Below are 57,671 nucleotides of genomic sequence, written 5' to 3'. Positions count from 1 at the left end.
GATCTATTCGCGCGGCAACAATCCCACTGTGATGGAGTTCGAAAGCAAGATCGCGGCCCTTGAAGGGGCTGAAGCCGCGCGCGGCTTTTCGAGCGGCATGGCGGCTATCAGCTCTACCGTGCTCGCCTTCGTCGGCGCGGGCCAACGCATCGTTGCTGTCCGCAACTGTTACGGCGATGCCTATCGCCTGTTCGAGAGGCTCTTGCCGCATCTTGGCATCAAGGTCGACTATGTCGATGGCTCGGACCCCGACGCGGTTGCTGCAGCGCTTCCAGGTGCTGCGATGCTTTATCTGGAAAGCCCGACCTCGATGATGTTCGAGCTCCAAGACCTCGAAGTGCTGACTGGCATAGCGCGCGCGCACGGCATCGTTAGCGTCATAGACAACTCCTGGGCGACGCCACTGTTTCAGAAGCCGATCCTGCATGGCGTCGACCTCGTCATGCACTCGGCGTCGAAATATCTCGGGGGCCACAGCGACACAGTCGCCGGCGTTGTTGCCGGATCAGTCGAAAATATCCGCCGCATCAATGAGCGTACCTATCCCTATCTCGGCGCCAAGCTGTCACCCTTCGAGGCGTGGCTTCTGCTGCGCGGTCTGCGCACCCTGCCGCTGCGCCTGCCCCACCACATGAAGAGCGGGCTGACCATCGCCGAGCGACTGAAGGGCCACCCCCACGTCGAGCGGGTCAACCATCCCGCCTTTTCCAACCATCCGGGCAAGGCGACGCTGTCAGGCTATTCCGGCCTGTTTTCCTTCGAGGTGACCGACGACATCGACGTGCCGGCTTTTACCGATGCACTGAAACTATTCCGCATCGGCGTCAGTTGGGGTGGTCATGAGAGCCTTGTGGTGCCGGCGCTCGCCTCGCTGCAGCAGACGCCGGATGCCAATTCCATCGGCCGGTTCGGGGTCAGCCCGCGAACCATCAGGCTGAATGTCGGGCTGGAAAATGTGGAGGATCTCTGGGCCGACGTCAGTCGCGCCTTTGAGGGAGCAAAAAGAAAATAGCTTCAAAACCAAGAATGGGAGTGATTGGAATGAAGAAATACAGCCTGTTGTTGGCGACGGCCCTGGGCCTCGCTCTTTCTGCCGGATCGGCACTGGCCGACTCGACGATCAAGATGGTGGAGGTCATCACCAGCCCGCCGCGCACCGAGTTCATTAAGAAGCAGATCGCCGAATTCGAAGCTGCCAATCCGGGCATCAAGGTCGAGCTCGTCTCGCTGCCCTGGGGCCAAGCCTTCGAAAAATTCCTGACCATGGTGCAGGCCGGCGACACACCCGATGTGGTCGAGATGCCCGAGCGCTGGCTCGGCCTCTACGGCACCAACGGCCAGCTCGAGGATCTCGCGCCGTACATGGCCAAGTGGGGTGACGCAGCCACGCTCGGCGACCGCGCCAAAGAGTTCGGCTCGGTGGTCGACGGCAAGCAGTATATGCTGCCCTACGGCTACTATCTGCGCGCCATGTTCTGGAACAAGAAGCTGTTCAAGGAAGCCGGCCTCGACCACGCGCCGACGACGCTCGACGAGTTCATGGACGCCAACAAGAAGATCTCGGCGATCAACGGCAAGTACGGCTACTGCATGCGCGGCGGCCCCGGCGGCTTCAACGGCGTGCAGATGTTCATGAACATCGCCAACGGCAAGGGCGGCTACTTCAACAAGGACGGCACCTCGACGATCAATGAGGAAGGTTCCGTCAAGGGCCTGCAGATGCTGGCTGACATCTACAAGGCAGGCTATGCGCCCAAGGACAGCGTCAGCTGGGGCTTCAACGAGATCGTCACCGGCTTTTATTCCGGCACTTGCGCCATGCTCGATCAGGATCCGGACGCGCTGATCGGCATCGCCGAGAAGATGAAGGCGGAAGATTTCGCGGTGGCGCCGATGCCGGCGGGACCTTCCGGCAAGTCCTACCCGACGCTCGGCTATGCCGGCTGGTCGATGTTCGCCAACTCCAAGGTCAAGGACGACGCCTGGAAGCTGATGTCGACACTGCTTTCGCCGGCAAACAACATCGCCTGGGCCAAGGAAGTGGGCGTGCTGCCGATCCACAACAGCGCCGCCGACGATCCGCACTTCAAGACCGAGCAGTTCAAGGGTTGGTTCGAGGAGCTGAGCAACCCGGACAAGTTCGAGTTCGTCACGCCTCCGGTCCATCTCGAAAACCTCGGCAATTTCTACGACCAGGTCTCGATCAAGAACTTCCAAGAAGTGCTTCTCGGCCAGCGTACGGCCAAGGACATCGCCGACGAGTGGTCTGCTTTCCTGACCAAGGAACAGCAGGACTGGATGGCCAAGAACAAGAAGTAAGCGGCCTCGGCGGAGCAGCGATGCTCCGCCGACCACGCCCGCCAAGGGCTCCCTTGCTGCCCCCTCGCTCGGCCGCATAGCGGTCGTGCCGGCATCGCTGCCAAGCCATTTCTCCCCTTGGGACGAGGCCGAGCAAGCGAGGGGGCGATTTTTTCGCCATGACGAAAGCAATCGCCATGACCACTGCAGTCACCGGATTGAGAACGCCCGAAAAGGTGAGGCGCCGACGCTCATCGTTGCCCGGGCTTGAACCTTGGCTCTATCTCAGCCCGGCGCTCATCCTGCTTGTCACGGTGCTGCTTGTGCCGCTGATCGTCGGCATCAGCTATTCGTTCCGCAAGTTCTCCGCCTTCAAGTCCGAATATGTCGGCCTTGGCCAATATCAGGCGATGATGTCGGACCCGCTGCTCGGACAGGCGCTGTTCAACACGCTATGGTGGACTGCTGGCAGCCTGTTTTTCCAGTTCTTCCTCGGGCTCGGGCTGGCATTGCTGCTCGACCGCCCCTTTGTCGGTCGCAAGCTCGTCCAGGCCGTGGTGTTCCTGCCCTGGGCAGTGCCGTCGTTCCTGTCGGGCCTGACCTGGGCCTGGCTGTTCAACCCCATCGTCGGGCCGTTGCCGCACTGGCTTTACGCGCTCGGCCTGCAGGCGGAGCCGACAAGCATCCTGTCTGACCCCGCTACGGCCATGTGGGGGCCGATCATCGCCAACGTCTGGTTCGGCGTGCCGTTCTTCGCCATCACGCTGCTCGCCGCGCTGAAGTCGATCCCGTCCGAACTGCATGAGGCGGCGGCGATCGACGGCGCCTCGCCATGGCAGCGCTTTTCCAAAGTGACGCTGCCGTTCCTTGCGCCGACAATCGCCATCACCGTCATGCTGCGCACGATCTGGATCGCAACCTTCGCCGATTTGATCTTCGTCATGACAGCAGGTGGTCCGGCTGGCGCCACAAATACGGTCGCCACCTACATCTATGTCAGCGCCTTCAAATCGCTCGACAAGGGCTACGCCTCGGCGGTCGCGGTGCTCCTGCTTGTGCTGCTCATTTTCTATGCGGTCGTGCTCATCGGCATCCGCCGCTCGCTTGCGAGGAATTCGTGATGATTGCCGGACGCTCGACCTCCTCGCGTATCCTCGGTGGCATTGGGCTCTATTCGGCCGTCGGCGCTTATGTGATCTTCGCGCTGTTCCCGATCTACTGGACGCTCAAGATCTCGGTCACGCCGCAGTCGCTACTTTATTCCGAAGGCATCACGCTGTGGCCGTCGGCCACCACCTTCGAGAACTACACCACCGTGCTCAGGGCAACCGATTTCCCACTCTATTTCTTCAACTCAGTAGTGGTCTCGGTGACCACAGCACTCGTCGTTACCGTCATCGCCTCGGCCGCCGGCTACGCCATGTCGCGCTTTTCGTTTCGCGGCAAGACGACGGTTGCGATCGCGCTGTTGCTGACGCAGACCTTCCCGCTGGTGATGGTCATTCCGCCGATCTACCGCATCATGGGCGAGATCGGTCTGACCAACAGCCTGACCGGCCTGATCATCATCTACACCGCCTTCAACACAGCCTTCGCCACCTTCCTTATGCAGTCCTTCTTCGACGGTATCCCGAAAGACCTTGAAGAGGCGGCGATGATCGACGGCTGCACCCGCCTGCAGGCACTACGCCGCATCATCATTCCCCTGACTCTGCCCGGCATGGGCGCCACCTTGGGCTTCGTCTTCACCGCCGCCTGGAGCGAGCTTTTGTTTGCGCTCATGCTGATCTCCAGCGAGGGCCAGAAGACCTTTGCCGTTGGTCTGCTCACCTTCATCGGCAAGTTCGCCGTCGACTGGGGGCAGATGATGGCGGCCTCCATCCTGGCGCTGATCCCCGTCTGCATCTTCTTCGCATTCCTGCAACGCTATCTCGTGACCGGCCTGACCGCCGGCGCCGTCAAAGGATAGGACCATGGCCTCCGTAACGCTCGACAAGGTCCAGAAGAACTACGGCACCCTCAACGTGCTTGAGGCGGTCGACCTGGAGATCGCGGATGGCGAGTTCGTGGTGTTGGTCGGACCCTCCGGTTGCGGCAAGTCCACGCTGCTCAGGATGATCGCCGGACTGGAAGAGATCTCCGCTGGCGAAATCCGCATCGGCGAACGCGTCGTCAACGACGTAGCGCCCAAGGATCGGGACATCGCCATGGTGTTCCAGTCCTATGCGCTTTATCCGCACATGAACGTCGCCGCCAACATGGGCTTCAGCCTGACGCTTAGAAAAACCGAAAAGCAGGCAATCGATACGCGCGTGGGCGGAGCTGCCAACCGCCTCGGCCTCAACACGCTGCTCGCGCGCCTGCCGCGCCAGCTTTCCGGCGGCCAACGCCAGCGTGTCGCCATGGGCCGTGCCATCGTGCGCGACCCTAAGGTGTTTTTGTTTGACGAGCCCTTGTCCAATCTCGACGCCAAGCTGCGGGTGCACATGCGCACCGAGATCAAGGCGCTGCACCAGCAGCTCAAGACCACATCGGTCTATGTCACCCACGACCAGACCGAGGCGATGACCATGGCCGACCGCATCGTCGTCATGCATGACGGTGTCGTCCAGCAGGTCGGCGCGCCGCTCGATCTCTACGATCATCCGGTCAACACCTTCGTCGCGGGCTTCATTGGCTCGCCCGGCATGAATTTCCTGCCGGCGACGATCAAACGGACCGGCGACGACGTCAGCGCAGTCCTGGCCAATGGGCAGAAGCTGCCTGTGCTTGCCAGCCTGCCAGTGAGCGACGGCGACAAGGTGACCGTCGGGCTGCGGCCCGAGCATTTGCATGTTGCTTCCGATGGCGACATTTCAGCCGAAGTCGAAGTCGTCGAACCGCTTGGGCTGTCGACGCAGTTCTACGCCAAGCTTGCCGGCCAGCAGGTTTGCGTCTTTGCCATGGGGCGTGTTGCGGTCAAGCCGGGCGATGCGGTTCGCCTGGCTGCAACAGCTTCCGACCTGCATCTGTTCGACCCCGAAACCGGGCGACGGATCAACTAGCCAGACCCGGTTCAGAGTTCTCTAACACCTCTGCGGTATGCGTCTGATCGAGTGCAACCTGTGTTGCGTAGAGCAGATCGACAAACTGAGATGAGCGAAGTCCGTCCCTTTACAGCTTCGGATGTCTCCGTGGTCGCGGAGATGTTTCAGCGCATCCTTCGCAAGACCAGGCAACCAGCGACAAGCTCTCTCGAGGCCTATCTACAAGAACTCTTCCTCGATGCCCCCGACGCCCAGCCGGACATCACATCGCTGATCCACAAGCGCGATGACGGCAGTGTCTCGGGCTTTCTCGGCGTCCTGCCGCTCGCGCTCGACTTCGAGGGCCGGCCACTGCGCGGTGCCCTTTGCGGGACGATGATGGTCGACCGGCACACGGAGGACCCTTTTGCCGGCGCGCGCCTGGTGCGTGCCTTTTTTGCCGGTCCGCAGGATATTTCGCTGACCGAAACGGCCAATGATGTCTCGACGGCGATGTGGCGTAAGATGCGCGCCACCGTGCTGCCGGACTACAGTCTGGAATGGATCCGCCTCATTCGGCCAGCCGGCTTCATGGTCGAACTCGCTGCGGCCGGCATAGGTGCTGCGCGCGTCTTTTCACCACTGGCTCGGCCAATCGACGCCCTGATCCGCCGGCGCTCAACGGATGGCGAAGCGCACTGGTCGCATTTCACGCGACTTCCGAAGGCCAGCCTCGTGGATGCCGACGTGGATGAAGACGAGCTGCTGGACCTTTTCCCCAAACTCACCGCGCACTACCCGATGCGCCCGACCTGGCACCGTGACACGCTCGCCCGCACCATCGTTCATGCGCGACGCAAAGCAAATTACGGCCAAGGCGTACGCCGTGTCGTGCGTACTGGCAGCGGCCATCCGGTCGGCCTCTACATCTATTACGGCGATAGCGGTCGCATCGGCCGTGCCATCCAGGTGATGTCCCTGCCCGGCCAGGAGGGCGCGGTCATCGACAACATGATCGCCCACGCCGCATCGAACGGGCTGGTGGCCCTGCGCGGGCGTACGCAGCCCGCTTTGCTCAATGCCATGCTGGGACGACGGTTTGCCTTCGTCCACGCCTCGTCAAGCATCGTGCACGCGCGCGATCCCGCACTGGTCCAGCCATTTCTCGACGGAAGGGCATTCTTCAACGGATTTGCCGGCGAATCGTGGTGCAGGTTGATGGGGGATAGGTTTGACTGACGATCCAGCCGGGATTGCAACCTGATGTGCGGGATAGCGGGCTATTGCGGCCAGCCGGTCGGCTCGGACGACGCACGTGCGCTGCTTCAAGACATGACGGGCGCCTTGCGGCATCGCGGCCCCGACGATGCGGGCCTCCATGTCGGCAAGGCCGCCGGCTTGGGACACCGGAGACTTTCGGTCGTCGGCATCGCCGATGGGCACCAGCCCATGGCGAGTGCCGATGGCCGCGTTCATATCAGCTACAATGGCGAGATCTTCAACTACGTCGAACTGCGCGATGCGATGAAGCAGCGCGGGCGCGTTTTCAAAACGTCGTCCGACACCGAAGTCATTCTCCATCTCTATGACGAGATGGGACCGGATTGTGTCTCGCTCCTCAATGGCGATTTCGCCTTTGCAATCTGGGACGAGCGCCGCAATCGCATGATGCTGGCCCGCGACCGGATGGGTGTGCGGCCGCTTTTCTATACATGGCACAACGGCACCTTGTTCTTCGCCTCCGAGGTAAAGGCGTTGCTGCAGGTGCCAGGCATCGTCGCGCGGATCGATCCCGTCGCGCTGGATCAGATTTTCACTTTATGGGCGCCGATCGCGCCCCGCACCGCATTCGCTGGCATATCGCAATTGCCGCCCGCCCATATCATGTTGATCGAGGACGGCCAGGCGATGAGCAAGCCTTATTGGCATCTTGCGTTTCCTGACCACAACGACCCAGGCGATAACCGTTCTGAAGGGGCGCTCGCCGAAGAACTGCTGGCGCTTCTCGACGACGCCACACGAATTAGACTGCGCGCTGATGTTCCAGTCGGTTCATACCTGTCGGGCGGCATAGACTCATCGATGATCGCGGCTTTGGCGGCAAGTAAGGTTCCGCAAGGCTTGCGCACCTTCTCCGTCACCTTCAACGATGCCGCCTATGACGAGAGTGCCTATCAGGCTGAGATGGTCGAAATGCTCGGCACCGCGCATAGTTCGGTCGCGTACCGTGCCAGCGACACCGCGAGCCTGTTTCCTGAGATCGTGCACGGCACCGAGCAGCCTATCTTGCGCACCGCGCCCGCGCCGCTGCATCGCCTTGCCGGTCACGTTCGCGAGCAGGGCATCAAGGTGGTGCTGACGGGGGAAGGCGCGGACGAGGTCCTTGCCGGCTACGATCTTTTCGCGGAGGCGCGGGTGCGCCGTTTCTGCGGCCGTCAGCCCCATTCGCGCATCAGGCCGCATTTGTTCCGCAAGCTCTATCCGTATCTGCCAGCCCTTCAGCAGCAGACGCCTGAATATCTCGCCGCGTTCTTCGGTGCCGGCATCGACGCCACTGATGATCCCTTGTTTTCGCACCGGCCAAGGCTGCGCAGCACCGCGGCGACCAAGATGTTCTTTTCCGATGATCTGCGCGCGACGCTGGGTGGATACGATGCCGCCGATGAGCTCGCTTCAACGCTGCCGGCTGACTTTAACAGGTGGCACCCGCTGCATCAGGCGCAATACATCGAATCGACGACGCTCCTGCCCGGCTACATCCTGTCCAGCCAGGGCGACCGGATGGCGATGGCGCATGGCATCGAGACCCGCTTTCCGTTTCTCGACCCAAGGCTTGTGGAATTCTCCGCACGCATTCCGCCAAGGTTCAAGCTCAGAGGCCTTTCGGGCAAGCACGTGCTGAAGATGGCGGCCCAGGGTCTTGTGCCCGAGACGATCATCAAGCGCCCCAAGCAACCTTACAGGGCACCCGAGAGCGTGTCTTTTGCCGGGGCCGGCGGCTATGTCAGCGAGCGGCTGTCGTCTGCAGCACTTGCCGATGCCGGCCTGTTCAATCCGCGCACGACCGGCAAGCTGGTCGAAAAATGCCTGAACAAGCAAGCCGCCGGCTTTCGCGACAACGCCGCATTCGTAGGTGTGCTCTCGACGCAGCTCTGGGTCGATCGCTTTGCCGGCAATCAATCTGCCGTCTCCGAAGAAGCGGCCATCCTGACGTGAACCCCTGGAACAATGCCATGACCGAAACCACCAATGCCGAAATCCGCAGCTTCATCATCGAAAATTTTCTGTTTGGCGACGAGAGCGCCCCACTCACCGACGACATGTCGCTCATCGAAAACGATCTGATCGACTCGACCGGCATCCTCGAACTCGTTGCGTTTTTGGAGCAGCGTTTCGCTGTCACAGTCGCTGATGCCGATATTGTTCCAGCCAACCTCGACTCCATAGCCAAGATCAGCGCCTTCGTCGGTGGCCGCCTCGCCGCGCAGTCGGCCTAGCTTATCGCCATGCGCGTTGAGGAGTTCCTGCGCGAAAGCGCGCGCAAGTATCCCGCCAAGACCGCACTGGTCGCTGGCGCGCGCAGGTTGAGCTACGGCCAGCTCGATGACCTGTCGGATCGTTTGGCCTCCACGCTGCATTTCAAGGGCGTCGCGCGTGACGACCGCGTTCTGGTCTTCATGGACAACTGTTCCGAGGCCGTGATCTCGATCTTTGCGGTGCTCAAGGCCGGCGCGGTCGTGGTACCCGTCAATGCCTCGGTGAAGGCCGATCGCCTTGGTTTTTTGGTGCGAGACTGCCGCGCGAGCGCGGTTCTGACGCTGGCCCGGCTCCACGCCGTCGCATCCGACGCCGCGCGCGGCGCACCGGATCTCCGTTTGATCGTGGTGTCTGGGGATATCGCCTTGGGAGGGGCAGTCTCCTTCGAAGCCTGCCTTGAAACGGCACCCACACTGCCCGCGCATGGTGGCATCGATATCGATCTGGCGATGCTGATCTACACCTCCGGCTCCACAGGAGAACCCAAGGGCGTCATGATGAGCCATCGCAATGTCGAGGCAGCGGCTTCGTCGATTGCGACCTATCTGGATGCCAGTGCCGACGACATCGTTTTCAGTGCCTTGCCACTGGCTTTCAGCTACGGGTTCTACCAACTGATCGTGACGGTCCGCAGCGGCGGAACGCTTATTCTCGAAAAGTCCTTCGCCTATCCCTATGCGGTGCTTGATGTGATGCGTGCCGAACGCGCGACAACACTACCACTGGTGCCGACCATGGCCGCGATGCTGTTGCAGATGAAGGATCTTGGCCCAGAAACCTTGCCAGACCTTCGCACCGTCACAAGTGCTGCTGCTTCCTTGCCGCCCGACCACATCAGCAAGCTGCAAGCACTGTTTCCGGCGGCGCGAATTTATTCGATGTACGGCCAGACCGAATGCGCCCGCTGTACCTACCTGCCGCCCGAGCAGCTTTCCAAGCGGCCTCACTCGGTCGGCGTCGCCATTCCGGGCACGGAATTGTTCATCGTGGATGAGGACGGTGTCCAGGTCGAGCCTGACATGACAGGAGAGCTCGTGGTTCGGGGACCACATGTGATGCAGGGCTACTGGGAGAATGACCAAGAAACCGCTCGCGCGCTTCGGCCCGGCCGTCGCCCCTGGGAGAAGGTGCTGTTCACCGGCGACCTCTTCAGCCGCGATGAGGATGGGTTTTTCTATTTCATTGCCCGCAAGGACGACATCATCAAGTCGCGCGGCGAGAAAGTGGCGCCAAGGCAGGTGGAGGCGGTGCTCCATGATTGCCCCGGCATAGCCGAGGCTCTGGTTATCGGTATCGCCGATCCGGTCTTGGGCCAGGCTATCCATGCCATGGTGGTGCCATCCGACCCCGGCCTGACGCAACGCGACGTGCTGCGCTTTTGCGCCCGGCGGCTCGAAGATTTCATGGTCCCAAAGACAGTGGAATTCCGCGACAGCCTGCCCAAGACCGATAGTGGAAAGCCCAGCCGGCGTCTAGCGGCGGCGATGATGGAGACCAAATGATGCGCGCGACAAGTGATCAAGAGACAAGCGGACCGTTCTCGGTGGCCGCGCTCGATATCGATTGCGCAGCTGAAGCCGACAGGATCGCCACAACCATGCGCGAACAAGTGCGCGGCTTGAAGCGGCGCGGATATGTGCTTGGTCTATCGGGCGGCATCGACTCCAGTGTCTGCGCCGCAATCGCTGTTCGGGCGCTTGGCGCAGCAAATGTGTTCTGTATCTTCATGCCGGAGCATGATTCCGATCCGGAAAGCCTGCGGCTCGGACGTGCGGTCGCGGCCACATATGGCATCGAGGCCGTCATCGAGGATATCGGCCCGACGCTCGAAGCCATGCGCTGCTACGAGCGTCGCGATGCCTGCATCCGCGAGGTGGTGCCGGACTTCGGCCCCGGCTGGACGTCGAAGATCGTCTTTGCCAACGCGCTGACGACCGGTGGCTATAACATCTCCTCGCTGGTCGTTCGCGCGCCCGACGGCAAGACCGAAAAGCACCGCCTGTCCGCCTCCGCCTATTTGGGCATCGTCGCGGCCACGAACATGAAGCAGCGCACGCGCAAGCAAATGGAATATCACCACGCCGACCGCCTGAACTACGCAGTGATCGGCACGCCCAACCGGCTGGAATATGACCAGGGTTTCTTCGTCAAGAATGGCGATGGCGCTGCCGACATCAAACCGATCGCACATCTCTACAAGTCGCAAGTCTATCAGTTGGCAGCCTATCTCGGCGTGCCTGAGGAAATTCGGCAAAGACCGCCGACGACCGATACCTATTCGCTGCCCCAGACGCAGGAAGAGTTCTACTTCGCCGTGCCATATGCCCAGATGGACCTGTGCCTCTATGGTCTCAACCACGGCTGGAGTGCCACCGACACGGCGAAGGCGGTCTCGCTGACCGATGAACAGGTTGCCTCAATCTGGCAGGACATCGCGGCTAAGCGGAAGGCGGCGCGTTATCTTCATCAGCAACCGCTGCTGGTCGAAGCATGATTCAAGCGTAGCAGCATTCGCCCCCTATGGACCCTTGTGCTGGTACGCACGGAGCGCTCGATCTAGGCTAACGCATCGATGACGAGCTCGGTCATCTTCAAGGCCTTGGCTGTTCGCCGTCGAGTGTAGTTCGGGAAAAGCCGAAGTCGCGTGGCCCACGCCAGCGCCTAGCCTTTCGGATCAGAAACAGAAGTAGTACAACAACGGGGATAACAGGGGGAAGGTACTTAAGCGCAGGCCATGATACCATGAGATCGCCGCTAACTTTCAGCGTCCCCTTGCCACCGCTTACGTTCAGAACAAGGTCGCCGTCGCAGTGGGCCAGCGCCACACTGCGCCCGTCAAGCGTGTACCGAACGATGCCAATCGGTGCGTCTCTCAGCAGGACCGGCTTGTCCACGACGATCGGCTGTTCCCTAAGCGTTGGGAACGACAGGGTTGTCACGCTTTCTCCGGTGATTAGGTCGCAGCGGTCGGGCAATTCACGATAGTCGGGAAGGAACTCCCCAATACCATAAGCGTTCCGAGCTCCTGTAGTCTTGAAGTGGGAAAGGACCTCAGCGTCTCGAAACATCAACCCCCTCGACTGACTGGTCGCGACGATCAAAGATTGGGCGATACTTAATGCGAGGACAATCGCTAAAGGCGTGCTCGTTACACATCCGCGCCATGCAAGGAATACGGCAAACATGCCAAGCATCGCTGCAACGAACATCCAGCGCCAGATGAAGAGGGAGATGTCCATCAGCGGAATGTCAACGACCATGCCGCGCAGCAGCGTGCTTTGCCACAGGAACACGCACGCAAACAGAATGAAGAGGATGGTGGTTCTGATGTCGAATGAGCGGCCAAACCTGTAAAGGGCGACAAACACCATGATCAAGAGATATGGTCCAATGCTGTTGAATGCCAAGGGATTCAATAGCTCAGTTGGAGTGAGGAAGGTCTGCTCGAATGTTACGGGCAGGTTGTCGATGCCTAAGATCGAGTGCCGATGAGCGAACGCCGGCAGCCATGCCGGGCTCGAAAGCAGCAGTGCTCCGCAAACGGACAGCAGTGCGCGCACTGAGAACCTAGCTGTTACCTTGGCAAAGGTCAGGATCAAGACAACTTGCAGAAACAGCGCCTGTGGGAATATTGGGGGATGCGCAATGATCTGCAGTGCGATGATTGCCATCGCTAGCATGTAACTGTTGCGCAGAAGCGCAGCCACGGCAAAGGGAACGAGGGCGTAGGCCATCGCCTCGGGGAGTGCGGCGCGAACCACGAAGTTCTGGTATACGTAGTTTGAGCCGAGGAACAATGCCGAAAAGAAAGCGGCCATCGTTCCGCTCCGATCCGGACCAACGTAAACCAGAGAGACGAGGTCCTTGATGCCGTATGCCAATATCAGAAGGAAGCTAGCGCTCACGATGTTCACGGCCTGCACAGACGGAATACCAATGAAGGTCAGTGGAGCAGCCAAGCTATAGGGGAGCGTTGTATAGAAATAGAACACTGGAAGAGTATAGCCGCCAACGTCACCAAACAGGTCCAGTTTCGCATTGCGGAATTGATCGGCGACAGCGAGCGTGCGGAATGCATGTACAAAGGTGTCATCACCAATCCCGAAGATCACCAGAAACGCGAGGCCGCCAGCCTGAACCGCGTAGGCAGATTGGAATGCCCGTTTCCAGCAGAAGAAGACAGATACTGCGACAAGACCTGTTCCAACGGCTAGCAGAAGAACCAGGTCCAGGCGTTGACTGAGCACATCCAGCACATGTGAAGCGTCCTCTGCCAGGCTCATGTTGTTTGGACCCTATGCCAATGGATTAGCAGTCGTCATCTTGATATTGGCTCATCCGTGACTTGGTCTTGCGTAGACTTAGCAAAAACGAAAGGCATGTGAGGGAGACACCGCCGAAGGCCGATGCGCCCGCAAGATTGCCCAACAAATCGAGCGACCATCGGGGAGTGGCGGAAAGACCACGGAAAGAAGCCGCATCAAAGTAATCACGCTTGCGAGCCTGCCACTGACCAACGGGCGGCCCGTGGGCTGCCCGGCATTCCTCTTCCATTTAACCGAAAACAGCGCCTAGCCGACAAGAAAGGCAAAGGGGTTAGGAAACCGGTCGGCCGATAGACGCACTTGTCCATTGGAGGTAGGCAATGACTACCATGGCCGGCAGAGTGGGATGCAGCAACTTGGATAGCGCTTTGATATTGCTGACTCCTAACCGGCGAGATTTTCGAACCTGCCGTACCGGATTTCTTAGTCGGCGTCGAAGACACCTCATCGGCTGCGTGATGGCGGACTGCCCTCCGGTGTCGACGATTAAGTGCAGTGGCTGTCCTTGTCCTGCAGTTTGACTGCCGGGTTGCCCCGTTGGCTGTGGCACGTAAGGACGCATGTCTTCTGCAGCGCTCGGTACATGCATTAGGCTGACGAAAAGCGGTCCTGCAGATTGGCTCTCAATCAAACGTCGGACCCCCTTACCCCCTTTTGATCCTCTGTTTCAGACCCGCTGCCTGTGTTCTGCTGCCTCTGGAAACAGGATCACGTGCGATGAACGTGTCAATAGCGGAACCGACGCAGTTCAGTCAGCCGCCAGTTGTCGGGCGGCCTTTGGTCGTCGACCTTGATGGAACGCTGATCCGCTCCGACCTCCTAATCGAGACTGCCTTCGCCGAGTTGGGGCGGCGTCCCCGGTCGGCTCTCGACATGTTCGTGGCACTGTGGCGCGGAAAAGCCGCTCTTAAGCAATGCGCCGCGGCTTTGGTCGATTTCGATCCAGCCAACCTTCCTTATGACCAAGCTGTACTCGAAGAAATCGGCGCGGCGCGCCGGATCGGACGCCCGGTCTATATCGCATCGGCTGGAAACGAACGCGTCGTAAAGGCTGTTGCCGAGCACCTCGGACTGTTCGATGGTCATATCGCCTCGGACACGACAACCAACTGTTCCGGGGAGATGAAGGCACGGCGGCTTGTCGAACATTTCGGGGTCGGTGGTTTCGACTACATCGGCAACGACGTCGCCGACCTTCCCGTGTGGGAGCGGTCGGCGCAAGCGATCGTCATCCGTGCGTCTGCTGGTGTGTCTCGCCGCCTTGCCAGAGGAACTGTAGAAGTAAAACACCTTAATGCTTCACGGCCCGGATGGTCGACCTGGGCCAAGCTGCTGAGAGTGCACCAGTACTCCAAGAACGCGCTGGTGCTCATCCCCCTTCTCGCTTCCCATGAGATGAACCTGGGGAATGTTCTGGTAGCCATGCTCGGCGCTGCCTCGTTCTGCCTTTGCGCATCGAGTGTGTACCTGCTCAACGATCTTGTTGACCTGCAAGCAGACCGCGCGCACCCCACCAAGAAATTCCGGCCGCTCGCAAGTGGGGAGATACCTCTGGCGCACGCGCTGCTCGCGATTCCGCTCTTGCTATTCGCTTCGGTGCTGGTTGCGGGCTTGGTGTCGGCAGCCTTCCTCGGCGTCCTGCTCGGTTACTTCGCCCTCACGGTAGCGTATTCGTTTTATCTGAAGCGAAAAATGCTAATCGATGTTGTTACCTTGGCCATGCTCTACACGGCGCGCATCATCGCCGGAGCAGTTGCAGTCGAGGTCGCCCTGTCGCAATGGCTGCTCGCCTTCTCGATATTCATCTTTGTCGCCCTCGCGCTTGTGAAACGTTACGCGGAACTTGCCACGCGGCTCGACATGGAACTCGCTGAGCCGACCAACAGGAATTACAAGTTCGGGGATTTGGGCATTGTCGCGGCATTCGCTGCGGCGTCGGGATACAACGCCGTCACGGTTTTTGCGCTCTACATCTCATCCCCGGATGTGAACGCGCTCTATAGTCGACCTCAGATACTCTGGCTCATCTGTCTCGTCCTCATCTACTGGGTCAGCCGGATCGTGATGATGGCTCACCGCCGTTCGCTTCGCGAGGATCCAATCGTCTTTGCTATGACCGACCGCAACAGCCTCATCTCGTTCCTGATAATAGCCATAGCTGTCGTGGCGGCGGTGTAGAGCAAGCCAATGACCAGAAAAGCCATGCCCCCTCGCCGGAACCTGACTTATGCCGCGCGCTATATTGCCTTCGCGGCTTTCGCTACTCTGACAAACCTGGTGACGCAGGAGGCGGCAGTGCGCGCCGTTCCTCTCGCCCCGCTGGTTGTCTCAATGACTGCGGGCACGGTCGTCGGCTTCGCGGTGAAATACGTTCTCGACAAGAACTGGATTTTTTTCGATCAGGTCGAAGGCCGCTATCACGAGTTCCGGAAGATTTCCCTCTATGGCCTGTTCAGCGTTTTCACCACACTCGTCTCGTGGTCATTCGAAGCTGGCTTCTGGTCATTGTGGGGAACTTCGGTCGCCAAATATTCAGGCGCGGTGATCGGGCTCGCTGTCGGATATGCTGCCAAATACGAACTCGATCGAAGATACACCTTCCGGAAGGCAGGTGAGCAGTGGAGTTGAGCGGCTGGGGACGGTATCCGCGCCATTGCGCCATGCTTGTCGGATTGAACGGGCCGAAGGGGCTTGGGAAACTTCAACGCGGGCTTCCCGCATATGTCCCGAGGGGCAATGGACGCGCTTACGGCGATGCTGCGGTCGGTGCAGAGGCAACTTTGGACATTCGCAGCCTTAACCGCATGCGTCGCTTCGACGAGGCGGAGGGCCTGCTCACAGCCGAAGCAGGCGTGATGCTATCCGACGTGCTCGACACTTTTCTTCCTCGGGGCTGGTTCCCGCCCGTGGTTCCGGGTACGCGCTTCGTGACAATTGGCGGAATGATCGCTGCCGACGTGCACGGCAAGAACCATCACTTGGCCGGGGGATTCGGCGACCAAGTCGAATCCTTCAGGCTGGTGCTTCCGTCGGGAGAGACCATCGGTTGCTCGCACGATGAAAACGCGGACCTATTTCGTGCGACCGTAGGCGGAATGGGCCTCACGGGAACGATCGTCGACGCCACGATTCGTATGTCGAAAGTCGAGACAGGCTGGATCCGGCAGAAGACGCTCCGCGCGGGGGATCTGTCAGAAGCATTGGCATTGCTGGCCAAGAACGAACAGTCCTACTATTCCGTTGCTTGGGTCGACTGTCTCGCCCACGGAGCGGCGCTCGGTAGATCGCTGGTTTACCTTGGCGAGCACGCCAGCCTGGATGATGTCCAGGCCGAGAAGCCTGGCGCTCCGGCGTTTCCGACGCGCGCATGTCGCGCGTTCACCATCCCGGTAGACTTTCCGCGCATCGTCCTTAACCGGCATTCCATCCGCGCTATGAACGCTTTGAAATACGCCCGCGAAGCAGAGACGTATGGTGAAGGATCGGCCATCGTGCCGTGGCACTCCTATTTCTTCCCGCTCGACGGAATAGGCCAATGGAACCGGCTCTACGGCCGCCGGGGCTTTCTCCAGCACCAATGCGTAATTCCGCACGAACAGGCGGTCCCAGTCCTCTCCGAAATCTTGGGGCTCATAGCCGACAAGGGCGAAGCGCCTTTCCTGGCCGTCCTCAAGAATCTCGGTGTTGGAGGCGGGCTGCTTTCGTTCCCGATGCGGGGGGTGACATTGGCGATGGACTTTCCCGTTACCGACGGCGTCTTCTCCTTCCTCGACCGGATCGACCGACTGGTGGTCGCGGGCGGCGGCCGCCTCTATCTCGCCAAGGACGCAAGACAGCGGCCGGAAACCTTCGAGGCCGGTTATCCGGGGCTGGCCGCATTCAGACAGCAACGCTGCGCCATCGGCGCAGACACCAGGCTTGCATCGATGCTCTCAAGGAGGCTCTCGATATGAAACCGTCAACTAGCTCCGTACTCATAATCGGCGGTACGTCCGACATAGGGCGCGCCACGGCGCGCGTTTATGCGGACAAGGGCTGGCGCGTGACGCTCACCTGCAGGGACGATACAGCCGGCCGCCGCGAGGCCGACCACATCGCCACAGCGACTACTGCCTTTACCGAGCTCAGGCACCTCGACATCCTCGATAGCTCATCATTTGGCCCCTTCGTCAACTCACTGGTAGATCTTCCGGACACCGTCGTCTGCGTCATCGGCCTCCTGCCAGACCAAGCGAGAGCCGCGTCCGATATTGCTTACGCCTCCATAGCGATGCGGACGAATTTCGAGGGACCTGCCATGCTTCTTGGTATGATCGCCGAACTCTTCGAAAAGCGCGGCAACGGGACAATTGTCGGCGTGAGTTCTGTGGCCGGCAACCGGGGCCGCGCTTCGAACTATGTCTATGGGTCCGCAAAGGCAGGCCTCACCGCATACCTGTCGGGTCTCAGGGGGCGGCTGTGGAGGTCTGGCGTCAGGGTTGTGACGATTACGCCGGGGTTTGTGCGTACCCGCATGACCGCCGGAATGAACCTGTCCCGTCTTCTAACAGCCGAGCCCGCCGAGGTGGCCATGGCAATATTCCAGGCGGCCGAGACCAGGCCGCGGGACGTGGTATACGTGCGTCGAAGCTGGCGATATGTGATGGGCATCATCGACACGATGCCTGAAATCCTGTTCAAGCGAGTGACGTTTTAAGATCGTTTCCGTGATCGACGAGTTCACAAGGGAATGCATCTCCATCAGGGTAAGCCGGAAGCTGAAGGTCGTCGACATGATCGACGTTCTCTCCGATCTGTTCATCCTGCGCGGCATCCCCGTTCACATTTGATCCGATAATGGCCCCGGGTTCATCGTCAAGGCGTTGCGCGAATGGATCGCTGCTGTAGGCGCAAAGACGGCTTACATCATGCCGGCAGTCGTTGGAGAATGGCTATTGCGTGAGCTTCAACTCAAAGCTCCGCGGCGAACTGCTCAACGCGAAATCTTCAACACGCTGAAGGAAGCCCAGATCGTCATCGAAGGATAAGACCAGCCGTTGGGGATCGAGGCCTGTCTGCCAGGATCGCCAGCGGTATCGCCGCCGCGCGACGTCGGCTCGGGCCTGCTCAAGCGCAAACAGAGTTTTTGAACCGCAGCCTGTCGCGCCGCAGGAACTGCCACACCGTATCGTGCGACACCTTCACCCCGCGCGCCGCCAGTTCCGCCTTCAGCTCATGCAGCGACAAATGCGGCGTTTGGTTGAGCCGCTCGGCGATGAAGACCCGATGCGGCTCCAGAATACGCTTGCGATGGCCGCCCATCTTGCCGGGTGCCACCGACCCGTCGCGCGATATCGCTGCGACCACTTCACCACCGAAGACACGGCGACACCGAACCGGGTCGCCACCGTTCGGCAGCTTTCGCCGGCCGCGACTGCACCCACAACACGCTCACGAAGATCATTCGAAAGAGGTCGCGTCATCCGATGCTGGCCTCCATTCCAGCCAGCATCCTGAATCACAAAACAGCCCAAACCGGAATCCCCACGATTCAGGCAAGACCACAAACGCTCTAGAAAACCAGAAGGTTGATCTCAGGCTCGCCCGAAGGGGGTAATCGCCAAGTATGCCGCGCGGCTGCTACATCACTGCCCGTAGCGTTGGCAGCCGGTGAGGCCGCATGCTTTTCAATATTCAGGTTTTGCGCGGCCTCGCGGCCATTTTTGTCGTTTGGACCCATGCCCAGTGGTTCATCCCGGCAAATTACGTGCCGGCAACGATTAGCCAATTCGGCTATGGCGGTGTCGATCTATTCTTCGTCATCAGTGGATTTATCATGGTCCATACGACGCAAGGCAAGCAGGTGAGGCCATATAAATTTATCAAAAATAGACTAGCTAGGATTTGCCCTCTATATTATGGAGTTACAATTGTCGTATTTTTAGCAAGCTTCTTGGTACCAAGCGCGTTCAACAGCACGTCGCCGGAAATACCATCCCTCCTAAAGTCAATACTTTTTATCCCTTTCGAGAAAAAGGATGGCCTGATTTACCCAACATATTACCTGGGATGGACCTTAAACTTCGAAATATTTTTCTATTTCATTTTTGCCTTCTCACTATTCCTAGGAGAGAGGGTCCGGATCTATGTAGTCGCAGCGATCCTCGTGGGCCTGACGACTGCAGGGGTGTTGATCGACAGCCCGGCCGACCAAGGCGTGGCAGCCTTCTTTTATACAAGGCCGATTATACTCAACTTTGGCTTTGGCACGGCGATCGCCTTTCTTTTTGTATCCGCGAGACAGCCCCCCTCTGCGCTGTGGTGGATCTTGCTGGTGTTGGGATCATGTTGGTTTTTGCTGGGAGGAGCATTCACGTCCTTTGGCGACGGCCCGGTTTTGCCGCCGACCGACACCGTTTTCAGGTTCGGCATTCCATCCGCACTTGTGGTGGCTGCAGCGGTGGGGCTCGACCGATCCGGTGTAAGGCTAGGCACAAAATTGATGCGCCGCGCGGGCGACGCCAGCTATTCGATCTACCTGTCCCACTATCTCTTTGTGGCAGTGGTCATTGCCAGCGTCGATAGTTTCGACCTGAGTGCTTTCGCAAGGGCGCTGATGGCACCGTTTACGATCGCAGCGGCGGTTTTTGTCGGCTTCCTCACATATCAGCTCATCGAGCGGCCTCTGGGCGGAAACTGGTCTGCCTACGTTAGGATTTTGGGAAACCGTCACAGCTTGCGAATGCACAAAAAGCCCGGATTGCATCCCAACCCTAACACTGCCGCCATAAAGGCCTCCGAAAGAACTACCGACATCTAGCGTAAGGAGGTTCAGCTACTTCCTCTGACTTACGCGGGATATTGCTACGCGGCGATCACGACGGCTCTCAACAAGGTGCGCAGGCACTGCAGCCCATGCAAAAGGACAAACGGCGATTGTGTTGCGAACTTCCCTGGCGGTTACACCTCCACGTTGCTTACATATTGTGCAACGATCTGCTAGCGTTGTATTTCAAGGGGCATCGTGGCGCCGGGCGGATGCGTGGTGCCCCTGCGTAAGGAGGATAACACATGTGCGACTTGGTCGATCACGATGTGCTGGGCCCCAAGCAATACGCAATTCTTTTGGAAGTTTATGAATCCGCTCGCCGGATAGAAGCAAAGCTTCCGAGCACGCATATTGCGAGCATTGCCGCGCGGCGCCTGATTGCAGCCTTCGATGGCAATGCGGACAATTCAGGCTTCGACTTGCGGCGCGCCAGGCCGCAGGGCACCGCATAGCGGCGCTCTCTTTGCAGCTCTGACCTGCCCGGACTCGGCGATACTCATGATGGCTGAGTGAAGTGGCTTGTCGCGCCTTGCTGCTGGCAACTGCCATGCGCGAAGGCGGCGATAGGAGAGCCGCTGGGCGGTGGGGCTGGGTTAACGGCTCCCCTATCCTGTCGCGTGCAAGACCACGAGCAGACCGCGTGTTGTTATTGTGTCGCCACGCAGGCCAGGTGAGTTTCCAGCTTGTGGGCCTAGACGGTCAATTGAGCATTGGAGGTAGACGGGGGGCCATCCATAAGACCCATGGACATCTTCTAGCGTATGATATCAGATGAGTCTCTGGGCACTAAGCATCTAAAAGGTCAATTTGCGGGAAAGATGCCAAATACGCCACAAGCATGCTGTGAACTTTGGGGACTCAAGTCGCGACGCTTATAGACGTCGGAGAACAGCAGCATCCATGTCATATATTCATAGCAACTACGATGTTTGACCATACGCTACTCAATTTCATACAGTCACCTCCGATAGGGGGGACAATAAATACAGAGGATAGGAAAGCGGATTTCCTGGAAGCGACCCCGAAAACATACCCGGCAAGCGCAGTTGTTAGCCATCAGGGGGACGCCAATACACGGATTTTCATCGTCGCTTCCGGTTGGCCCTGTGTTTCCCGCCACCTTTCCAACGGCAGCCGGCAGATCATCGACACTCCGCTCAAAGGTGACATCCTTGGCTTCCCCTCATTTGATGGCGGAGGCATCAATTCCGTTATTTGCGTGTCTGAAGTGGAATTATACGAAATTCCGGGACAAGCATTCCGGAAAGCGCTCGACCAGAACGCGACGCTGGGATCGCTGTTTGCGCGGATCGCGGCACGCCAGCACGCGATCGCTGTCGAACGATTGACCAGCGTCTGCCGGCGCAGCGCCCTGGAACGGACGGCTCACTACCTCCTGGAATTGGGCGTACGGCTTGGCTCAGGTGACCACGGTTACGACTGCCCGCTAACGCAACACGACCTTGCCGACGTACTCGGACTGACTCAGATTCACGTAAATCGGACGTTGCGTGAGTTGCGCGAAAGAGAACTGGTTTCGTTCCGGTCAGGTGCAGTCGAGTTCCTCAATCGCGCCAAGCTCTTGAAGTTGGCCAGCTTCGACAGCGCCTACCTGCAATACAACTGGCCTGCCGCGCCGCAGAAAACTACGACACGGCGGCCGCTGTCGACGCTGCGCCCCACTGCCCTTTGAAGGCTCAACCATTCAAACGAACCAGGTTGCCGAGCACTACCGCCAGGCACACGCAAATGCGCCTATCGGATGAGGCAGCACCACCTTAGGTTATATTAACCTATGTTAATGAAAAAAGAATTAGTTGAGTTATCTTAACACATTGCTCGCTCATATGGGTGAAAGTGAGCAAACAAAAGGCGCGATGCTTAATGTAAGCGCTTGAAGTTACACCAGAAATGAAAGGCGTAGTGGAAGCAGTTGAAAATGGGGTGTGCAAATCGCTAACAATTGCGATGTTTGTACGGAAAGGGCGGGTACTTCTATGGAATCCTATTACGGAGAGCATGGGAAGAGTTCAACTTTACCCACTGCTAGAAGCAATGCGGACGTGTCGCGGCCAGTAGTTGACGCTGATCAACATCCTCACGATCGTCTTCTTATCATCGACAACAGAGCTCTTGATCGCGAATGCCTAGCCAGGGCCTTGGTCTATCATGACCTTGGCTTGGAAGTTTCCGCGCTGGCGTCGATCGAAGAGTGGCGAAAGCAAAAGGATCTGCATCCTTCGCTGGCAGCTATCCTTCTCAATCTTGGCGGGAAGAGAATAACAGACGCCAATGTCGCCACTGAGATTTCTCGGCTCACCGCCGAATTCAAGTCGGTTCCGGTCGTTATTCTGGCCGACAACGACGAGCTCAAGCAGATCATGAAGGCGCTGGAGTGCGGCGCGCGCGGCTACATCCCGACCACCGTCGGGGTCGACATCTGCGTGGAAGCGATCGGCCTTGCGATTGCAGGGGGGATCTTCGTCCCTGCAAGCAGCCTGCTTGCCATCCGCCACCTTATCGACTCGAGCGGCCAGGAGGCGCGTCCGCTAGCCGGAATGTTCACACTTCGCCAGGTCGAAGTGGTTCAGGCATTGCGCCGCGGCAAAGCCAACAAGATCATCGCCTATGAACTCAAGCTGCGCGAAAGCACGGTGAAGGTGCATATTCGCAACATCATGAAAAAGTTGAAGGCGACCAACCGTACCGAAGTTGCCTACAAGCTCAACGACCTGTTTCCCGGCGACGTATAGCTCTCGGCGAGCAGCCGGCATGATCGCCCCGCAAGGCACGACAGCCTTGCGGGGCTACTTGCATGAATTTAGCGGATCTACTGCACTACCTTTTGGCTGTGATTGACCACCATGTTAATCCACAATTGGCGCGGTCATATGGCCGCCCTTTCGAACACCAGCACGCGGCCATCGACGACGCCTCCCGGCTTACCTATGTCGAACGGCTCCTCACCCCGCATTGGGAAGATGCCCCACCAGCTTCCTCAACCAGGCGCTGGCCTGGCACGCCAGGCAGGGCCCCAGAGTGGAGCAAGTGAACCGCTCGCCCGATCGCTCCAACTGTTCGCCGGACCTGCAGCCGCTCGAGGGGCTCACCACATTCGCACACGACCCTATGCGCCGCGCACCAATGGCAAGGCCGAGCGCTTCATCCAGACGTCACTGCGAGAATGGGCCTACGCCAGACTTCACGCTTCATCTGCCGAACGGGCATAAGCCATCCATCGATGGGGCGCCCACTTATCACCACCCCACACTGCCATCGGCGAACAGCCTATGACAAAGACTGAACAGCCTGCTTGGTAGCGACACTTAGGGGCCGGTTGGGTGCAATTTTGGTCAGACGGCCAATGTCGCCTGTTAGCAATGGCTCACGCGGGCGCTCATGAAATTCGACCGCTTAGATACCTTGTCACCGGCGCTTCGACGTAAATAAACGTCAAAATGGAAATGGCGGTTACAATAAATGGCGTTATGATTAGGATCAGTATCGGCCCTAAGAAGGACGCATGACTATTCGAAATCATTTTCTCGGACGCGCCATTCACGAACTCGTGGCACAAATAAATCGAGTAGGCACATTTCGCGAGAAAGTTCGCCGGCGCCGAATTCACAGAGAGCCCTACTTTTTCCAAGGCCACCGCACCAAGCAATAACCCGGACGCCGGCAAACCCAGCCCCACTAGACGAGGAACTGCCGGCCAGAAGAAAGGTCGCAATATAACCGCGACCGCGCAAACGCCAATGATTGCCACAGATGCCAACATTGCAGACTTTGTTGGCAAATAGGAAAAAGATGCAATAGACGTAATCTTGTATATTATGACACCAAGGGCAAAATCAACAATAATTGGATTTGTATAAGATACAAGCATTGGCATATCTGGTGGCACAAAGACGCCAATCATTGCAATCAAAACAATAACAATTGAAGATATATAAACTCCATTCCTAACGCTAATTTTTTGGCATGCCGCAACAATTACGCTGAATTCTACTATCAGAATCAATGTCCACGTTGGATGTAGTATCGGATATGTTCCATATGGTATGAATGCAAGGGACATAAGCAATTCTTGGAATGTAGGGGCACCGTAGCCTTGCGTGTAATTCTTGGTGAGAAACGCCAGGATCGTGAAAACGAAATAAAGCGGCAGTATGCGGATGGCTCTGTCCCTCAGGTAGACGAACGCCGGCTTTCCGGACTTGCCCAGTACATGGGCCGACAGGAAACCAGACACCACCAGAAAAAGGTCGGTTCCAAACCGCAGCATGTCAACCACAGCTGATCCGGCGTCTATGGCGTCGAACACAAGCTCCAGATGGACATAGACGATGGCATAGGCAGCGATCAGCCGGAGAATCTGGATGTTGTTGCAGAACGGCCTGGCCGAAGGAGCAACTGTCCGTTTGCCTGCAAGATGGTATTCAGTGGCCATCTTGACCGAGACAGGGTTCAGAATGTCCTTGGCAATTTCGAAATAGCGCGACTTCGCTTCAATCACTGTCGGCCGTCCGATCTGCCACTGGCGTCGGGATTGGCGCGCGCAAAAAAAGATGGAAAAGATCGCTTCCCACAACCGCCGCCAGGCCAATCGCACCGAATGGAGACACAGCCATCATTGCTACGAACCTGAAGTTGATGGGTACTCATCTGATATCGGCGTGATATCGGCGCCAAGCCGGGATCAGCACAATCCGGTCACGACCTTCAAATCGCGCGGTGGAATGATAGGCGCTGCGGGACGACTAAAGAACCAGTCAAAATGGCTATGGTTGCCGCATAGCCTACCGCCTTTGCATGCCTTCGGATTGAGATAACGCCCCCCAAGACGATCGTTAAGCATTGGAACGTCTGTGATAGCTCTAGGTGAGCATCCGACGTGATCGCCCAGCAAAGCGACGACAGCCTTGTGGGGTGGGGCGACTTTCTTGAAACAACGGATCAAAAGCGCTGCCTTTTGGCTCCGATTGCCCAGCCAGTCGACGATTGGCGTGGCCATGTGGCTGCGCCCCTCATATCCGTCTGAGCAGCCTACCCCCAATGGACGATAAGTGGCCGTCTTATTGGGAACGCTCGGTCTGCCAGCGAAAATGTACACTTCCAGGCATCGACGCATGCAACCGGATGGCCGTTATGACCGAGCATTTCCGACGCTTCGAAAAATCAGGCAGGCTGCGGCAACGCGCCCACCAGCTGATACCGGGCGGCAGCCACACCTATGCCAAGGGTGACGACCAGTACCCGTTGTTGGCACCCGGCTTCATTGAGCGCGGCTCCGGCTGCCATGTCTGGGATGTCGATGGCAACAAATACATTGAATACGGCATGGGCAACCGCGCGGTTGGGCTTGGCCACGCCTATCCCACCGTGCTGCACGCCGTCGAAAGAGCGCTTCGCGACGGAAGTAATTATACACGCCCCGCACGGATCGAAGTTGAATGCGCGGAAGCGTTCCTCGAACTCTTTCCTGCAGCGGAAATGGTGAAATTCTGCAAGGACGGATCGGACGCTACCTCTGGCGCCGTCCGACTAGCGCGCGCCTACACCGGCCGCGATCTGGTCGCCTGCTGCGCCGACCAACCCTTCTTTTCGACTGATGACTGGTTCATCGGCACAACCCCGATGAATGCCGGCATACCGAAAGCCGTACGGCAGCTCACTGTCACCTTCCGCTACAACGACGTCGCAAGCGTCAAGCGATTGTTCGCGAACAACAAGGGCAGGATCGCGGCGGTCATACTCGAAGCTGCCCGCACGGAAGAGCCACAGGGCAACTACCTGCGCGAGGTCCACCGGCTGTGCCGCGAAAACGGCGCGCTACTCATCCTTGACGAGATGATCACCGGCTTTCGCTGGAATGCCGGTGGCGCGCAGGCCGAATACGGCATCGAGCCTGACCTGTCATGTTTCGGCAAGGCCATGGCAAACGGGTTCTCGGTCTCGGCACTTGCGGGAAAACGCGAATATATGCGCCTCGGTGGGCTGGACCACACCGATCGTCCGCGCGTCTTCCTGCTATCGACCACGCACGGTGCTGAAACGCACGCGCTTGCCGCGGCAATCGCGACGCTGAGGATCTACCAGAATGAACCGGTGATCGAGCACCTGTACCGGCAGGGCCGGATACTCAGGGACGGCTTCGAGGACGCCGCAAGGCGACATGGTATGAGCGACTTCGTCAAGGTCGTCGGCCGTCCAAGCTGCCTTGCCTACCAGACGCTCGACCAGCAAAGGCAGCCTTCGCAGGCGTTTCGCTCGCTGTTTTTGCAAGAGACAATCAAACGCGGCGTACTCATGCCGTCGCTGGTGCTCGGCTACATGCATGATGATGCGGCGATCGCCGAGACCATCGAGGCAGTGGACAGCGCTTTGGCGGTCTATGCGCGGGCCATGGAAGACGGCGTCGAAAGGCATCTGGTGGGGCGGCCGTCGCAGCAGGTGTTCAGGGCCTTCAACCAGCCGCAGGAAAACGATCTCAACCGCGTCATTGCCCGCCTGGCGTAACCAACGTCTGGGGCGGTGCATTGGAGTAAGCATTTTCGACAACAAAGACGAGGGACGTGATGAAAGTTCTGGTAACTGGCCATCAAGGCTACATCGGCTCGGTCATGGTGCCGATGCTGCTAGAGGCGGGCCACACCGTCACCGGCTATGACAGCGATCTCTACCGGCGCTGCACTTACGCACCGGGTGGCACCCCTGCCCCCGTGCCGTCGATCGCCAAGGATATTCGTGACGTCGAAGCCTACGATCTCGAGGGTTTTGATGCGGTCATCCATCTCGCGGCACTTTCAAACGATCCACTTGGCAATCTCGATCCCGACCTGACCTACGACATCAACCACAGGGCCAGCGTCCGGTTCGCGCGCGCGGCCAAGGCCGCCGGCGTCAGCCGCTTTCTCTATGCCTCGTCATGCAGTAACTACGGCTTGGCTGGCGACGGCCTCGTCGACGAGACCGGCGAGCTCAATCCGGTCAGCCCGTACGGCTGGTCGAAGGTCATGTCGGAGCGCGACATTTCCAAACTGGCGGACGCCAGCTTTTCGCCAACCTATTTCCGACCAGCGACGGCCTACGGACTTTCGCCGCGGTTGCGTTTCGACATTGTGCTCAACAATCTTGTCGCCTGGGCCGTCACCGAGGGCGTTATCCTGCTCAAATCCGACGGCAGTCCGTGGCGGCCGATCGTGCATATCGAGGATATTTCCCGCGCCTTCATCGCTGGCCTCGAAGCCCCGCGCGAGATCGTCCACAACGAAGCATTCAATGTCGGCCAGACCAGGCACAATTACCGCATCCGCGACATCGCGGCGATCGTCGCCGAAGTGGTCCCTGGCTGCCGGCTGGAGTTCGCTGCGGACGCCGGGCCGGACAAACGCTCCTACCAGGTCAGCTTTGAAAAGATCGCCCGAGTGCTGCCGGCCTTCAAGCCGCAATGGGACGCGCGAGCGGGAGCCGAGCAGCTCTTTGCGGCCTACTCTAGCGCTCATTTGACACTCGAAGAGTTCGAAGGCCCGCGTTTCCAGCGCATTGGCCACATCAAGCACCTCATCGCCAACGGGCTGATCGACAACAACATGCGGCTGCTGAGCGCCGCGGAAACGCCGGCTGGGTCGATAGCAGCCGAGTAGGTCCGTTCAACCATGGAACATTCCAGTTCCGCCGTCTCCGGCTTGCTCACCGACCAGGTCGGCGAGGTAATCTACGCGCTAGCCGAAAGGCTCTATCCGATTTGCCGGAGCATTACCGGAGACGGCGTGCGTGAAACACTGGCGATCCTGACCGAAACCGTGCCGCTTGACGTGCGCGAGGTCGCGACCGGCACACAGGCGTTCGACTGGACCATCCCTAGGGAATGGAACATTCGCGGCGCGACGATCAAAGGCATGGATGGCGCAACCATCGTCGACTTCGCCGACCACAACCTGCACGTGTTGAACTACAGCATGCCGTTTCGCGGAACGGTCTCGCTGGAGGAGCTGAAGCGTCACGTCCATACGCTTCCCGACCAGCCGGAGCTGATCCCCTACCGGACCTCCTACTATGCCGAGAACTGGGGTTTCTGCATGACCCACAACCGTCTGGTCGAACTGCCCGGCGGCGACTACCAGGTGGAGATCGATGCCGAGTTCAGGGACGGCAGCCTCAGCTATGGCGAATATCTGCATCGCGGAGAAAGTGAGCGCGAATTCCTTCTGTCGGCCCATATCTGCCATCCGTCGCTCGCCAACGACAATTGTTCCGGCCTGGCACTGCTTGCCTGCCTCGCGAGCCAGCTTCGCTCGCGCAAGACGCGCTACAGCTACCGCTTTCTGTTTGCGCCGGGCACTATCGGTTCGCTTGCCTGGCTGTCGCGCAACGAGGATGTGACGCAGCACATCGACCATGGCCTGGTCGTGTCTTGCGTCGGTGACGGCGGCGGCCCAACCTACAAGCGCAGCCGCAGTGGCAACGCCTTCATCGATCGGGCCATGGAGCATGTTCTTGGCCATCGCGAAAAGGCGGCAACGCTGCTCGACTTCTCACCTTACGGCTATGACGAGCGGCAGTTTTGTTCGCCCGGCTTCAACCTGCCCGTAGGCTTGTTCCAGCGAAGTGCCTTTGGCACGTTCCCCGAGTATCACACCTCGGCCGACAATCTCGATTTCATCAAGCCAGCCCACTTGGCTGAATCCTGGCGCATCATCATGGACGTCATCGAGATCGTCGAAGGTGACTGGACGCCGACCAGCCTGAACCCGAAGGGCGAGCCCCAGCTCGGGCGCCGTGGCCTTTACGCAGCCCTTGGCGGCGACAAGTCGACGGGGCTGAGTTCGATGAGCCTGCTTTGGGTGCTGAACCTTGCCGACGGCCAGCACTCGTTGCTCCACATGGCTGAGCGGTCAGGATTGTCGTTCAAGGAAATAGCGGGCGCCGCTGAGTTGCTGCGCGTTCACAGCCTTCTGGCCGAAGTCTAGCCATACAAGCGCCCTGTCAGCAGCGGCCAGTTGCGATCCCTCTCGGACATCGCGGTAGGAGCTGAAGGCCATTGGATGCCAAAGGCCGGGTCGTCATATCTGACGCCAACCGAAGCCAGCGGCATATAGAACTCGGAAATCATGTAGGACACCACCGCATCATCGCTCAGCGTCTGAAAGCCATGCGCAAATCCGGCCGGAACATAGACCTGCCGCCGGTTTGCGGGCGTCAGCTCGTAACCTACCCATTTGAAATGGGTGGACGAGGTGGGCCGCATGTCGATGATGACGTCGTAGATAGCCCCCTGAATGCAGGAAACCAGCTTCACCTCGGCGTGCGGTGCAATCTGGAAATGCATGCCGCGCAGCGTGCCTTTTTGCACCGAGCGCGACTGGCTGTTTTGAACGAAGCGCGTGGCGAGGCCCCGTTCACCGAACTCCTTCTCGCAAAAGGTCCGCATGAAGCTGCCGCGCTCATCGGTGATGGGGTCTGGCTCCACAAGCCATGCACCATGCAGTTCCGTTTCGACAAATCGCACGGCTTTCCTTGCCTTTCGCGGGAGTTCTGAGGAGGGATTCTTTTCTTCGGCGGCCGAACACGGAAGCGCCGCCTAAGAGGTATGCCCCATCACCCGATAGGTCGATGTCATGAGGCGTATCGTACCCATTCGGGACGAGGCTTAGCCCTTCCTGCTCCAGGCACCGCCTTTTGATGTCATGCTCTATGGCTCGACCGCCCGATCGGATGACACCTCCAATCGTAAGGGCAAATCGAAGCAACCACGCAGTGCCCGTATTCTCTCAATGGGCAATTCTGAAAGTGCAGCTCCAGATGAGGTGGCTGGCACGATCGTGGGGAGCGTATTCATGAACATGCAAAAACTTGACGCTGTCAGGGACGTAACGGCGAGACAACCTTACCTGGCACCGGGCTGCCGGCTTTGTGGCGCCCGCCTCAGCCACACCTTCGTCGACCTTGGAATGTCGCCGCCCTGCGAGAGCTTTCTCCGGGCGGACGAGGTCGACCAGATGGAAGCCTATTTTCCGCTCAAGGTCCTCGTCTGCGACACCTGCTATCTGGTGCAGCTCAAGGAATATATGAGTCCCGAGTCCATCTTCAGCGAATACGCTTATTTCTCATCCTACTCGACCAGTTGGGTTGCCCACGCCAAGCACTATTGCGAGGCGATCACCGCGCGTCTCAAGCTCGGAAAGGACAGCCTTGCCGTCGAGCTCGCCAGCAATGACGGCTATCTGCTGCAGCACTTCCTCCCTCTGGGCGTGCCCGTCCTTGGTGTGGAGCCGGCAGCCAACGTGGCGCGGGCAGCGATTGAAAAAGGCATCCCGACCCAGGTCGACTTTTTCGGCGAGCGCCTCGCCACCAAAATGTTCGCAGAGGGAGCCTCTGCCGACTTGATTATCGGCAACAACGTCCTGGCCCAGGTGCCCGACCTCAACGACTTCGTCGCCGGCATGAAGATCCTGCTCAAGCCGGAAGGCACCATCACACTGGAGTTTCCGCATGTCGAGCGACTGATCGCGGAAAACCAGTTCGACACGATCTACCACGAGCATTTTTCTTATTTCTCGGCCGTGACGATCGACATGATGGCGCAGCGCCACGGGCTGAAGCTGGTCGACGTCGAAGAGCTTTCAACCCACGGGGGGTCGCTGCGCGTCTATCTCGCGCATGAAGACAGCGCCCAGCCGATATCGGTTCGCGTTGGCGAAATCATCGCTCGCGAGCGGCTGCACGGGCTGACTAACATGTCGACATACGCCTCTTTCGGGCACAAGGCCGCCATGGCCAAGCGGGACCTGCTGGCATTCCTGATCTCGGCCAAGAATGAAGGCAAGCGCATCTGCGGCTACGGTGCGCCCGGCAAGGGCAACACATTGCTCAATTATTGCGCCATCGGGCCGGATTTCCTCGACTTCACCGTCGACCGCAATCCCTACAAGCACGGGCGCTTCACGCCGGGCATGCATATCCCGATCCGCCCTGTCGCAGCCATCGACGATGCCAAGCCCGATTACATCTTGATCCTGCCTTGGAACCTCCAGGACGAGATCATCCGGCAGATGTCCCACGTCTCAGCCTGGGGCGCGAAATTCGTCGTTCCCATCCCCTATGTCACCATCATCGATCCCGCGGAGCTATGAACATGAAGGTCGTCCTGTTTTGTGGCGGGCGCGGCACCCGCATCCGGGAGTATTCCGAGGCCATTCCAAAGCCGATGATCCCGCTCGGCCAGCAGCCGATCATGCGGCACGTCATGCAGTGGTACAGCGACTATGGGCACGACGATTTCGTGCTGTGCCTGGGCTACAAGGCAAATGTCATCAAGGACTTCTTCCTGAACTCGCGCCCTCAGACATTTTCCGACTGCGTCGTGTCGGGCGGCGGCAAGGACATCCAGCTTCTTGACGAGAGCACCAAGGACTGGCGCGTGACGCTGCTCGATACCGGCATTTGGCGTAACATCGGCGAGCGCCTGTGGGCGGCGAAGGACCAGGTGAAGAACGAAAAGATGTTTCTCGCCAACTACTCCGACGGGCTGACCGATGTCGATCTCAACGACATGATTGCCAAGTTCGAAGCCAGCAACATGTATGGCTGTTTCCTCGCCGTGCGTGCGCCCCTCACCTACCATCTCGCCGATATCGACGATTCCGGCCGCGTGCGCTCGTTCAAGACGACCGATACGTCGGAGATCTGGATCAATGGCGGCTACTTCATCTTCCGCCCCGAGATCTTCGACTACATGGAAGACGGCGAGGAATTGGTGCTCGAGCCCTTTAGCCGGCTGATCGCCGACAACAAGCTGATGGCCTACAAGCACCAGGGCTTCTGGCGCTCGATGGATACCTTGCGCGACTGGCAATCCTTGGAAGACATGGTCGAGCATGGCGACATGCCTTGGAACGCGGCCATTCGTGCCGAGCGGGCAAGGCGGAACGTCATCAAGGCGGCCTCATGAAGAGCCTGAGCCTCGCACGAAGCGGCGAGCAGCTTTCGGTTCTGTGCCTTGGCGCGCATGCTGACGATATTGAAATCGGCGCTGGCGGCACGCTCTTGAGCCTGATCGCCGCCGGCGTGCAGCTCAGTGTCCACTGGTGCGTGTTGAGCGCCACCGGCCAGCGGGCTCAGGAGGCAGAACGGTCGGCCCGCGCTTTCCTGCGGGAAGCGAGGGACCAGCGTATCGAGCTTGCCGGGTTTGAAGACAGCTATTTCCCCGAGCAGCGGCGGGCAATCAAGCAATGGCTGATCGACCTGAGGGCGCGCACTGCGCCCGATGTCGTGTTTACCCACACCCGCAAGGATGCCCACCAGGACCACCGCGAGGTCAACCAGCTGACCTGGAACATCTTTCGCGATCACCTAGTGCTCGAATATGAAATTCCGAAATGGGACGGAGATCTAGGCCAGCCCAATTTCTACGTGCCGCTGACAAGCGCTGTGATGGAGCGGAAAATCTTGCTGCTGCACGAGCACTTTGGAACGCAGCGCTCGAAGGACTGGTTCGACAAAGAGACCTTTCAAGGGCTGGCGCGCCTACGTGGCATGGAGTGCCGTGCACCGGAGTTCTATGCCGAGGGCTTTGTTTTGAGGAAGGCACGCCTGCTGTAGTGTTCAGTCGCTGCGACCAGACTTCTGTTCAACAAAGAACGATTCAAAACCACGAGTTTCCACAGAAAACCGACACGGTTTATTGTGCTGTGTCTAGATTCTATGGTCTACTTGCAACAGTTTCTGTAATCGTCTAACAATTGCCATTGTGTGTATGAGTGCGTTTTCTGAACTGTGCGCTTTTGTGAGCACGGCATGTATTTTTAGGTCAAGTTTTTGTCTGCTTGGGGAATGAGGGGCTGCTCGAATGAGCAATGTAACGTCGCCTCACGGCGAAGAACTGCAAGATTTTGCCTTTTTGAATGTTAAGTTAGGAACAGTCGACGGAGGGGAACACGGGCTTCTGGTAATGAAATCGGACCAGCTTGTAGCTGTGCTGACGCAGGTCGATGAAGAACAATACGCGGTAAAGAGCGGCTGGTTTCTGGAAACGGGTTACGGCCGTCTGGGTGGTTGCCATCGGATGTTTGAAACGCTGCAGGAAGCGACAAGCTGGATCGCCGGACATTTCCCCGCTGAACAGCGAATTGCGATAGAAAACTGAGAGGCATTCCGTCTGGCAGGAGCATGCCCCCGAACCGAAGGTCCGCTTGGCGAAAAGTGGGCCCCGTGTCCGGATAAAGGTAGCGCTCCAGCAAGGAGGTAGATAGCCGATCCCAATTCTACTGGGCCCATCTACTGGAATGGAGCAGGCTCCAGGACGTTGCTTCTAGGCCCCAATGGGCTTGGCGAAGCCGGCGTTCATCCGGCGTGGGTCGAGTCGCGTCGGCGTCCCAAAAAGGCAAGGTTCACTGGCTTTGACGCTGCTCGCCCTCGGACGTCAGCTCCAGGACCCAATCCGTAAATCCCCCCTGATTGAGTCTCACGGGCCGAAACGTTTGCCTCCCCGGCGCGAAGGGCGAACCTTCAATTGGCAGCAAATTCCCGCTCGTCGGATCACGCCAACGCGCTTTGATCTTTTCTCCGGAAAGCCGCCCAAGATCGAGTGTTATTTCTTTGCTTGTGGGTAAATAGACGAGTGCGAACGAACCGTCCCTTGCCGCCGCCGAAACCACACGGGCTTTGTCGCTCCCCTTTCCTCCGACAAGTAACTTGCCGTCGACGTCCGGTTCTAGCAGCCACCACTTCAAGGACGAGACAAGGTTGCCAAGAAGGGTCATGCTCCGTGCGCCAGGGCTGTCGAGGGACTGCTTCCAGCCCATCGGCGCAGGATAGATGCCTGGCCCGTCGAAATACCACATCGGGTTGTTGCCGAATATCTGTCCGGAAGCACCGGAGAGAATGGCTTGATAAGCCTGCATGCGAACCTGCTGCTCGTCCGCTTCATGTTCGTTTTCGTAGGCACTTTCCATCAAAAAAAAGGGCAAATCTCCGCCGTGCACATACTGATTCAGGGCTGCAGTCGACACGGAGCCATAGGTGTAGACATTGTTGACGGCTAGCCAAGGCTCGCCGTGCCAATAGTCCAAAGCAGCAGTTTCCGGTGAGTTGTGAGCCGTATGAAGGGCGCCAGGGTCAGTTTCCCGGATTCCATCCGCAATGGCGCGAACGAGATCCTTGTCCGGCACATTGTAGTCGCCACCCTGCACCCAAAGGATGTTGTCGAGACTCGCGTAGCGCCGACCCACGAACCGGCCATAATCTCGCAGCTTCTGCTTTCCATTTCCAACCATCTCTTGATACCAGCCGTCCGACCATCCGCCATATCCGGCGTAAGAAGGTGCCAGAAGCACTAGGAATCCCAGTTCACTTGCGCGGCGCAACACCCAGTCGGCATGCTTGAAATAGGTCTCGTTCGGAGAGCTGTAGTCACCGTCCACCAGAAACGGTTTGTCGCCATAGATATTGGCCGGCGCCCGGTCGGCGAAGCGATGCTCGATCAGATTGACAAGCAATGTGTTGAAGCCGCGCGCTTTGCGATCGCGTAGATATAGGTCAGCATCCTCGCGGGAAAGCTGGGCGATCAACGACCAAGCGGTATCTCCCTGCATGAAAAACGGGCGACCCTCTGCATCAACCAGATAGCGCTTGCCCGCCTGAACCTGCAGCGGGAAGACAGAAACCTTGTCGGCGACTTGAGAAGTGTCGCGTGCCTCGAGGATGAAAGTAGGAACCATCAGAAGACAAGCTACAAGCATGACGTATTTGGACCAATACGACGCACCGCTACATATTGAATGTCCGAAGCCGGCCATGCTTGAACCCTTCGCCGCTATCCGGGAGTGCGGGTATCGTTGGTGCTGTGAGCGTCCCGACCCTCGGTCGAAAGGGCAGGATATTTAGCTGAGAATTCGCTCGACGTAATCAACCCGAGCGCAGTGGAGTCACGTGTCATCGAGCCGACGCGCAGTTGCTGGACATAACTTTCCAGTCCGCCTCCGTCGGCTCCGCGCCCCAGCAGCAAGAGATAGAGAAACCCAACATAGGCACGGTCGCTCATGCCGAAAGGTGCGTAGCGTTCATTGAAATCGACCGAGTGAAGCATGGAAATCAACATGTTGCTAAAGGTCGTCTCGCCGTTATCTAGCGCCTCCGCCCAATGCTCCACTTCCGCTTCCGGAGCGTCGCGTCCAAGTACCAGGCAATAGCCAAAACGCGCTTGGCGTACGGAGGGGTGCTCTGTTGTTTCGAACTTGGCAAGATCGCAGTCGCGCTGCGGACGGCGCAGCACGCGGGAACCTCGGATGAGATCTCTCGCGGCCATATAGGCCGGCTTGGGCTCTCCCGGCTTCCAGCCACTTTCGGCGCTGCCGTTCACCCGCACCAATCCCATGAAGGCCTCGAAATCGGGAGCCCAGTATGGTTCGTCCAGAAGCTCGTAGATGTGAGCCGCCTCGATCTTGTATTTCTGCTGCAGCTGCCGCAACCGGGTCATCGACTTCGTCAGCCCTTCGGCCTGTTGCTGCTCGCTGCGCTGACTTCCGTAGGGATTGTTAAACTCCGTGACCCAGATGGGGCGATCATAGGCGGCCAGCTTTTCGAATGCCCATTCCGGATCCTCGCCGTACATGTGCCAAACGGTGATGTCCCATTTAATCCCGTCTTGCTGCATCCGCTCGAACGCACCGGTATGGCCCCAACCGGCCGTGCCGATCGCTTTGCGGATCGAGGGGTCTGCTTGGGTCATGCCGACAGACAGTCCCTTCAGGACAGCGCTCACCTTCACCCAGCGAGGGCCATAGTAGTCCCGCGCTTCTACTCCGCCGGCTGGGCCCCATTCGCATGGATATTGGCTGCCATCGTCGCGCTTCTCGCAAGCCTTGATGATGGCATAGTTCTCCATCTCGTTGCCAAGTTCCCATACGCGGATGTCGGCCTTGAACCGGGAGCCGAGCCCGGCCGCAAGCGCCCGAGCCTTCTCATACAGTTCGCTCGTGCTATCCTTGTCGAGGTCGATATGACCAGGGGTGATCACCGGCAGGATTTCTATCCCGCGCTTCTTGCCAGCACTGACCAATGCAGCCAGATCGTCCGCTTCATCCGCGTCAGCAATGTTGACGCGGTAGGATTTCATCCCAAGGTCTTTGACATATTCGAGTTGACGCTCGATTCTGATGCCGGGGTAGGCACTGAATGGGTGACCGTTCACGCCCCAGAGCAGGTCAGCCGAGGCGGCAGCTGTCGTGGCCAGAAGAGCCGCCATTGTAATGCTCATAAGTCTGTGCATGGAAAGCCCAGCCGTGTTGGTTCGATAGGCAATGCTACCTGCCGACGCAGTGGCGACAATCCAGCCTTATTGGGGTGGTGCCTCCGACCTTACGTCTTTCGAGTATTACTCGCGCACTTTTGGGCGGCGTCACGCTGGGGCAATCGCCGCCATATCGACCTCAGCCATGAGCTTGAGATAAATCTCGGCGATACCGCGCCAGGTATAACGCCGTGCCTGCGCGAAACCCGCTTCGACGAGGCTCCGCCGCAGTTCCGGTCTGAACCGCAGTCTGCCGATCGCATCTGCCCAATCGCCCAGATCATCGGGGTCGGCGTACAGGGCTGCATCACCGCAGACTTCCGGCAGGCAAGGTGACGTGGAGGCCACGACCGGGCATCCCGATGCCATGGCCTCAACCGCGGGCAGACCGAAGCCTTCGATGCGAGAGGGGAAAAGGAAGCACAACGCGCCCGATAGGGCTTTCTTGAAATCGTCGTCGCTTATCCGCCCCAAAAGGCGAAGATTCGTAGGCATTGGCGACGCAAATCTGGAAACGACGGCTTCGCCGGCATCTCCCGCCATCCATAGGTCGAGGCCCATCGCGTCGAGCAGCGGTGCCAGACGAACGAGCAGCTCGATGTTCTTGTATTTCTGGTCGCGCCCAAGGCACAAGACATAGGGCCGGTCGGAAACCGGCTGCAGCTTTGACCTGCCGGCATCCCAGCGCGCCGCATGATCAGCGCCGTTATAGGTGACGGTTATCTTATCAGGGTCGGCTATGCCGCAAGCGGCGAGATGCCCGCGAGAGAGCTGTGAGACTGTGGTGATATGCGCGGCGCGGCGCCCAAGGGCTGGCAGGATCAGCCGATGCGCCCACCGAAACAGAAGCCCATAACTCTCCGGCATCAGCCGGGTATGCAGATCATGGATACACGCGATCTGCCGCTTGACCGAGACTGGAGCGAGGTTGCAGAAGCTCAAGAGCCCACCACGCACATGCCGGGGCAATTGTGCCTGCACCCAGAATTGTGGCAAGCGCGGGCGATTATATTCGGGAACGAGCCGCACGCTGATCGCGCTCAGCTGCAGTTGCGTTTTCCGGGGCACGATGAGGTCGACGTCGAGGCCTCGCGCCAACGGGTGGCCTTCCGCAATCAAGGCGTCGAGTGCTGAGGTGACCTCGCGGGCATAGCGGGCCACGCCGTTGGGATTGAGCGTGACAAAATCGCCATTGATGCTCCAACGCCTGACACGTGGAGTTGCCCGAACCGTTTCGCCTGCGGATGTCGCGCGCAATGGCAAAGCGATCACGTTGCCGTTTTCGAGCAGCGATCGCTGCGTGACTGGGATTTCTGGGCTGCCCATTGGTCGGCGTCTTTCCGGATCGGCGGCCCCGCATCGCCGCATGGATACGACAAGACCCTAGCACCGCGCGGCCATGGCGGACTTTTACACGTTGGAGGTAGACGCCTCCCCCTTCGGATAGCATTCGGGTGAGTTGCGGCGACGATTGGCTGAAGCCATTCGGGCCAGGCGACCCAATGGACGAAATGACGGTCCACACCGGCCACGGCAAGATGACAATCTGACAAACGCGGCTTTGCGACGGGAGGTCGATTTGAGACGGCACTGGGCCATCAACGGCCGCTTCCTCGCTCAGCAGATGACCGGTGTGCAGCGCTATGCGCGCGAGACCGTCTGCGCCATGGACAGGCTGCTCGCGCGGCATCCCGGCATCGCGCACCACCTCAACCTCGAATTGCTTGTACCGCCGGATGCGATCTTCGACCTCCCTTTGTCGGCCATCCGAACGCGGACCATCGGCAGGTTTGGCGGTCACCCTTGGGAACAGGCCATATTGCCTGCCAATGTGCGCGGCGGCCTGCTCAGCCTGTGCAATACGGGCCCGGTTCTGGCGAGCAAACACATTGTCTGCATCCACGATCTCAACACCAGGAACTACCCACAGAGCTACTCGCCGTCATTTCGTGCGCTCTATCGCTCGCTAATGCCTGCCCTTGGCCGCAGCGCTGAGTGCGTCTCGACTGTTTCGCAATATTCGGCTGGCGAACTGGTCCGCCACCAGATCTGCCCGGCAAACAAGATCTTCGTTGCCTCGAACGGGCACGAGCATGCCGCCAAATGGCAGGCTCAGCATTCGCTGAAGACCGAAATGGCTGCCGGTCCCGACACGATCGTTCTGCTTGGCAGTACCGCGCCCCACAAAAATGCCCAGCTCATCCTCGGCATGGCCGACAGGCTCCATGCCGCGGGCTTCCGTATTGCTGTGGCGGGGATTTCAGATCCGCGCGTCTTCAAGCTGCCCGCGCATAACGAAACCGCCAATGTCTTCTGGCTCGGGCGGCTTTCCGATGGAGAGCTGGCAGCACTCTTGCGCGACTCCATGTGCCTTGCCTTTCCGTCCTTTACCGAGGGTTTCGGGCTGCCGCCGCTGGAAGCCATGGTCGTGGGTTGCCCGGTGGTAGTCTCGGACCGTGCCAGCCTGCCGGAAATCTGCGGCAACGCGGCGCTATATGCGTCACCCGACGACGCCGACGCCTGGTTCGACCGTTTCATGGAGCTTCGGGGGTCGCCGACGCTCAGGCGCGATATGATCGAGCGCGGTCGCGCAAGAACATCGCATTATCGTTGGGAGGCGTCGGCGGAGCTTTATCTATTGGCGATGCTGGAGCAGCAAGCACCTGCAAATGCGGCCAAGCGGCAGTTCACGCAATGACGGCGTGAAGCGACTGGACGTTACCAACCGCGTCCAGGAATTCCCGATCGAAACGCTCTTCCGAGAACCGTTCGCTGTTTTCGCGACAGGCCGTGGCGGTGACCGATACCTGGTTATCTTCGAAATAGGCGACAGCTTCCTTGAGAGCAGCAACCGTCTGCTTGCCGAACAATACCCCTGTCGGCGCTTTGGCGACCCCCAGGCGCTGCACTATATCGGTGGCGCCGCCGCGCCCAAAGGCAATCAGCGGCGTACCGCAAGCCTGGGCCTCGGCAAGGGCTATGCCGAAATCCTCGCATCCGGCAAAGACCATTGCCCGCGCCTGGGCGACCGTTCGCACATATTCCCGCCTGGGCAGGAAACCCGCGAAGCTGATGTTTGGTCCGGCCAGCGCCCGCAGGCGCGACGACTGCTGGCCTTCGCCGACAATGACGAGGCGGCGTGAGGGCATTTCGTTGAACGCCTGGATGACGAGATCTGTGCGCTTGTAGGGCGCCAGGAACGACGCCGAGACGTAGTAGTCGTCCTTGTCGGCGACGAAGTCGAGTTCGCCCAGCGAAACCGGCGGGAATACCACGCGCGAGTCGCGGCCATAGATATGCTTGATCCGCGATCGCACATAGTTCGAGTTCGCCAGCATCAGGTCCGGACCATGCGCAGTACGGGTGTCCCATTCCCTCAGCCGATGCAGCATGTAGCGATACAGCATGCCCTTGGGGCCGAAACCGAGCTTGCCCTGTTCGAGATAGGAGAACTGTTCGTCCCATGCGTAGCGAACGGGGCTGTGGACGTAGCACAGATGCGGCTGATCGGGCCGCGTGATCACCCCACGCGCGAAAGCGGCTGACGACGATATCACCACGTCGTAGCCGGTGACATCGAACTGCTCGATAAGAAATGGGCAAAGAAAAAACAGCGAGCGGTAGTATTTCTTGATCATCGGCAGCCGGTTGGCCGCGGACGTATGGAACTCGATGTCGCGAAAATATTGCTCCTTCACCTCTGCCGGCAAGAAATCGAACAGGGTGAAGACATCTGCATTGTGAAACTGTCGGCAGATTTGCGCCAGGACCCTCTCGCCGCCCCTGAAGTCGGGACACCAGTCATGGACGATGGCGACCCGGTCGCCGGAGGCGACGCCCGAAACTGCCGGAACGCGCAGCTGCGGCGCAGCGGCATATTCGGGTGCCGTCACCAACTCGGTTGGGCTTTCATGGCGCATGATAGGGTTCTTCCGATATTGCTTGATTCCACCAGTCTCCGATTACGCCCCGACCCCGGCAAGCTGACCAAACGGGGTGGCGTCAATTCCTAGCCCAAGAGGTATGGCGCCTACGTCAGGCGGGGCCCGTCCATACCTCTAACGGTGCATATGGGGAGAATGCCGCCCCTTTTTTGCAGGCTGTAGCAGCGCGCGGCACTGGTTACGGTCACAGCGGATGAATCCGTCCGGACACAGCCGCGGCGTACCTTCGAGGGCGGCAAGGGAATGCACCAGATGAGGCTTGTAGTTGCGATACCAACGCTCGGGCGCAGCGAGCAACTCGCGCACCTTCTGGCGTATCTCGAGCGCCAGACGAGATTGCCCGACGAAGTCATCGTTTCAGCACCCGATGCGACCCATGTCGAACCCATTCATTCGGATCGTTTTCCGGTGTCGGTAATCTTCGGGAAAAAGGGGCTGACGGCCCAACGCAACAATGCGCTCGACCACGCGGCCCGGCGCTTTGATATCATCACCTTCTTCGACGATGATTTCGTGCCTGCCGACGACTATCTCGACCGCGTCGTGAAAGCCTTCAAGGCGAACTCCGACTGGGCCGTCGTCATGGGGCACGCCATCCTGGATGGTGCGCGCAACGCGGGTCACGACTGGCACGATGCCCTGCTCGCCCTCGATGAGGCTAAGGCAAGCCCGCCAACCGAACCGCAAGTGGCCGATCATGTCGGCGCCTATGGCTGCAACATGTCGATCCGGGCGTCACGCATCGGAAATCTCCGCTTCGACGAGCGACTGGTGCTCTATGGCTGGCAGGAGGATATCGACTTCACCAGCCAGCTCAGAGCGCGTGGCCGCGTGGTCGGCGTTTCGTCGATCGTCGGCGTCCATCTCGGTCTGAAGGCCGGCCGCGTCAGTGGCGTGCGTTTCGGCTACTCACAGATCGTCAACCCGATCTATCTCATCAAGAAGGGTACGGTGCCGGCTACCTTTGCCGTGCCGCTGATGGCCCGCAACATCGCCGCCAATCTCGCCCGCAGCGTCGTGCCTGAACCCTATATCGACCGGCGCGGACGACTGCGCGGCAATGTGCTGGCGATGGCCCATATTCTGATGGGGCGCATCGAGCCCGAATACATTCTGAGAATCTAGGAGTGCGTCGCGTGAAAACCATGCCGAGGTCCGCAATGTCGGTGCTCACCCAGCGGCTGCGGAGAAGTGTCTTCGCTGCTGCTGTGTCGCTCGCGCCCGGTGCCATCGGAATACCGCATGCCGCAGCGGCTGAATATCTGCTCGGCCCGCAAGACAAGGTCCGGCTGAAGATCTACGAGTGGCGCGCATCTAGAGACGAGATATTCGAATGGACCGCGCTCAACGACCAGTTCGTCGTCGGAGCCAATGGCAAGCTATCACTGCCTTTTGTAGGCGAAATCAGTGCCGCGGGAACAGAACCAGGCGCACTCGGCATCAAGATCGGCGAGGCGCTCATGGGGCGCATGGGGCTTGGGCGTCCGCCAGACGTTTCGGTCGAAGTCGTGCAGTTCAGGCCCTTCTACATCCTTGGCCAGGTCACCACTCCAGGTGAATTTCCTTATCGGCCTGGGCTTACCGTCTTACAGGCGGTCAGCATCGCCGGCGGCCTGCGGACGCGCGAAGACAACAGCACAAGGCTGGAACGCGAGGTGATTACCGGCAGGGGTGATCTTGGCCTGCTTGCTCTTGCAGGCACCAATCTCATGGCCAAAAAGGCCCGTTTGACCGCCGAGCTCGCCAACGCGGACGACATTACCTTTCCCGAGCAGCTGACACGCCGGGCGAGCGACAGCTCGGTAACATTGGCCATGGAGCAGGAGCGACTGGTGTTTCGCGCCCGCAAGGACGGGATGAAGACCCAGTTGGAGGCCCTTAGCGGCCTGAAGGACTTCCTGGGAAAGGAACTTACGTCACTTGAGTCACAGCTTGAGCTTTACGATGAGCAGATTGGGCTGGTGCAGAAGGAATTGAGCGGCGTGACGACGCTCGTCGACAAGGGGCTCTCTGCAGCGCCTAGGCAGATCGCGCTCGAACGTGCGCTTGCCCAGGTCCGCAGCGATCGGCTGGCAGCGGAAACGGCCGTATTCCGTGCCAGGCAGGAGATCAGTCGGGCGGACATCTCGATCCTTGACGTCAACAATAAGCACGCGACCGAGGTCTCGGAATCGCTGCGTGAAACACAAGGGCAGATCAACGAGATCGCGCGCAAAGCCGACACCGCCGTCCAGATGCTGCATGATTCGGAAGTGACCGCGCCGCGGTTGCTAGCCCTTCGTACCCGAGCGGAGGAAGCACAACCGTCATATACGATCATACGTCCGACAGCCGACGGCAAATCAATGGACGTCGAGGTCACCGAAACGACTATTGTGGAACCTGGCGATACGGTCAAAGTGAAAATCCCGCTGCCCAAGCTCGACGACGGCGGGCTTGTGCTTCCGACCGAAGGCGACATCTCCGCAGTTCCGCTCGCCCAGGCAATGCCCTTGGATACGCAAGGAGCAGCGGCTCCCGATCAGGCAGCCGCGACGGCCAACACGCAATAGCTTCAGAGAGCCAGACAGGACCATCGCCGCTCCGAAGGTCACGCCTCCGGGGCATTTCGCGTGTCTGCGTCGGGCACCGGCCGCGGCGATCATTCGTGGTGAGCTGGCAATGCCGGCCTTGGAAAATTACAAAAGCCCTGTTCAGGCTGGCCGGTGGAGTGTTTCAATATCGGACAGCACCGCTATGATTCGCCAAGCACCAAAGGAGACAGCTGACGTGCTTTGGAGCCTCATCACAGTTGCCGCATTTGGCGTCTTGCTGGGGTTCAGTTTCCGCGCCCCTGCACTGCTTGCCGCAACGGCCCTGACCGCCACAGCGACAGGGCTTCTACTCGAAGGCCCACTTCTCCAGCGGATATTGCTCCCAATTGTCGTCCTGCAATGCGCCTATCTCGTGGGACTTACGCTTGCCAGCCTGTGGCGGCGGATCGTCACTGGCGGCAATTGAAGGCGCCTATGACGCGTCGTCGAAACGCATGACCGCAAAGATCGTGCGCACCAGAATGACGGCGTCAGCCCGAAGGGACCAGTTGCGAACGTAGTGGCTGTCCAGCGCGACGCGGTTGGAATAGTCGGTGCTGCTCCGCCCCGTGACCTGCCACAGTCCTGTGAGACCTGGCCTGGTCGCCAGATAGTCTTCAACGAAGTTTCCATAGCGGGATAACTCGTCCGCTACCACTGGGCGAGGCCCGACGCAGCTCATCTCGCCTCTCAGAATGTTAAACAGTTGAGGGAGTTCGTCGAGACTCGACTTCCGCAGCAGCTTGCCCAGAAAGGTGATGCGCGGGTCGCATTTGAGCTTCCTGTTTGCATCCCACTGGCGGGCTGCCTCGGGGTCTCGCGCGAGATAGTCGCGCAGAACTTCGTCCGAATTGCAGACCATAGAGCGGAACTTGTAGCACTGGAAAGGCTTGCCGCCGAAACCGACGCGCGTGTGGGAATAGAGCGCGGGACCCCCAGTGGTGAGCCTAATCACCAGCGCGACCATCAGCATCACTGGAGACGCCAGCGCGAGCGCGCAAAGGGCTATGATCAAGTCTTCCAGCCTCTTTGCCCGACCACCCAACGGGGTCGACGGAGGGCCGCCTGCGGCCACTTTGACGGACTGCTCGCCCTCCATTGGGGCGGCGGCGGCACCGCCAGCTGGCGGGTCGAAAGCGGAAGAGATGGCGGCCGGCGCCCAGCCCCAATCACCGGGGACCACCAGCTGATAATCGAGGCTCACATTTGCCGATGCGCGCGACCGCGTTTTCCGTGGGTGCCGGAAATGCCTTCGGGGTGCTCGCTTGCCAGGGACATTGATCGTCATGGGCGTATCGCACTGTTGCTATCGTGGCCCTACCATCACAGCCTCGGGCATCGGCGAGCAAGAAAGGCAAAGGTCGTATCGGCATCGATGGGGGGCTACACCCTAAGCCTAAGGCATTAGCTGCCTGCACCCATGCACTGCACCTAATGCCATTGCGATTCCGGATTCCCGGAGTGGAGATTGCCGAATCCACGGTTGCGCGAGATTCGCACACGCTACAGCGCGAGCGGGATTGCAAGATGATTGGAAAACGCGCTGGCCTCAGCGAGCGCGGCGACCAAAATGCCCTTTGTAGGTCTTGTTTGACCTGATGCGGACATTTGTGATCACCGCTCCGATGATCGAGGTTTTGCTGGCGTGCATCGTCTTCACCAGTTCGCTGAACAGATCCAGCGGGGTCCTGCCCCACTCGGCAACGAGGATCACGCCGTCGAAGAGCGGGCTGGCCGCCAGACGGTCTGAGCCGCATGTCAATGGCGGCAGGTCTACGATGATTATGTCATAGGCCTTCATCTCGGCAAGCAGAGCACCCATGTTCCTGGGCGCAAGAAGGTTCCTTGAGTCCGCTACCTTGCTCGGAAGGATCTCGAACGCCGCTTTCGACGTCGGCACCAGCCCATCGCTCAAGACCGAGTGGTAGATGTCGGCATCGATCACCAAAGTTCGCGCGCCCGACATTGCGTAAAGGGCCGCGAGATTGCTCGCAAACGAGCTTTTGCCGTCTGAAGGCAAGCCCGAAACGACGCCGATGCAACGCAATGAAGCACCGGAATCCGCCAGTCCAATCGCCGTTTTGGCGCGCCTGAGACTGTTGCTGTATTCGGAAAGAGGCGAGATCGCGGCCTCGTTCAGGGTATCTCGAGCCCCCATCCCCGACAGCGGCGGCATCTCGCCAATGCATTCGAGGCCAAATTCTTCTCGCAATTGCCTAGAGGAGCGGACCGTTCGATCAAGCGCGTTTCTCAGGAATGCCAATCCAATGCCCGCGATAAGACCAGCTAGCACTCCAAAAGAAAGCACCAGTTTCTTTCGCGGTGCGCTGGGCACCAGGGGCCGTGTCGCGGCGGTTATGACGCGCGCATCGGCGACGGGGTAGGATTGCTGGCTTACCGAGCTCGTGAACGCCTGCAAGAAGCTCTCATACATCTTGCGATATGTGTCGGCGGTCACCTCGAGCTCTTCCAGGGTGGGTGCGTTGCCGACGCTCCCTCCTGCCTGGCCGCCTTCCCCACCTGCTGAGCTAGTCTGCTGCTGACCGACGCCATAGTCATGCTTGGCGCGAAACTCCTGCGCGATCTTCGTTGCCTGGTTCATCTGACCTCGCAACTCATTCAATCGCAGTTCGAGCCATGCACCGCCCTCGCGAGCGGATGCAGCCTTGGTCTCAAGTTGTTCGCGCACGAAGGCATCCGCAGTCGCATTGGCGATCTTTGCAGCCATCTCCGGATCGGGCGATTGGAACGCGATACTGATCGCGTAGGACACGCCGACGCGGCGGATATCCAAGCCGTCGGTGAACGCCCACATCGTATATCGGTTGCGCTCGAATTCGCTGGCGCTACTAGCCAGGCTGGCATTACCAGCACCGTCACCGGCCTTTGCAAGTCCCACGCTCTCGGCGAGCATTTTTCCCAGCCTGGCAAAACGCTCCGCAATTGTGGGGCTTTGCGTACGGAAGGCCGTATCCTTGTCGAGCCCGAGGCTGGTGATCACCATCTTTGCAATCTTTTCCGATTGCATGACCGCTATCTGGCTCTCGACCTGCGCGGTATCCAGCGTAAGATTCACTTCAGCCTGCTGCTGTTGCAGAAGCTGTGGAACCTTCGGCTCGATGAGAATCTGCGTTTGCGCCGTATAGACCGGGTCGGACGTGACGACATAGAACCAGGCGCAGGACAAGGTGATTGCCACCGACCCTACGATCGTGCGCGTATATCGCTTCAGGAAGGCCGTAATGTCGGCAAAGCTGATGAACTCGCGTTCATCCGCCTCCTGCTGCTCGGTCACTGGTTGCCAGCGCGGCGCTAGACGGCTGTCCATCGCGAAACCTGCCTAGCAATGTTGATTGTTTTCGTTTGATGGAAGATGTCCCGCAACTGCATGCCGGCAGGCTGCTTGGCGGTGCCGCGTCCGTTTAGAGGTCTCGATAGGCCAGACATGTCTTGCGACCCAATATGTTCGTATCAAGCTTAGCCTCGCGCGCTGCAACGTAAACGCCGCCAAATGGCGTATGGCGGTACCCCGGCTGTCGCTTGGCTGTTCACTTTCAGCTAAGTCGCGCCATCTGCCAGACCAGGGTTCCGCCCGCGCCGGTCTTTTCGCTGCAACAGCAACGCAAGCTTTTGCTTGGTCCCTTCAATGAAGGCAGCCTGTCGCTTCAGGGAAGAGGAACGTTGGGAACAATGAATGAGTGATGTCGTCAGCGTGTCGACCTTGGCCGACAGTGCGGCGGCAGTGCGCGTTCCGTTTTCCATGGCCTCGAACGTAAATGCGGCATTTGCGGCCGCTCTTTCGTGCTGGTCTTTCAGCTTGGCTCGCTCCGTCACGATATCGTCGCCGATGTCGTCGAGCAGCATCAGAAGACACCCGAAACGTCCTGCGTTCCGATCACTGACCGCCATAGGAAATCTGATGTTGAACAGCTTCATATCCAAGCCGCCTTGTGAGCCACATGGCACAGCATACGAACCCGAAGTGCGATCCGCGCCGGAAAACCCGTCTTCGCATCATATGCAAAATTGGAGGGGTGGCGACGCATCCCTTTGGCGGAACCGCTAACCGTCAAGCTGCAATAGCCGATGGGCCAACTACCGTGCGGCGCCGACGGGCGGCCGCGATGTTGCGCCGCGCGCGCGCCCTGCTGGCCGAGATGACCGCAAGCGCGATGAAAAACAGCATACCGGGATCGGCACTTCCACTGACTAGCGAAGCGGCAACCATGCTAGCTAGGGCACAGGCGCGCACGCTCGCCACGATCGCGTCCGCCTCAGGATCGACCCAGGCTGCCATATGGCCCATGCCCCGTGCTACGACAGCGAGCAAGGTCGCCATCAGCAAGGCTCCGACGACGCCCATCTGGGAAAGCATCGCGATGACCCAGCTTGAGGCACGCGAACTGCCAAAGCCAACGCCCAACCCATTGGTGTCAGTGAAAGCCTGGAGGCTTTTCATGTTCCAATAGGCACGCTCCATGCCGGACGCGGAGTTGGCCTTGTTGATGACCATCGAATCGATGAGCTGGATGAACGGATCGAAGAACCTCTCATCGTAGAGGCTTATAGCCAGGGCTACGAAGATGATCGATACAAGGGCCCCCAGGATCAGCAGCTCGTCGGAATTCAGGCGCCCCTGAGTCATGGAGCGGCCCAGGGAAAATGCCACGGGAACCACGAGTATCGTCAGGCCGACATAGGCCGTCGACGACGTCGCGAGAATGAGGAGTGCGAACAAGACGGCTGACAACCATTGGGCAAGTAGTGATCCGGTCTTGCGCCAGTAGGTATAGGTAAAAGCCAGACATGCGAGCGAAGCCGTGCCGAACGCGGAAGCCTCCGAGTATGCCCCTGCAATCCGAAAGAAACCGCCTTCGTTGCTATTCGTCAGCATCGCATAGCTAGCTGTGCGAATCGGCTGCAAGACGTCACCAGCACCGGCTAGCTTGCCCGCAAGATCCAGAACCCCCATGCCGGCGTGCAGGCCGCACCACAAGAAGAAGCCCCTGCGAACCTGCTCCAGACGATCCGCCCGCAGCAGCAGGACACCCAGGGCTATTGCGGTGAGCCCCCCAAGGACGAAATATCCTGTTTGGGAAATGTTGGCCGAAACGGGCTCAAGCGCGGATTCCACGACCCCCGAACGAAGCTTCGACTGGACAAAGACAGTCGTCTGCCCGGCAAACAGCCGTGGAAACAGCCACGATCCGACGACGGCGTAGACCATCAGGCAGCAAAGGACCCAAAGGGGTCGCATGCTGCCGAAGACGAGACCCAGATCCCGCCAGATGCTCGTCTTGGCCGCCACTGCCATCAACAAAACGGCTGCGAAGAATGTGTAGATCAGAGGCGATGATCCGCCCAGCGAGGTCAGCGTCATAAGTGCGGTCGAACCGAAGGCAAGCGAGGCGATCAGGCTGACGATGATCAGGCTGCGAGTACAATAGCCGACGATCAGCACGCCGATGCAGACGATCAAACCTACCAGCGAGAGCTGCATAGGCTAGCTTCTTCGCCAATATGCGACGCGCCTGAAAACGATGCCGCTGGTCGCATGAGAATGGTCAGACATAGCAGTGTCGCCGGATACCTAGCCTGGTCTTGGGTATTCTCGGCAGGTACGGATTTGCACACAAGCAGCCTAAAGGACGTAGCCTGCGGTGCTGCGGCTGACACCGAATTGCTAGCCCGTGGCCGAGCATCCACGGCTATCGCTGGAGATGAACGGCTTTAAGCTGGCGTTCTTAGACGGTCAGAACTGCACAGCAAGATTTGCGTTGAAGCCGTACACTTGTGCGTCGAATGCCAGTTGGCCGCGATCGCAAGGAGCGCGCCGGCGTACGGCCCTCTACCCTGAGATACTACGAGGAAATTGGGCTTATCCGATCCTTCGGCCCGCATGGGTTGCGGCGACAGTTCGACGGAGACGTCCTGTTGAAGCTCTCCCTGATCGCGCTCGGCAGAACGGCAGGTTTCTCACTCATCGAGATCGCTGCGATCCTTGGACAGGACGGCCGGTTGGAATTGCCGAGGGAAGAACTGCGTGCCAACGCGAACGACTTGGGGAGACAGATGGCTGGGCTGCGCGTTTTTCGCGACACGCTTCGGCATGTCGCCGACTGCAGTGCACCGAGCCATCTCGAATGCCCGACATTCCGTAAGCTCCTGAACACAGCGTCCAAAATTGCAAAGCCTCGGAAAACGCCAAAGATGGCACCAGCATAGGTCAGATCGGGCGCCCGCGATTGCGGATTTTGGTTTGAGCCAATTGCAGACGCTAGGAGACTTGCCACGAAAGTCTGAATTGGGCCGCGAGCCGTCGGTCCGCCAACGAGGCCAGTTTAGCGGATAGCTGCCATTCGGCAATCGACCCCTTTTGAGCCATTCAGCCAACTTAGGGCGTATCCCGAAAGCTGTCTTTGAAGATCAAACTGCCAGGCGGGCATCAATCGAGCCCGGTCTCGCAGGGGGCAGATTTTACTTGGCGACAGAATGAGCATCATCAACTAGGTAACCTACGCGAAGTAGCTGAGAGGATGGCGCGGCCCACCCGTAGCTGGAGTGTAAATATCTTGCCGATCTTGAACTTGGAACTCACTCTAAAGCTTGATAGCCCAGCCGTTTTCCACCTTTGGCTACCGCAAGAAGCCAGCGATGCAGTAGTTCATGAAACGGAAGGGACAACCGTAAGGTTTATCTTTGAGTCGAGTCGGGGGAAAACTACTGAAGAGCTCAGCAAGACCGTCAACAATGATAGCGATGTTCTTCGGGTTTCTGTCCACAAACAAATCTCGAATGAACTTAGCACGATTATCAAGAATCGCCCTGGTCCTAGCGACCGATCTGATCAATACCGGCAACTCGGAGACCAGATACAAAACATGATCGTCGAGCGCGCAAACCGCTTGATCGGCTATCTTCGTGTACGCACAGGTCAATACTGGTTATCCGAGCTCAAGACTGACCCTATGAACCCAGGGCAGTTTTTTATGCACGCTGAGACCGTGTCGAAGCTCGATGGGCAGTTGGTGGACTTTGACCCTGATCAGCGTCTGCTAAAGGTTGTCGGCGGCTTCTACGGCCCAGAACGCTCTGTTCATCGAGAACAATGGGAAGACGTGCGGGCCTTCGTATCTGGCGAGACGCGTTTGCCCTTGATTGAGTTGTTGCTCTCCAATGCGCGGAAATTAGCGTCCCAAGGGTTGTCCAGAAATGCCTTGATCGACGCGGTCACAGCATTGGAGGTTGCTGTCAACCGTTTCGCGGAGGAGAGCGGCCATCACCTTAATTCTCGCTTTCGATCAGTCGATAGTTCGACCGGCAGCATCAAATCGCTCATGGAAAAAGTAGGGCTTCGCGGCGCGTTTGCAGTTGCCATACCCCTTCTTCTTACCGAAGAGGAGTTTCCTGCCAAACTGGTCAACATCTGCAAAGATGCGATCGAGTTACGGAACAACCTGATCCACAACGGCGCTCGCGAGGTTAAAGGGAATTTGACTCAACTTCTGAACGCCGCGGACGAAGCTTGCGCCCGGCTGACAAAGTTCGGAGAGCCAAGCATCCCGACATCATCCGTGACTACAATAAGCACAAAATAAGATTAGTTCGGGCGCTCTGGCTGAAAATTTTGAGGGCAACGGATCGAATTGGCCAAACTGTTTGAGAGCAGCGTTCGAGAGCCCGAAATACAAGGCTGCTTTCGACTAGACTTTGCCGAGAGCGGTCGTTCCGCTAACCACCCCGATCGCGACGTTCTGGAACGACGCTCGGCTAACAGGCAGCTTTCGACCCCTTTTCGGACGTTCAAGGCCCTGCTATCGCAACCGGAAAGCTGCCATTCCTTCCACCCTACGGATGACGCCGGACGAGCTCGATTTTGGCTTGGCAGGTCCAGAGGCGTTGGATGGAGCGCCAACACAATGGTCAAACTGAAATACCGATCCGTCACCAAGGCGAAGAGCGTTTCCGCCAAACCGGAGCGCATATAGTCGGGTCACGTGCTGTGCAATGAGCCACCTCGAGGCGGCAAGCATGGTGGTCTCCGTTACGTCAATTGCCAAGATGATGTTCCTGTCAGTCGCCATCGTCTAGCATGCCACAACTAAGGCATCGCGCACCGCTCCACGGCCCCGTGGAACCACAATGCCCGCAGAAAAAGCTTGAGTGGTTCTGCTCGTCTGACGGTAAGTACCCAGTGCCGTGTGGCGTCTGAACAATCCGCACACCACCCGAAACGAACAAAACCTTGTACGTTGGTGTGATGCGAAACTCGGGGACAATTTGTAAGCCCAGGGTGAAATCTGTGCTGATCGTGTCCAATCTCGCCGTCAAGGCTCTCCATGCCGCAGGATCAGCTTTGGCGAATGCAATTATGAGCGGCTCCAGCTCTCGATGGTCGAGTTCGTCTCGGTCCGAAGCTCGTTCCAAGTAGGCGAGCGATTTCGCTACATCGACATTTCGAACCGCCTGATCCTCGAGAATCCGGCACTTTGCTGCTCCATCCTTCGCTTTTTGTAGTTGCACCATCACGATGGGGGCTGGATCGAAGACCCGCGCTCGCTTCTGATTGTTGCAAGTGGCACACGCAGGCAACCAATTCTCATATGAGTTGAGGTCGAAGTTCGCAGGCAACCCAAGAGCGGCCAGCGTAGTCACCAATTTGCTGGGCTCAGCCAACAGGCTTTCCGGCAGGATATGATCGACCTGCATGCTCTTCAGATCGATCGGCTCCGTCCCAAGGTAGCATCGATCGCCATGGACCTTGTAGACTGCCCATCGCTCGTGAATGGAGAATTGATGCTTTGCCAAAGGAAGCGTCCTAGAGAGCATTGATTTTCGTATTCAGTAACATAGTGGTTGCTCCCTGAACCATATCGCGGGCGCGGATGCTAGTATCGCAATTGCTATTGCTCTGTTACTGCGAACGCGCAGCCAGAGAGCCAGCCTTACTAATCGAAAGTATGGGCGTATTGCGTCGATGCGGCGGCCACCTGGATGGCCGCTTTCCCAGTCCCACCCCTGAAGCGGACGGTCAGGCAACCACCCCGATCGAGCCGTTCTGGAACTAGGCTCGGCTAACAGGCAGCCTTCGATCCCATTCCGGACGTTCCTTGGCCATTCCCACGTCTCCGAAAGCTGCTGTTCCGAGCGCGGCGTCTTTCGGCGATATGTGCGGATACCGACATTCTCGGGAGGCTTCTTGAACGCCATCCTGTATCGGTCAGTTGCCGCCGCCTTTAAGCTCTGCCCAGAAACTGATGCTCGCCTGCACAATGGCGATAATAACCAACGCCGCGGTCAAGATGCCGATGAAGACCTGTTGAAGCCAGTTATCCCGATGGCGTCGATCGTCTTCCTCATACGCCGCCAGCGTCGTCACCGCTTTCGGCGTAATCTCGTAGCCAAATGTGGCTCGCTTGAGATCTCCGCTCTGCTCCAGAGACTGAAGGATGAAGTCGTAGTGGTTGAGCAGGCGTTCATGCTCGGGATGTCGGACCCACAGACTTGTATAAAGTTCTGACATCAAGACTGACGGACCAGCGTGGAACTCCCCCGCCTGTAATGTCTTCTCGACGAAGGCTCGCAGCACATTCGTCCGGTCGCGTTTGACCAACGCCTTTTTATCGAAGCGTTTTTGCTCGGCCCGATCGCGCCGGATGTAGCGGGCGGGGTAAAGTGTCAACTCGCCCAGAAAAAACTCAGGTAGCGAGCGGTAGGTAAACTCGTAGCCTTTTACGAAGCGCCCAATGAGGACGTGCTTCGTATTGAGCAGCGCCTCAGTCTTCAGTTCGCATACGAGAGGTTTCTCATTGGCGGAAAGGTGCCAGAAACCGCTTGCACCCCCAATAGTCAATCGACCGAAAGTGAAGCGCTGGGACTTTTCGTCAGTCCCAAGCCTTACAAGCAGGACATCCGTGCTTTTCGCCTTGTCTCCGGTCTGGGGGATGCCACCCGAAGCAGGTGCGGGCTTGCGCTGGGCCATCCACATAGCCGTACGCAGGCATCTAAGCCACATCCACTTTCTGAAAGTCATAGGCCACCTTCCGATCCAAAAGTATTAACATCGGATATTCCCCTGCGATTCGTCCAAGCATTGATTCGAATGCCAAACCAGCCGAACAAGCATCACTTCCTGCCGGAATTCTACCTCAAGCAATGGAGTGTGGACGGAGAGAAGTTTTGTGAGTTCAGCAAACCTTACAAGGATCGCGTCGCACCACGGCGAACACATGCCGGCGGGACAGGCTACATTTTGCGCCTCTACGCTATCGAGGGCTTGCCAGAGAACGAAGCCGTTGCGTTTGAGAGCGCGTTCCTTTCCCCGGTAGATAGCCGCGCCGCCGAAGCCCTTAATATGATGCGGGATGAGCATGCCGCGAAGAACTTCAACGCGAAGCAGCGGGAAGCGTGGGCAGGGTTTCTGACCAGCTTAATGTCCCGGATGCCGGAAGACATCCGAAAGGTAAAAGAGCACGTCAAGGGCGATTGGCTGGCTGGCATACCAGAGCTTCAGGAGAAATACGCAGAGCACAAAGCTGCTGGTGATCCCGAGGTAGTCCTAGACTTCATCAAGGCTTCGGAAGACGTGTTTTTCGAAAAGGGGGCATTCGAGGTCCTGAAGCGCATCATGGCGCACAGGACACTAGCCCGGCAGATGATGTCATATGAATGGTCCGTCCTAACGGTGGAGCGGTCGAAATTCAGCTTGCTTACTTCGGACCGGCCGCTGCTCTACACCATCCACATGACGAGGAAAGACTCGCACATCCTCATCCCGATCAGTCCCCACGAAATCTTCCTGGCGGTCAAAGATAGGTCCTTTGCCAAACACATCAAAGACCGCTCTCAGACCGAGTTGGTACGTCTCATCAACGCGGCGGTTGTCGAGAACGCAGACAAGTATGTTTATGGGGTCGACGACCGGCAGCTTAGGTTTGTGCAAAACCGCATGGGAGCCAAGAAGGCTCCCACATTGGTGGACCGGCTTCACGCGCGGCGGCAAGAGCGCATGAGGGGGCTGAAATCCAGTGACCTCACACCCTCTTGATCCAATCCGGATGCTCTATGACTCGCGAGTACGCGAACTACTGCGCGGGCCCCAGAACAGATTGGCCAGCCTTGCGTGCGGACTTCGTCCGCCGGACACGCTCGGTCCCGCTTTTCCGCCATTGACGGCGCTATGCAGTCGCTCCTGCGGGCGTCGGAAGGTCGCGGACGTCCCTTGAGGCTTTCGTGGGAGTTGCCTGATCGGCGGATCCAGCTCGACGGCTCTAGACCTTCACACCAAGATCCTCAAACGGTGGCCAAGAGAAATGTCAACCGTGTGCAGTAATGACTATCAGATTCATGCTTCCATCTGAAATCCATGAGCCGCTACAAAAGTGCAGAAGAGGAGGAAATATGCCAATCTCTGATTATACCCTACCGACAGGCGAAACAATCTGCGTCTATCACGCCACCAACTCTGATGGCTGGGCCGGCGCGTACTTCAATGGCAAGCGGATCGGTTTCACCGGAGAGCTCACGGAGCACAACTACAATCGCGCAATCCCCGAGCTGCAGGCAAAGCTGGTGCAGGAAATTGAGCAGGCGGGGATCAACTTCGATGCCGTGGTTTGTCCTCCGAGCGAGGGGGATGACATCGAGCCTTACCGACAAGCGGTCTTGGAGCGTTGGCCTATCCGTGACCTCACGAGCAATTTCACCAGGCAAGGCCAAAAGCGTGCAGCGCGCCCCGATACCACGGTTGAGGACATGATCGCGGAGTTCATCTACACGCCCGACGGCAAAGAGGCAGTGATCCGCTCTTTGCTCGTCATCGACGAATCCGTGGCGTCCGGCAAAACGATCAGCGCAGTGCTGCACCACCTCCGTGAGCACGGCATGCCGGAAGATGCTGCAGTTGCTGCGGCCTCTTGTGTGCGGATGGGTTAGTCTTCTTGCCGCGGTGGGTTCGCAGGTCTGCACACCCTGAATGGCTGCTTCAGGCTTCCGAGCTACCAAAAGCGGATGAGGTGGATGGCTCCCGCTCCCGGCATCTGAGTGCCAAAATGGGTTTGCTGTCTGGCAACCCAAGCAAAGGAGCCATCCGCCATGCAGATTACCACCGTGGGCCTCGATTTGGCCAAGCGTGTTTTTCAAGTTCATGCCGTTGACGCGTCTGGAGACGTTGTCGTGCGCAAGGCACTACGGCGATCGCAGGTTTTGCCGTTCTTCACCAAGTTGCCACCCTGCCTGATCGGCATCGAGGCCTGCGGCACATCGCACCATTGGGCGCGAGAGCTGACCAAGCTGGGTTATGAGGTCCGCATGATGCCGCCGGCCTACGTGAAGCCGTATGTGAAGCGCGGCAAGAACGACGCGGTGGACGCCGAGGCGATCTGCGAAGCGGTGACCCGCCCGACCATGCGGTTTGTGGCGATGAAGTCAGCCGAGCAGCAGGCGGCATTGTCGCTTCACCGCGCTCGTAATCTCCTGGTCAAGCAGCGCACGCAGCTGGTCAACATGATCCGAGGCCTGCTGGCCGAGTTCGGCATCGACATTCCCGAAGGGTTGGAGCGGGCGCTTGGCCTGGCACGCCAGATCGCCGCCAAGGAAGTAACGCCAGACGTGCCGCAGATGGCGATGCAGATTCTTGGCCTGCTATGCGGACAGGTTCTCGACACCCATGTCCGTCTTCAGGCGCTCGACCGAGCGATCCTTGCCCTGCAAAGAACTGACGAGGTGGCACGGCGTCTATCGACCATTCCAGGCATCGGCCCGGTGGGTGCAACGGCGCTGGCGGCATCGGTCGCTGATCCGGGACAGTTCCGTTCGGGTCGGGAGTTTGCCGCCTGGCTCGGGCTCACGCCATCGCAAAACTCGAGTGGTGGCAAAGACCGGCTCGGCCGCATTACCAAGATGGGTGACCGGTATCTAAGAAAGCTGCTGGTGGTGGGCGCGACATCCTTGATCCGCCGAGCCAAATACAAACCAGAGACAGCGGACCCTAGGCTCGTCGCGCTCCTCGCCAGGAAACCGGTGCGTGTGGCGAGTGTCGCCATGGCGAACAAGATGGCCCGGGTGGTCTGGGCGATCATGATCCGCGGCGAGGTTTACCAGGCGCGCCATGCCCCGCACCTTGCAGCATAGAGTCGCCAAGAGATGAGATCCTGAAGGCAAGAAACAGTTCGAGCCGGCCGATCGGCTCCATGAGGTTGTGAGAGCGAAGCGATGTGATGGCGAAACCGGTCAGGCCTGAAACAGGGACAACCCGCGGACAGTCCGAGGCGTCATAGCCTGCTAAGCAGATTGGGACCTTGTTTTGCCGACCCCATCAGGGCCAGCAGTCTCCTATGGCTGCATCAACAGGCAATGCGGGAGCCATCCACAGAGGACGGTCCGCTTCCCATCTGTGGACGCCCCGTAAGACGCAAGCGGTATTTTGAAGGTTAGCCCGTAGTCGAATGCTGCCATCTGTCCGGCCTCTGATGCAGCACCAGAGGCTGCGGGCCCGTATGGGAGTTCGCGGGCCGGATCCATATCACCCACAGCGTGCTCGTGGCACAGTGGGAAGCCCTGGTTTTCCGACCCCGTCTCACCGACTGTTGTGCCATACCTTCCTTCGACCGACTACCTCCCCGACGACCTCTGGCCCGCCTTGGCTTACGCCGCAGCTGCGACCGGAGCTTTGTAATCCTCTTGTTTCATGAGCAGTGCCCAGATGATGCGCGCGGTCTTATTGGCGAGTGCGACCGTGACCAACATACGCGGTTTACGGGCCATCATCTGCTCGAGCCATGAACCTGCTGATGCGCCCCGTTTGCTGGCCTGGAGGACGACCGCGCTGGAACCGATGATGAGCAAACGCCGCAGGGTTCGCTCGCCCATCTTCGAGATCGACCCCAGCTTCTGCTTGCCACCTGTCGAGAGCTGACGTGGCACCAAGCCCAGCCAGGCGGCAAAGTCTCGTCCCTTGGCGAAGGTCTCGGCCGGCGGGGCAAGGGCCGCAATCGCGGTGGCCGTGATCGGACCCACGCCCGGTATCGTCATCAGTCGTCTGGCGATCGTGTCCTCGCGGGCCCGTCGCGCGATCTCCTTGTCCAGTTCGCCGATCTTAGCGTTCAACTGATCCAGCAGATCGAGCATCGTACGGAACATAGGCCTGGCTGCCTCCGGGAGTGATGGGCCCATCTCGCCCTCGAGCATGTCGCCCAGCACCGCTACATGCGAGGGTCCTTTGGGAGCGACCCAGCCATACTCGGTCAGGTGACCTCGGATGGCATTGATCAACTGGGTGCGCTGCCGAACCAGCAGATCGCGAGTTCGGAACACCAGGGCAGACGCCTGCTGCGCCTCGCTCTTTATTGGCACGAACCGCATGCTCGGACGCTGCACAGCCTCGCAGATTGCCTCGGCATCGACCGCATCATTCTTGTTCCGCTTCACGAATGGCTTCACATAGGCCGGAGGGATCAGCTTCACCTCGTGACCCAACAGCGTGAGTTCGCGAGCCCAGTGGTGCGCACCTCCGCAGGCCTCCAAGGCCACCACACAACGTGGCTGCCGGGAGAAGAACTCAAGCAACTTCGTGCGGCTGATCTTCCGACTGAACAGCACTCGACCGCTCGCACCTGCGCCGTGTGCGTGAAAAACGTTCTTCGCGATATCAAGGCCGATTGTGGTAACTTCCGACATGGACGCCTCCTCAAGTGGTGTGTTCAACACCTCCACTTTGGCACATCGATGCCGCCGGGGGGCGTCCACATGGGGTAATCGCGGGAGCGATGCACCCTGGAACCAATCATAACCTTGGAGGGTGGCTGTTCCCCGATAAGATGGAAGTACGGGCTCACGACTGGACGTCAGGCCCAAGCATCTAAGGGAGAACAGCCATGGAAGAATATAT

Annotated in this window: 48 protein-coding genes and 3 pseudogenes (1 of these 51 running past the window's edge); 36 read left to right on the top strand and 15 right to left on the bottom strand. The window is 58.9% G+C overall.

The annotated features are described in order from the left end of the window. From AC1DLV_RS23515 to nadE, 10 genes are all read left to right on the top strand, one after another. On the top strand, positions 1 to 1,012 hold the 3' portion of the coding sequence (locus tag AC1DLV_RS23515) for a PLP-dependent transferase (RefSeq protein ID WP_476802473.1). 170 nt of this gene lie to the left of the window's left edge; 1,012 of the gene's 1,182 nt are visible here — the last part of the coding sequence; its start codon lies off the left edge, out of view; it ends in the stop codon at positions 1,010 to 1,012. Positions 1,013 to 1,041: 29 nt separating this feature from the next. Then, complete coding sequence (locus AC1DLV_RS23510) at positions 1,042 to 2,319, top strand: ABC transporter substrate-binding protein (RefSeq protein WP_476802472.1); 1,278 nt, start codon at positions 1,042 to 1,044, stop codon at positions 2,317 to 2,319. 176 nt (positions 2,320 to 2,495) lie between these two features. Next, on the top strand, positions 2,496 to 3,419 hold the full coding sequence (locus AC1DLV_RS23505; protein WP_476836264.1) for a carbohydrate ABC transporter permease: 924 nt from the start codon (positions 2,496 to 2,498) through the stop codon (positions 3,417 to 3,419). Further along, positions 3,419 to 4,267, top strand: a complete 849-nt coding sequence (locus tag AC1DLV_RS23500) for a carbohydrate ABC transporter permease (protein WP_476802471.1) — start codon at positions 3,419 to 3,421, stop codon at positions 4,265 to 4,267. Before AC1DLV_RS23505 ends, AC1DLV_RS23500 begins: the two co-directional genes overlap by 1 nt. A 4-nt stretch (positions 4,268 to 4,271) precedes the next feature. Next, positions 4,272 to 5,342 carry an ABC transporter ATP-binding protein gene (locus tag AC1DLV_RS23495; RefSeq protein WP_476802470.1) on the top strand — a complete coding sequence of 357 codons (1,071 nt, stop codon included), beginning with the start codon at positions 4,272 to 4,274 and terminating at the stop codon, positions 5,340 to 5,342. 90 nt (positions 5,343 to 5,432) lie between these two features. Then, the gene (locus AC1DLV_RS23490; RefSeq protein WP_476802469.1) at positions 5,433 to 6,542 is read left to right on the top strand and encodes a hypothetical protein; all 1,110 of its coding nucleotides are present in this window, start codon (positions 5,433 to 5,435) and stop codon (positions 6,540 to 6,542) included. A 24-nt stretch (positions 6,543 to 6,566) separates the two neighbouring features. Next, complete coding sequence (gene asnB / locus AC1DLV_RS23485; protein WP_476802468.1) at positions 6,567 to 8,519, top strand: asparagine synthase (glutamine-hydrolyzing); 1,953 nt, start codon at positions 6,567 to 6,569, stop codon at positions 8,517 to 8,519. 17 nt (positions 8,520 to 8,536) lie between these two features. Continuing rightward, positions 8,537 to 8,800, top strand: coding sequence for an acyl carrier protein (locus AC1DLV_RS23480; protein ID WP_476802467.1), 264 nt, complete (start codon positions 8,537 to 8,539; stop codon positions 8,798 to 8,800). A gap of 9 nt (positions 8,801 to 8,809) precedes the next feature. Continuing rightward, positions 8,810 to 10,342, top strand: a complete 1,533-nt coding sequence (locus AC1DLV_RS23475) for a class I adenylate-forming enzyme family protein (protein WP_476802466.1) — start codon at positions 8,810 to 8,812, stop codon at positions 10,340 to 10,342. Next, the gene (nadE, locus tag AC1DLV_RS23470; protein ID WP_476802465.1) at positions 10,342 to 11,334 is read left to right on the top strand and encodes an NAD(+) synthase; all 993 of its coding nucleotides are present in this window, start codon (positions 10,342 to 10,344) and stop codon (positions 11,332 to 11,334) included. Before AC1DLV_RS23475 ends, nadE begins: the two co-directional genes overlap by 1 nt. A gap of 97 nt (positions 11,335 to 11,431) precedes the next feature. Here the strand turns inward: nadE and AC1DLV_RS23465 are convergent, their stop codons facing one another. Beyond that, complete coding sequence (locus AC1DLV_RS23465) at positions 11,432 to 13,123, bottom strand: hypothetical protein (protein WP_476802464.1); 1,692 nt, start codon at positions 13,121 to 13,123, stop codon at positions 11,432 to 11,434. 759 nt (positions 13,124 to 13,882) lie between these two features. Between AC1DLV_RS23465 and AC1DLV_RS23460 the strand changes: the two genes are divergently transcribed. The 5 genes and pseudogenes from AC1DLV_RS23460 to AC1DLV_RS23440 all read left to right on the top strand — a co-directional run. Continuing rightward, positions 13,883 to 15,343: a UbiA family prenyltransferase gene (locus AC1DLV_RS23460; protein ID WP_476802463.1), complete on the top strand. Its 1,461-nt coding sequence runs from the start codon at positions 13,883 to 13,885 to the stop codon at positions 15,341 to 15,343. Between the two features lie 9 nt (positions 15,344 to 15,352). Then, complete coding sequence (locus AC1DLV_RS23455) at positions 15,353 to 15,793, top strand: GtrA family protein (protein ID WP_476802462.1); 441 nt, start codon at positions 15,353 to 15,355, stop codon at positions 15,791 to 15,793. Positions 15,794 to 15,825: 32 nt separating this feature from the next. Further along, positions 15,826 to 17,118, top strand: coding sequence for an FAD-binding oxidoreductase (locus AC1DLV_RS23450; protein WP_476802461.1), 1,293 nt, complete (start codon positions 15,826 to 15,828; stop codon positions 17,116 to 17,118). Next, positions 17,115 to 17,861, top strand: a complete 747-nt coding sequence (locus tag AC1DLV_RS23445) for an SDR family oxidoreductase (RefSeq protein WP_476802460.1) — start codon at positions 17,115 to 17,117, stop codon at positions 17,859 to 17,861. Before AC1DLV_RS23450 ends, AC1DLV_RS23445 begins: the two co-directional genes overlap by 4 nt. Positions 17,862 to 17,871: 10 nt before the next feature. Beyond that, positions 17,872 to 18,186 (top strand): annotated as a pseudogene (locus AC1DLV_RS23440) (DDE-type integrase/transposase/recombinase); the annotation flags it as partial. A 6-nt stretch (positions 18,187 to 18,192) separates the two neighbouring features. On the opposite strand, the pseudogene AC1DLV_RS23435 reads toward AC1DLV_RS23440, so the two are convergent. Continuing rightward, positions 18,193 to 18,627: pseudogene (locus tag AC1DLV_RS23435) on the bottom strand (helix-turn-helix domain-containing protein); the annotation flags it as partial. A gap of 197 nt (positions 18,628 to 18,824) precedes the next feature. On the opposite strand from AC1DLV_RS23435, the gene AC1DLV_RS23430 reads away from it, so the two are divergent. From AC1DLV_RS23430 to AC1DLV_RS23410, 5 genes and pseudogenes are all read left to right on the top strand, one after another. Further along, positions 18,825 to 19,964 (top strand): acyltransferase family protein, encoded by a 1,140-nt coding sequence (locus AC1DLV_RS23430; RefSeq protein WP_476802459.1) that lies wholly within the window; start codon positions 18,825 to 18,827, stop codon positions 19,962 to 19,964. 260 nt (positions 19,965 to 20,224) lie between these two features. Next, positions 20,225 to 20,425: a hypothetical protein gene (locus AC1DLV_RS23425; RefSeq protein WP_476836259.1), complete on the top strand. Its 201-nt coding sequence runs from the start codon at positions 20,225 to 20,227 to the stop codon at positions 20,423 to 20,425. A 473-nt stretch (positions 20,426 to 20,898) separates the two neighbouring features. Then, positions 20,899 to 21,666, top strand: coding sequence for a Crp/Fnr family transcriptional regulator (locus AC1DLV_RS23420; RefSeq protein WP_476802457.1), 768 nt, complete (start codon positions 20,899 to 20,901; stop codon positions 21,664 to 21,666). A gap of 304 nt (positions 21,667 to 21,970) precedes the next feature. Next, positions 21,971 to 22,726 carry a response regulator transcription factor gene (locus AC1DLV_RS23415; protein WP_476802456.1) on the top strand — a complete coding sequence of 252 codons (756 nt, stop codon included), beginning with the start codon at positions 21,971 to 21,973 and terminating at the stop codon, positions 22,724 to 22,726. A 324-nt stretch (positions 22,727 to 23,050) separates the two neighbouring features. Then, positions 23,051 to 23,293 (top strand): annotated as a pseudogene (locus AC1DLV_RS23410) (integrase core domain-containing protein); the annotation flags it as partial. Between the two features lie 77 nt (positions 23,294 to 23,370). On the opposite strand, the gene AC1DLV_RS23405 reads toward AC1DLV_RS23410, so the two are convergent. Continuing rightward, on the bottom strand, positions 23,371 to 24,492 hold the full coding sequence (locus AC1DLV_RS23405; RefSeq protein ID WP_476802455.1) for an acyltransferase family protein: 1,122 nt from the start codon (positions 24,490 to 24,492) through the stop codon (positions 23,371 to 23,373). A gap of 632 nt (positions 24,493 to 25,124) precedes the next feature. On the opposite strand from AC1DLV_RS23405, the gene AC1DLV_RS23400 reads away from it, so the two are divergent. From AC1DLV_RS23400 to AC1DLV_RS23390, 3 genes are read left to right on the top strand one after another with little or no spacing between them, the layout of a single operon-like run. Then, positions 25,125 to 26,495: a glutamate-1-semialdehyde 2,1-aminomutase gene (locus AC1DLV_RS23400; protein ID WP_476802454.1), complete on the top strand. Its 1,371-nt coding sequence runs from the start codon at positions 25,125 to 25,127 to the stop codon at positions 26,493 to 26,495. A 59-nt stretch (positions 26,496 to 26,554) separates the two neighbouring features. Next, positions 26,555 to 27,622: an NAD-dependent epimerase/dehydratase family protein gene (locus AC1DLV_RS23395; RefSeq protein WP_476802453.1), complete on the top strand. Its 1,068-nt coding sequence runs from the start codon at positions 26,555 to 26,557 to the stop codon at positions 27,620 to 27,622. Between the two features lie 12 nt (positions 27,623 to 27,634). Continuing rightward, on the top strand, positions 27,635 to 28,948 hold the full coding sequence (locus AC1DLV_RS23390) for a DUF4910 domain-containing protein (RefSeq protein ID WP_476802452.1): 1,314 nt from the start codon (positions 27,635 to 27,637) through the stop codon (positions 28,946 to 28,948). Here the strand turns inward: AC1DLV_RS23390 and rfbC are convergent. After that, a complete protein-coding gene (rfbC, locus tag AC1DLV_RS23385; protein ID WP_476802451.1) occupies positions 28,945 to 29,487 on the bottom strand; it encodes a dTDP-4-dehydrorhamnose 3,5-epimerase in 543 nt (180 codons plus the stop codon). The genes AC1DLV_RS23390 and rfbC overlap by 4 nt on opposite strands. A gap of 328 nt (positions 29,488 to 29,815) precedes the next feature. Here rfbC and AC1DLV_RS23380 point away from each other — a divergent pair, with 328 nt between their 5' ends. From AC1DLV_RS23380 to AC1DLV_RS23365, 4 genes are all read left to right on the top strand, one after another. Then, entirely contained in the window at positions 29,816 to 31,111 is a 1,296-nt protein-coding gene (locus AC1DLV_RS23380; protein WP_476802450.1) for a methyltransferase domain-containing protein, read from the top strand. 2 nt (positions 31,112 to 31,113) lie between these two features. Then, positions 31,114 to 31,929: a sugar phosphate nucleotidyltransferase gene (locus AC1DLV_RS23375; protein ID WP_476802449.1), complete on the top strand. Its 816-nt coding sequence runs from the start codon at positions 31,114 to 31,116 to the stop codon at positions 31,927 to 31,929. Further along, complete coding sequence (locus AC1DLV_RS23370) at positions 31,926 to 32,579, top strand: PIG-L deacetylase family protein (RefSeq protein WP_476802448.1); 654 nt, start codon at positions 31,926 to 31,928, stop codon at positions 32,577 to 32,579. The genes AC1DLV_RS23375 and AC1DLV_RS23370 overlap by 4 nt, the downstream gene beginning before the upstream one ends. Before the next feature lie 247 nt (positions 32,580 to 32,826). Further along, complete coding sequence (locus AC1DLV_RS23365; RefSeq protein ID WP_476789530.1) at positions 32,827 to 33,123, top strand: hypothetical protein; 297 nt, start codon at positions 32,827 to 32,829, stop codon at positions 33,121 to 33,123. Between the two features lie 244 nt (positions 33,124 to 33,367). On the opposite strand, the gene AC1DLV_RS23360 is transcribed toward AC1DLV_RS23365, so the two are convergent. The 3 genes from AC1DLV_RS23360 to AC1DLV_RS23350 form a co-directional block, all read right to left on the bottom strand. Then, positions 33,368 to 34,774, bottom strand: a complete 1,407-nt coding sequence (locus AC1DLV_RS23360; protein WP_476802447.1) for a glycoside hydrolase family 140 protein — start codon at positions 34,772 to 34,774, stop codon at positions 33,368 to 33,370. Between the two features lie 17 nt (positions 34,775 to 34,791). Next, positions 34,792 to 36,246, bottom strand: a complete 1,455-nt coding sequence (locus AC1DLV_RS23355; RefSeq protein ID WP_476802446.1) for a DUF4214 domain-containing protein — start codon at positions 36,244 to 36,246, stop codon at positions 34,792 to 34,794. A 129-nt stretch (positions 36,247 to 36,375) separates the two neighbouring features. Then, positions 36,376 to 37,593, bottom strand: a complete 1,218-nt coding sequence (locus AC1DLV_RS23350; protein ID WP_476802445.1) for a glycosyltransferase family 4 protein — start codon at positions 37,591 to 37,593, stop codon at positions 36,376 to 36,378. Between the two features lie 253 nt (positions 37,594 to 37,846). Here AC1DLV_RS23350 and AC1DLV_RS23345 point away from each other — a divergent pair, with 253 nt between their 5' ends. Next, positions 37,847 to 38,965, top strand: a complete 1,119-nt coding sequence (locus AC1DLV_RS23345; protein WP_476802444.1) for a glycosyltransferase family 4 protein — start codon at positions 37,847 to 37,849, stop codon at positions 38,963 to 38,965. Here the strand turns inward: AC1DLV_RS23345 and AC1DLV_RS23340 are convergent. Next, positions 38,955 to 40,187, bottom strand: coding sequence for a glycosyltransferase (locus tag AC1DLV_RS23340; RefSeq protein ID WP_476802443.1), 1,233 nt, complete (start codon positions 40,185 to 40,187; stop codon positions 38,955 to 38,957). The two genes, AC1DLV_RS23345 and AC1DLV_RS23340, sit on opposite strands and share 11 nt — an antisense overlap. Positions 40,188 to 40,463: 276 nt before the next feature. Between AC1DLV_RS23340 and AC1DLV_RS23335 the strand changes: the two genes are divergently transcribed. The 3 genes from AC1DLV_RS23335 to AC1DLV_RS23325 all read left to right on the top strand — a co-directional run bounded on the left by AC1DLV_RS23335 (position 40,464) and on the right by AC1DLV_RS23325 (position 43,211). After that, the gene (locus tag AC1DLV_RS23335) at positions 40,464 to 41,336 is read left to right on the top strand and encodes a glycosyltransferase family 2 protein (protein WP_476802442.1); all 873 of its coding nucleotides are present in this window, start codon (positions 40,464 to 40,466) and stop codon (positions 41,334 to 41,336) included. Between the two features lie 20 nt (positions 41,337 to 41,356). Next, a complete protein-coding gene (locus AC1DLV_RS23330) occupies positions 41,357 to 42,763 on the top strand; it encodes a polysaccharide biosynthesis/export family protein (protein WP_476802533.1) in 1,407 nt (468 codons plus the stop codon). 217 nt (positions 42,764 to 42,980) lie between these two features. Continuing rightward, positions 42,981 to 43,211 carry a hypothetical protein gene (locus tag AC1DLV_RS23325; RefSeq protein ID WP_476802441.1) on the top strand — a complete coding sequence of 77 codons (231 nt, stop codon included), beginning with the start codon at positions 42,981 to 42,983 and terminating at the stop codon, positions 43,209 to 43,211. A gap of 6 nt (positions 43,212 to 43,217) precedes the next feature. Here the strand turns inward: AC1DLV_RS23325 and AC1DLV_RS23320 are convergent, their stop codons facing one another. The 4 genes from AC1DLV_RS23320 to AC1DLV_RS23305 form a co-directional block, all read right to left on the bottom strand. Continuing rightward, positions 43,218 to 44,072 (bottom strand): sugar transferase, encoded by an 855-nt coding sequence (locus AC1DLV_RS23320; RefSeq protein WP_476802440.1) that lies wholly within the window; start codon positions 44,070 to 44,072, stop codon positions 43,218 to 43,220. A gap of 261 nt (positions 44,073 to 44,333) precedes the next feature. Beyond that, positions 44,334 to 46,112, bottom strand: a complete 1,779-nt coding sequence (locus tag AC1DLV_RS23315) for a GumC family protein (protein ID WP_476802439.1) — start codon at positions 46,110 to 46,112, stop codon at positions 44,334 to 44,336. Positions 46,113 to 46,342: 230 nt separating this feature from the next. Further along, complete coding sequence (locus tag AC1DLV_RS23310) at positions 46,343 to 46,720, bottom strand: hypothetical protein (RefSeq protein WP_476802438.1); 378 nt, start codon at positions 46,718 to 46,720, stop codon at positions 46,343 to 46,345. 133 nt (positions 46,721 to 46,853) lie between these two features. Further along, positions 46,854 to 48,284 (bottom strand): hypothetical protein, encoded by a 1,431-nt coding sequence (locus AC1DLV_RS23305; protein ID WP_476802437.1) that lies wholly within the window; start codon positions 48,282 to 48,284, stop codon positions 46,854 to 46,856. Positions 48,285 to 48,586: 302 nt separating this feature from the next. Here AC1DLV_RS23305 and AC1DLV_RS23300 point away from each other — a divergent pair, with 302 nt between their 5' ends. Together AC1DLV_RS23300 and AC1DLV_RS23295 are read left to right on the top strand one after the other, a co-directional pair. Further along, the gene (locus AC1DLV_RS23300; protein WP_476802436.1) at positions 48,587 to 49,009 is read left to right on the top strand and encodes a MerR family transcriptional regulator; all 423 of its coding nucleotides are present in this window, start codon (positions 48,587 to 48,589) and stop codon (positions 49,007 to 49,009) included. A 194-nt stretch (positions 49,010 to 49,203) separates the two neighbouring features. After that, a complete protein-coding gene (locus tag AC1DLV_RS23295; RefSeq protein ID WP_476802435.1) occupies positions 49,204 to 50,382 on the top strand; it encodes a hypothetical protein in 1,179 nt (392 codons plus the stop codon). 475 nt (positions 50,383 to 50,857) lie between these two features. On the opposite strand, the gene AC1DLV_RS23290 is transcribed toward AC1DLV_RS23295, so the two are convergent. After that, positions 50,858 to 51,592 (bottom strand): hypothetical protein, encoded by a 735-nt coding sequence (locus AC1DLV_RS23290; protein ID WP_476802434.1) that lies wholly within the window; start codon positions 51,590 to 51,592, stop codon positions 50,858 to 50,860. 412 nt (positions 51,593 to 52,004) lie between these two features. Next, a complete protein-coding gene (locus AC1DLV_RS23285; protein WP_476802433.1) occupies positions 52,005 to 52,766 on the bottom strand; it encodes a hypothetical protein in 762 nt (253 codons plus the stop codon). Positions 52,767 to 52,886: 120 nt separating this feature from the next. Between AC1DLV_RS23285 and AC1DLV_RS23280 the strand changes: the two genes are divergently transcribed. From AC1DLV_RS23280 to AC1DLV_RS23270, 3 genes are all read left to right on the top strand, one after another. After that, positions 52,887 to 53,831 carry a DUF4238 domain-containing protein gene (locus AC1DLV_RS23280; protein WP_476836258.1) on the top strand — a complete coding sequence of 315 codons (945 nt, stop codon included), beginning with the start codon at positions 52,887 to 52,889 and terminating at the stop codon, positions 53,829 to 53,831. 353 nt (positions 53,832 to 54,184) lie between these two features. Further along, complete coding sequence (locus AC1DLV_RS23275; RefSeq protein ID WP_476802431.1) at positions 54,185 to 54,718, top strand: phosphoribosyltransferase; 534 nt, start codon at positions 54,185 to 54,187, stop codon at positions 54,716 to 54,718. Between the two features lie 159 nt (positions 54,719 to 54,877). After that, complete coding sequence (locus AC1DLV_RS23270; protein ID WP_476802430.1) at positions 54,878 to 55,915, top strand: IS110 family RNA-guided transposase; 1,038 nt, start codon at positions 54,878 to 54,880, stop codon at positions 55,913 to 55,915. A gap of 513 nt (positions 55,916 to 56,428) precedes the next feature. On the opposite strand, the gene AC1DLV_RS23265 is transcribed toward AC1DLV_RS23270, so the two are convergent. Beyond that, positions 56,429 to 57,460, bottom strand: a complete 1,032-nt coding sequence (locus AC1DLV_RS23265) for an IS110 family RNA-guided transposase (protein ID WP_476802429.1) — start codon at positions 57,458 to 57,460, stop codon at positions 56,429 to 56,431. Between the last annotated feature and the right edge of the window lie 211 nt (positions 57,461 to 57,671).

It is taken from the genome of Aminobacter sp. 01T433 (assembly GCF_056398585.1).
Note: the sequence above shows the minus strand (reverse complement) of the source record. Positions and strands in the feature narration are given on the sequence as shown.

What these genes read in the sequence shown, in the direction of transcription:
- AC1DLV_RS23510 (WP_476802472.1), top strand. Translation starts at nt 1,042, where the DNA reads ATGAAGAAATACAGCCTGTTGTTGGCGACGGCCCTGGGCCTCGCTCTT.
- AC1DLV_RS23505 (WP_476836264.1), top strand. Translation starts at nt 2,496, where the DNA reads ATGACCACTGCAGTCACCGGATTGAGAACGCCCGAAAAGGTGAGGCGC.
- AC1DLV_RS23500 (WP_476802471.1), top strand. Translation starts at nt 3,419, where the DNA reads ATGATTGCCGGACGCTCGACCTCCTCGCGTATCCTCGGTGGCATTGGG.
- AC1DLV_RS23495 (WP_476802470.1), top strand. Translation starts at nt 4,272, where the DNA reads ATGGCCTCCGTAACGCTCGACAAGGTCCAGAAGAACTACGGCACCCTC.
- AC1DLV_RS23490 (WP_476802469.1), top strand. Translation starts at nt 5,433, where the DNA reads ATGAGCGAAGTCCGTCCCTTTACAGCTTCGGATGTCTCCGTGGTCGCG.
- asnB (WP_476802468.1), top strand. Translation starts at nt 6,567, where the DNA reads ATGTGCGGGATAGCGGGCTATTGCGGCCAGCCGGTCGGCTCGGACGAC.
- AC1DLV_RS23480 (WP_476802467.1), top strand. Translation starts at nt 8,537, where the DNA reads ATGACCGAAACCACCAATGCCGAAATCCGCAGCTTCATCATCGAAAAT.
- AC1DLV_RS23475 (WP_476802466.1), top strand. Translation starts at nt 8,810, where the DNA reads ATGCGCGTTGAGGAGTTCCTGCGCGAAAGCGCGCGCAAGTATCCCGCC.
- nadE (WP_476802465.1), top strand. Translation starts at nt 10,342, where the DNA reads ATGCGCGCGACAAGTGATCAAGAGACAAGCGGACCGTTCTCGGTGGCC.
- AC1DLV_RS23465 (WP_476802464.1), bottom strand. Translation starts at nt 13,123, where the DNA reads ATGAGCCTGGCAGAGGACGCTTCACATGTGCTGGATGTGCTCAGTCAA.
- AC1DLV_RS23460 (WP_476802463.1), top strand. Translation starts at nt 13,883, where the DNA reads ATGAACGTGTCAATAGCGGAACCGACGCAGTTCAGTCAGCCGCCAGTT.
- AC1DLV_RS23455 (WP_476802462.1), top strand. Translation starts at nt 15,353, where the DNA reads ATGACCAGAAAAGCCATGCCCCCTCGCCGGAACCTGACTTATGCCGCG.
- AC1DLV_RS23450 (WP_476802461.1), top strand. Translation starts at nt 15,826, where the DNA reads ATGCTTGTCGGATTGAACGGGCCGAAGGGGCTTGGGAAACTTCAACGC.
- AC1DLV_RS23445 (WP_476802460.1), top strand. Translation starts at nt 17,115, where the DNA reads ATGAAACCGTCAACTAGCTCCGTACTCATAATCGGCGGTACGTCCGAC.
- AC1DLV_RS23430 (WP_476802459.1), top strand. Translation starts at nt 18,825, where the DNA reads ATGCTTTTCAATATTCAGGTTTTGCGCGGCCTCGCGGCCATTTTTGTC.
- AC1DLV_RS23420 (WP_476802457.1), top strand. Translation starts at nt 20,899, where the DNA reads ATGTTTGACCATACGCTACTCAATTTCATACAGTCACCTCCGATAGGG.
- AC1DLV_RS23415 (WP_476802456.1), top strand. Translation starts at nt 21,971, where the DNA reads ATGGAATCCTATTACGGAGAGCATGGGAAGAGTTCAACTTTACCCACT.
- AC1DLV_RS23400 (WP_476802454.1), top strand. Translation starts at nt 25,125, where the DNA reads ATGACCGAGCATTTCCGACGCTTCGAAAAATCAGGCAGGCTGCGGCAA.
- AC1DLV_RS23395 (WP_476802453.1), top strand. Translation starts at nt 26,555, where the DNA reads ATGAAAGTTCTGGTAACTGGCCATCAAGGCTACATCGGCTCGGTCATG.
- AC1DLV_RS23390 (WP_476802452.1), top strand. Translation starts at nt 27,635, where the DNA reads ATGGAACATTCCAGTTCCGCCGTCTCCGGCTTGCTCACCGACCAGGTC.
- AC1DLV_RS23380 (WP_476802450.1), top strand. Translation starts at nt 29,816, where the DNA reads ATGAACATGCAAAAACTTGACGCTGTCAGGGACGTAACGGCGAGACAA.
- AC1DLV_RS23375 (WP_476802449.1), top strand. Translation starts at nt 31,114, where the DNA reads ATGAAGGTCGTCCTGTTTTGTGGCGGGCGCGGCACCCGCATCCGGGAG.
- AC1DLV_RS23370 (WP_476802448.1), top strand. Translation starts at nt 31,926, where the DNA reads ATGAAGAGCCTGAGCCTCGCACGAAGCGGCGAGCAGCTTTCGGTTCTG.
- AC1DLV_RS23365 (WP_476789530.1), top strand. Translation starts at nt 32,827, where the DNA reads ATGAGCAATGTAACGTCGCCTCACGGCGAAGAACTGCAAGATTTTGCC.
- AC1DLV_RS23360 (WP_476802447.1), bottom strand. Translation starts at nt 34,774, where the DNA reads ATGGCCGGCTTCGGACATTCAATATGTAGCGGTGCGTCGTATTGGTCC.
- AC1DLV_RS23355 (WP_476802446.1), bottom strand. Translation starts at nt 36,246, where the DNA reads ATGCACAGACTTATGAGCATTACAATGGCGGCTCTTCTGGCCACGACA.
- AC1DLV_RS23350 (WP_476802445.1), bottom strand. Translation starts at nt 37,593, where the DNA reads ATGGGCAGCCCAGAAATCCCAGTCACGCAGCGATCGCTGCTCGAAAAC.
- AC1DLV_RS23340 (WP_476802443.1), bottom strand. Translation starts at nt 40,187, where the DNA reads ATGCGCCATGAAAGCCCAACCGAGTTGGTGACGGCACCCGAATATGCC.
- AC1DLV_RS23335 (WP_476802442.1), top strand. Translation starts at nt 40,464, where the DNA reads ATGAGGCTTGTAGTTGCGATACCAACGCTCGGGCGCAGCGAGCAACTC.
- AC1DLV_RS23330 (WP_476802533.1), top strand. Translation starts at nt 41,357, where the DNA reads ATGCCGAGGTCCGCAATGTCGGTGCTCACCCAGCGGCTGCGGAGAAGT.
- AC1DLV_RS23320 (WP_476802440.1), bottom strand. Translation starts at nt 44,072, where the DNA reads ATGACGATCAATGTCCCTGGCAAGCGAGCACCCCGAAGGCATTTCCGG.
- AC1DLV_RS23315 (WP_476802439.1), bottom strand. Translation starts at nt 46,112, where the DNA reads ATGGACAGCCGTCTAGCGCCGCGCTGGCAACCAGTGACCGAGCAGCAG.
- AC1DLV_RS23310 (WP_476802438.1), bottom strand. Translation starts at nt 46,720, where the DNA reads ATGAAGCTGTTCAACATCAGATTTCCTATGGCGGTCAGTGATCGGAAC.
- AC1DLV_RS23305 (WP_476802437.1), bottom strand. Translation starts at nt 48,284, where the DNA reads ATGCAGCTCTCGCTGGTAGGTTTGATCGTCTGCATCGGCGTGCTGATC.
- AC1DLV_RS23300 (WP_476802436.1), top strand. Translation starts at nt 48,587, where the DNA reads ATGCCAGTTGGCCGCGATCGCAAGGAGCGCGCCGGCGTACGGCCCTCT.
- AC1DLV_RS23285 (WP_476802433.1), bottom strand. Translation starts at nt 52,766, where the DNA reads ATGGCCCAGCGCAAGCCCGCACCTGCTTCGGGTGGCATCCCCCAGACC.
- AC1DLV_RS23280 (WP_476836258.1), top strand. Translation starts at nt 52,887, where the DNA reads ATGCCAAACCAGCCGAACAAGCATCACTTCCTGCCGGAATTCTACCTC.
- AC1DLV_RS23275 (WP_476802431.1), top strand. Translation starts at nt 54,185, where the DNA reads ATGCCAATCTCTGATTATACCCTACCGACAGGCGAAACAATCTGCGTC.
- AC1DLV_RS23270 (WP_476802430.1), top strand. Translation starts at nt 54,878, where the DNA reads ATGCAGATTACCACCGTGGGCCTCGATTTGGCCAAGCGTGTTTTTCAA.
- AC1DLV_RS23265 (WP_476802429.1), bottom strand. Translation starts at nt 57,460, where the DNA reads ATGTCGGAAGTTACCACAATCGGCCTTGATATCGCGAAGAACGTTTTT.